Raw genomic sequence first — 57,671 nt, forward strand, 5'->3', positions numbered from 1 at the left:
TGCTGCTGTCCCTGATCGAACACGCACGGAGCACCGGCGCTTTGGGGCTGCGGCACGGGATCTGGTTCCTGCTCTTCCGTCCAGGGTTGTCCGAGATCCCGGTCGCTGACCTCATCGGCCACGAACTTAGGTCGATGTCGCCGGAGGAAAGGACCGCCGCCGCCATCGTGGCACTCGCGGGACCGCTTTCGCTCGGCCAACTACTGGGATTCGGCGGCCCGAAGGCCGTCGACGCTCTGGAGAGGGCAGGCATCATCCACGTCTCACGGGGCGCCGACCGGACGGTCCGCCCTGCGAGTCCTCTGATCGGCGAGATCATCCGCCGCTGGGTTCCGGCGGGCAGAAGCGCCGGATTGCGTGCCAGCTTCGTATCGCTGCCGCCGGGGAACTCTGTGCACCCGGAAGCCTTCCTGAACCGGATTCGGTGGGCACTGGACTGCGGGGCAGCCGTTCCGGCGGAGCAGCTCCTCAGGGCGGCCCGCTCTGCCAACGTCGCCCTCGACGCGCAGACCGCGCTGAGAACCGCAGAGGCTATCTCCGATGACGACGTGATTCCCGAAGCCCGGTTACACATGGCCTATTCGCGGTATCTGCTGGGCGACGGCGACCAGTCCGCCAAATTTCTCCAGCTAGCGGAACACATTCCCAACGAATCCTCCCGCTACCTGGCGGCGCTTTTGTCCGCCCGCCTGCGGGGGCGGACAAAGCCGCCTTTGGCCGGTGCCGCCCCTGCCGTCGCCGGCACTCCCGCCGGAACACCCGACGTCGGCCATTTGCGCGGCAGCCCGGGGGCCTTCCAGCGTGAGGCCGGCCTGGGGCCATCGTGGTTGGACATGGCACCGATTGCCGACGCGGCCGGTATGGCCGGCAACCAGCTGCACGGTGGACATGAGGACCGTGAGGGCGGGCTGAGCCAGCTGGTCGTGGCCGCCGGCGAGCGGCCCGAAATCAAGTTCCCGGCGGAATCGCTGCTCGCCGAGCTGTTGTGTGCCAAGGGCAGGACGGTGGAGGGTCTGGGGCTGGCACGGGATGCCTGGCAGGGGGCGCAAAGCGCCGGCATGGCCATGCCGCTCGTCTACGAAGACCTCCTGGTGCGCTACAGCCTGAGCCTGAACTGGGCGGGGGAGTGGGAATCGCTCGCCGAGACCCTCGATGAGTACGAGGCCCGATACCCTTCAAGGCTGCTGCTCAGCGGTGGCATCCTGCACTTGATGAGGGGCCTCGCCCGCGTCCGCCAGGGGCGCATGCCCGAGGGCATTGCCGAACTCGTTCTGGGGGTCGAGGAACTCAGGATCGCCGATCCCTGGGAACTGCTGCCTTTTGCCCACTCCGTGGCAGCCTACGCGGCCTTTGTCGTGGGCCACACCCGGGAGGCGGAGGAACATGCGGCCGCGTTCCGGCTCTCCCGGTACCGCGGTCCGGGTGCTGTTCCGCTGCTCGCCGAGGCGTACTCAACCGCTGCCGGAGGAGCGCCCGGAGGGGCTGGCGACGTCAGCAAGAGGCTCGCAGGCCTTGCCGCTGAGGCGAAACGGCAGGGGCTGCGGGGCATTGAGACCGACATCAGGCGGCTCGCGGTGCGCCGGGGAGACACCCAGGCCGCGGACGGTCTGGCCGTCAGCAGCCTCCAGGTGGAGGGGCGGGAGGCCGGAATGCTGCACGACTACGCGCTCGCCGTGCTGAATGCCGACGACGCCGAACTGGTCCGGATCAGCGACAAGGCGCTGCGTGGCGGCTATGTGCTGCTTGCCCTCGAGGCTGCGCAGCAAGCGGAACGGTGCCTGGCCGAAACCACGGACAAGCGAAAACTGCTGTCCGTCCAGCGCAAAATCCAGAACCGGATGACCGCCGCCGGGATGGCTGCCCATATTGACCTCGTCCGTCCAGAGCAGGATGCGGAGCTCACTGCCAGGGAAACCGAAATCCTGGACCTGGTGTCCGGCGGTGCCTCGAATGCCGAGATCGCCAGCCAGCTCTGTGTCTCCCAGCGGACCGTGGAAGGACACCTCTACCGTGTCTTCGCCAAACTGGGCGTCAGCCGGCGGGTCGATCTCATCGACACGGGAGGCGATTCCCACCGGCCCTGAAGTCCTGAGCGGTGTCCGAGCTGAGCCGGCTGCAGAATCCGTGGTGCCGTTCCGTGGGATGATGGATAGTAGTCCATTTGACCCGATTCGAGGAGGCCAGCGTGGCTTTTGTGCCCACGTCAGAGTCCCAGGCCCTGCTTGCGCCTGAACTGACCGACGAAGAGGTGCTGCGGATCCGCAATGACTTCCCCGTGCTTTCGCGGTCCATGGGCGGGCACCCCCTGATCTATTTGGACTCCGGGGCGACCTCGCAGAACCCGCTCAGCGTCATTGAAGCCGAGCAGGAGTTTTACGAGCAGCGCAACGCGGCCGTTCACCGCGGTGCTCACCTGCTGGCGGTCGAAGCCACGGACTCCTTCGAGAATGCCCGTGAAACGCTCGCTGCCTTCCTGGGCGCGGCGGCCGATGAGATTATCTGGACCTCCAACGCCACCGAGGGCCTGAACCTGCTCAGTTACGCGTTCCTGAACTCCTCCCTGCCTGGCGCGGCTGCGCCGGCGGCGCAGTTCGCCCTGGGCGCCGGCGACGAGATTGTGGTCACCGAGATGGAGCACCACGCAAACCTCATACCGTGGCAGCAGCTGGCTGAGCGGACTGGCGCGACCCTTCGCTACATCCCCGTCGACGACGCGGGCGTACTGGACCTCGAAGCTGCCGGCGGCATCATCAGCCCGGCCACCAGGGTCCTTGCCTTCAGCCACGCCTCAAATGTGCTGGGCACGATCAACCCCGTAAAGAAGCTCGTGGCGATGGCCCGCCAGGTGGGGGCCCTCACAGTGCTGGACGCCTGCCAGTCCGCGCCGCACCTCCCGCTGGATGTGCAGGACCTCGGTGTCGACTTCGCGGTCCTCTCCGGACACAAGATGCTGGGGCCGACCGGCATCGGCGTGTTGTATGGCCGGTCCGAATTGTTGAACGCGCTGCCGCCGTTCCTCACCGGGGGATCGATGATCACCACGGTGACGATGGAACGCGCGGCGTTCCTGCCTGCCCCGCAAAGGTTCGAAGCCGGGACCCAGAAAGTCTCCCAGGCCATCGCTCTCGCGGCCGCGGCGAACTACCTCACCGAGACGGGGATGGACCGTGTCCACGCCTGGGAATCGTTGCTCGGGCAGCGCCTCGTCGAAGGGCTGGCGTCCATTCCCGGCGTGCGTGTCCTCGGCCCGGCTCCGGGACAGGAACGGATCGGGCTGGCGTCCTTCGACGTTGCCGGCGTGCACGCGCACGACGTCGGGCAGTTCCTGGACAGCAAGGGAATCGCGGTCCGGGTTGGCCACCACTGCGCGCAACCGCTGCACCGCCGTCTGGGGCTGACCGCCAGTACCCGGGCCAGCACCTACCTGTACAACACAACGTCCGATGTGGACACGTTCCTTGCGGCTGTCGCCGAGGTCCGAGCCTACTTTGGAGCCTGAGGACTTTAGCGCATGAGCCTTGAACAGCTGTACCAGCAGATCATTCTGGAACACGCGAAACTCCGGACCGGCAGCGGACTGGCGGAGACGCCGGTACCGGCAGGGGCGTCGTCCGGGCAGTCCCACCAGCTCAATCCCGTCTGCGGGGATGAGATTACGGTCCGGGTGGCGGTATCTGAGGGAAAGGTCTCCCAGTTGCGCTGGGACGGGGAAGGTTGTTCGATTTCCATGGCCTCCGCCTCGGTGCTTGCCGACCTTGCCGAAGGGATGGACGTCGGCAACCTCACCGAGGTCATCGGCAATTTCCGCGAAGTCCTGCGGTCCCGGGGGAAGATCGCCGCGGATCCCGAAATCCTCGGTGACGCATCAGCCTTTGAAGGCGTTTCGAAATACGCCGCCCGGGTGAAGTGCGCCATGATTTCCTGGGTGGCCGCCGAAGACGCCCTTGCCCAGGCACTGGCACCCGGCACGCCAACCCCTTAGCCAAACAGAAACCGGCCGGAGCCCTGTTCGGGCTCCGGCCGGTTCCTGTTGAAGGCCTGCGGGCCGGGACAGATCCCGATTAGCCGAACAAGCCCGCGATCCCGATGGCCGCCGTCGCCGCCCCGAGCAGCAGGGAGATGCTGACCAGGACGACGTGGACGGTGAGGAAGCGGGTGGCTTTGCCGTTCGCGTCGCGGGACCTTGGGTCCTTCATGACCCGGCGCAGGAACTGCGGCCAGACCGCCAGGGACCATACGCCGGCCACGATCAGGACGACGGCCAGGACGGCCGGTAACTCCATGTGCTAGTGGCTTTCGAGCCAGGCCTGGGCCTGGGTGGACTGGAGGTTCAGGGCTTTGCCCACCATCGGTTCGGCCGCTTCTGCGATCTTGCTGCCCAGGAAGGGCACTGAGGAAGTGACGGTGCCCTCAAGCTCGATCCGGGTGCTGCCGCCGTCGGCGACGAGGCGCTGGACGGCATTGACGTCCAGCGGGGCGCCGGAGACCTTCAGGGTGATGTTGCTGAGCCGGGAGCCGTCCGCTGCGGGGGCGTCCCAGGTCTCGAGCTGCGTCACCTTGAGGCTTTCGCCGACGAACTTCCGGGCCAGGTCCGGCATACGGGTCGTCGGGATGGTCCGCACGGTGGTGGTGCTGAAGGCGCCGGCCGTGTCGCCGTCGACGGCAAAGGATTCCAGGGTGCCGCCGACGAGCTCGCTCGTGTGGCGCAGGAAGTCCTCATTAACGAAAACCGCGGTGACTCGGTCAACGCTGTGCGGAAGGTTGGTGGATGCGCTCAAGGCCATTGGGGGTCCTCCATGGGGTGGAACTCGTCGTTTCGGGCTCCAAACATCCTACGCGGTGTGTCCGGCAGGCTCCGATTCGAGATCCTGGAGGTCCTTCGCCGCGGCCGTGATGTTGCGTGACATGGCCGGGAAGATCAGGCTGTGGAACGGCAGAACCGCCAGCCAGTACAAGCGGCCGCCGAGTCCCTTCGGAAAGAAGATCGCCCGCTGGCGGTAACGGCTGCCGGTTCCGTCGGGCTCCACCGAGAGCTCCAGCCAGGCCCGGCCGGGGGCCCGCATTTCAGCCCGCAGCCGGAGCAGCCGCCCGCGCTCGATCCGCTCAGCGCGCCACCAGTCCACCACTTCTCCTTCGGCCAGCAGGTGCGGGTGCCGCCGGCCGCGCAGCAGCCCCGCCCCGCCGGTGAGCTTGTCCAACCAGCCGCGGACGCGCCACGCCAGCGGCAGCGAGTACCAGCCGTTGCGGCCGCCGATCCCCTCGATGATGGTCCACACGTGCTTCGGGTCCACTGGGCTGGAGTAGGTGCGTTCGTCGAGGTACACGCGGTGCCCGGCCCAGTCCGGGTCGCTGGGGAGGGGATCGGCGTCGGCCCCGGCGTTTGACCAGGTTGTCTCCACCTGGCCGTCGCGCTCTTTGCCCAGGGCAAGGGCCACCGCGCGGCGGTACGGAGTCAGTCCGCCCTCGGGCAGCGGGATGTACGAATCGATGTCGTGTTCGCGGGAGACAGCGTCGTGCTGGAGGGACTCCACGAGCGGCAGGGACATCGACAACGGAATCGGGGTAACCAGCGCCACCCAGAGCCCGGCGAGTTTGGGGGCGGGAACGGGCAGGGCGAGGACCCACCGGCGGGGGAGGCCGGCCTCGGCGGCGTATTCCTGCATCATCCCGGCGTAACTGAGAACCTGGCGCGATCCGATGTCAAAAGTGCGGTTAATCGGGCCTTCGAGTGCTGCGGCGCGCACGAGGTAGTGCAGCACATCGCGCACGGCGATCGCCTCGATCCTGTTGCGCACCCAACTGGGGGCCGGCATCACCGGGAGCGTGTCAGAGAGGTGCCGGATCATCTCGAACGACGCCGACCCGGAGCCGATCACGACGCCAGCCTGGAAGACGACGGCGTCCACCGGGCTGTCGAGGAAGACCTTGCCCACGGCTTCCCTGGACCTCATGTGCGTGGAAAGTCTGGCGGTGGATGGGTGCAGGCCGCCCAGGTAGACGATCCTGCCCACACCGGCGTCGGCTGCGGCCCGCGCCGCGGTCCCGGCCATCGCCTTTTCCGTGGCTTCGAATCCTGCCCCCGCTGCCATGGAATGGACCAGATAGTAAAGTACATCGACGCCGTCCAGGGCCGCGCGCAGTGGGTCGCCGTCGTCGAGACTGCTCTGGACAACTTCGACGTCGTCGAGCCACGGCACGCCGGCGATCTTGGCGGGGGTCCGGACCAGGACCTTGACGGTGTGTCCGGCCTCCAGCAGCCGGGGGACCAGCCGTCCTCCGATGTAGCCGGTCGCACCGGTGACGAGCACCGTTCGTGGATTGTCGCTCATGGAGTCTCCTCGGTGGGTGAACAGCCTTGGACAGCAAGCTTAGCAATCGTCATGAGCGGGGCCCCAACCGCCGGGGCGGGCCGCCTCCTGCGCCCCTCTGCGCGCCCAAGTCCCACCATGCACACGGACTAACAAATCTCTCTCCTCCACCCTTAGGTCCCCGCTGACTCACGGGTCCCAAGAATTTCCAAAGGCCTCACGACAAGGCTGTGGCCATCCAGTGAACCGAGCGACCACATTGAGGGGGAAGCCGGTGCGACTCGATGGAGGTTACAAAATGGGGAAACATCGCAAGATTCGAGGGAGGGAAGGCAACCTCCCGCTGCGAGGGAAGGCACCGGGGGTCAGTCGCAAAGTCGCGGCCGGCGCCCTCGCCCTTCTGCTCAGCGCCGGGGTTGTCCCGTCCGTGCTGGCGCCCGCAGTTTCCGCGGCGCCGACCGGCCAGGGATTCACGCTCAATGCAGGCGATATGCGGTTCATTCTGAAGCAGATCAAAATCGCTGAAAATCACGCCACCAAGGAGGACGCCGCCGGCAACGATGTGCCGGGCCAGCCTCTCCTGGGTTCCGGACCCAACCAGATTGCCAACCCGCTGCTGCCGTACGGTCTCCGGACAGTTGACGGCACGGAGAACAACCTGGTGGCGGGCCAGAAAGATTTCGGGTCCGCTAGCCGGGTGTTCCCCCGACTCTCTGATCCTGAGTGGCGGACGCCGGCCTCCGGCCCGGGCTACAAGTCGGTGAATGAGAACATCACCGACGGCACTCCGCGCTTCATCAGCAACGTGATCGTGGACCAGACGGCCACCAACCCGGCCGCCGTCGCCGCTTCCGGCCAGGCACACCGCACCGTCAACGACAGCCCCACGGCGGTGCCCTGCGATGGCGCGGGCTTGCCGGAAAACTGTGTGCCGGAGGGCGCGACCCTTGACATCCCGAACGTCACGACCGACTTCGGGCTCTCGCCGCCGTATAACGGCATGTTCGCGTTGTTCGGACAGTTCTTCGACCACGGCGTGGATTTCACCAAGAAGACCAAGAACTACGTCATGATGCCGCTGGCCACGGACGACCCGCTCTATGTTCCGGGCGGGCACACGAACTTCATGCTGCTGAGCCGGGCTGAGAACCAGGCCGGTCCCGACGGGATTCTGGGGAACGCCGACGATATCCAGGACGCCACCAACACTGATTCGCCGTGGGTGGACCAGAGCCAGACCTACGCCTCCCACCCCTCCCACCAGGTGTTCCTGCGTGAATACGTGCTGGTCGGGAACAAGCCAGTTGCCAACGGCGAACTCATCGAGGGCGAACCGGGGGGCATGGCCACCTGGCAGCACATCAAGGATCAGGCCCGCGACCTGCTCGGCCTGCAGCTGTCGGATTACGACGTCGCCGACATTCCGAAGATCGCCACCGACCAGTACGGCCGCTTCCTGCGCGGACCCAACGGCCTCCCGCAGTACGAGACCGCCACGGGCCGGGTTGAAGGCAACCTGACCTCGCCGGTGGCCCCGCCGGCAAATGTCAAGCGCATCGGCATCGCCTTCCTGGACGACATCGCGCACAACGCGGCACCGTTCAACTCGCAGACCGGTGCTCCGCTGGCTGCCGACGGCGACACGGATCCCAACCCGGTCAGCGTGCCGGTCGCGCCGGGAACCTACGACGACGAGCAGCTGGCGGCGCACTTCGTCGCCGGCGACGGACGCGTCAACGAGAACATCGGGCTCACGGCGATCCACCAGGTGTTCCACTCGGAGCACAACCGGCTGGTCGCCTACATGCAGGACCTCGTCACGACGCAGAACATCGACGTGAGCGAGTGGAAGCTCGCGAACGGCGACTGGAACGGTGAACGCCTGTTCCAGGCGGCACGCTACGTCACGGAGATGGAATACCAGCACATCGTCTTCGAGGACTTCGCCCGCAAGATCCAGCCGGGTATCAACGGCTTCAACCCGTTCACCCAGTCGGACACCGCAATCGACCCTGCGATCAAGGCAGAGTTCGCGCACGCCACGTACCGGTTCGGGCACTCGATGCTGACCGAGACGATTGACCGGAAGACCAACAACGGCACCGACATCGGTATGCCGCTGCTGGACGCGTTCCTCAATCCCACGGCCTACTACTCCAACTCCGCGGGAGATCCCCTGACCCCGAAGCAGGCCGCGGGGGCCATCGCCATGGGCATGACGGACCAGGTCGGCGCTGAACTCGACGAGTTCGTGACCGACACCCTGCGGAACAATGTCCTGGGCCTGCCCCTGGACCTTGCCTCGCTGAACCTGGCCCGTGGCCGGGACACCGGCATCCCGTCCCTGAACAACTTCCGCTCCCAGCTGTACGCGAGCACCGGCGAGTCGTCGCTGAAGCCGTACACCAGCTGGGTGGATTTTGGTCAGAACCTCAAGCACCCGGATTCCGTGGTGAACTTCATGGCTGCCTACGGCACCCACGACACAATCACCGCCGCGACGTCGATCGTTGACAAGCGGGCGGCCGCCCAGCGGCTGTTCGACATGAACACGACGGATACCCTGACTCCGGCGGACTCTTTCGAGTTCGTCAATAGCACGGGCGCCTGGGCCCCGACCGCCACGGTCGTGAAGCCCACCGGCCTGAACAACGTCGACCTCTGGGTCGGCGGGCTCGCCGAGTACCAGAACCTCTTCGGCGGGCTGCTGGGCTCGACGTTCAACTACATCTTTGAACGCCAGATGACGGATCTCCAGGACGGGGACCGCATGTACTACCTTTCCCGCACCTCGGGCCTGAACCTGCGGACCCAGCTGGAAGGCAACTCCCTCTCCGAGCTCATCATGCGCAACACCGACGCCGCGGCCCTCAAGGCCGACGTGTTCGGCGTCGCGGACTGCGAGTTCGAGATGAAGAACATTACGGCAACCACCGGAAACTCGGTGGCCGACGACCCGGCCTCGTCCTGCGACGAGTCCGCGCTCCTGATGCGGATGGCGGACGGTACGATCCGGTACCGGGTCAGCAACAGCGTCGACCGTGCCGGGCTCAATGCCCAGTCCACATTCAACGGGCGGGACGATAAAGACCCGCTGCAGGATCCCGCACTGGCGGGGGACAGGATCTGGGGCGGCATCGACAACGACACCATCTGGGGCAACGGCGGTGACGACATCATCGAAGGCAGTGATGGTGCCGACGTCGTCCTCGGCGGTGAAGGAAACGACCGGGTGACTGACTCCCACGGCGACGACGTCATCAAGGGCGGACCCGGCAACGACGCGATCGACGCCGGACCCGGCTTGGACATCATCATGTCGGGTGAGGGCGACGACTTCTCCAACGGCGGCCTCAACGGCAACGAAACGTTCGCTGGCGAAGGCAACGACCTGGTCCTCGCCGGCGACGGCCCTGACACGGTCTTCGGCGGCGGCGGCGACGACTGGCAGGAAGGCGGAAACTCCAACGACCTCCTGCAGGGCGACAGCGGCGCACCGTTCTTCGACGACATCAACGCTCCGGGCCATGACGTCCTGATCGGTGATTCCGGCGAAGACGATTACGACGCCGAAGGCGGCGACGACGTTATGGTCGCCGGCCCCGGCATCGAACGCAACCACGGTGTCTTCGGCTTCGACTGGGTCACGCACGCCCGCTCGATCGAGCCGGCCGATTCCGATATGCGCCAGATCATCGTCGACGGGCCCAACGCCCTCAAGGACCGCTTCCTCCTGGTTGAGGCCCTGTCGGGCTGGGACAAGGACGACGTGCTCCGCGGCGACGACGAGGTGCCTTCGGTTCCCAACACCGAAGTCAACGTCGAAGGCCTGACCAATGTGCTGAATGCCGAAGGTATTGCCCGGATCAGGGGCCTCGCGGATCTCCTGCCGCCAGGCACCACCGAGTTCGGGGCCGGCAACATCATCATCGGCGGCTCCGGCAGTGACGAGATCTGGGGCAACGGCGCCGATGACATCATCGACGGCGACAAGTGGCTCAACGTAAGGCTCAGTGTTGTCAACGCTGCGGGTGTCGAGGTCAGGACCGTCACGACCCTGACCGAGCTCCAGGCTGACATCATGGCGGGCAAGATCGATCCCGGAAATGTGAAGATCGTCCGGGAAATCCTCTCCAGCCCGGGAGCAAACGACGTCGACACGGCCGCGTTCTCCGGGGCCATGGACGAGTACGACATCAGCACCGTCGACGGCGTCACCACCGTGACGCACGTCGGCGGCAGGGCAGAAGATGGCACCGACCGGATCACCAACGTCGAAAGGCTGCGGTTCTCCGACCAGACCATCAATGTTGTCCCGGACCCGGTCGTGGCACCTGCCGCACCGGCTGCGCCCACCGCAGTTGGCGGCAACACGACCGCAACGGTGAGCTTCGCGGCACCCACGGGTGCCGAGACGCTCAACATCGTGGTCCGTACCGGTAATACGGTGTTCAAGACGATTGAAGGCATCGCTTCCACGGAAACGAGCCTTGTAGTGGTCGGCCTGACCAACGGGACCGCCTACAACTTCCAGGTTGAGGCAGTCAACGCAGGCGGCACCAGCGAGCGGTCAGCGGCATCGAACGTCGTAACGCCGGCGGCTCCGGTGGTTCCTCCGGTATTCGTTCCGCCGGCTGTATCCCCGTTCGCGGATGTTTCCCCCGGGCAGCAGTTCTACAAGGAGATGGCATGGCTCGCTGACCGGAAAATCTCCACCGGCTGGGACGAAGGAGACGGCGTATTCACCTACCGGCCGGGGCTGTCGATCCATCGTGACGCGATGGCGGCATTCCTGTACCGGGCGGCGGGTGAACCTGCCTTCACGGCGCCGGCTGTATCCCCGTTCGCGGATGTTTCCCCCGGGCAGCAGTTCTACAAGGAAATGGCATGGCTCGCTGACCAGAAAATCTCCACCGGCTGGGACGAAGGAGACGGGACATTCACCTACCGGCAGGGGCAGGCCATCGAGCGTGACGCGATGGCGGCTTTCCTGTACCGGGCGGCGGGTGAACCTGCCTTCACGGCGCCGGCTGTATCCCCGTTCGCGGATGTTTCCTCCGGGCAGCAGTTCTACAAGGAAATGGCATGGCTCGCTGACCAGGAAATCTCCACCGGCTGGCAGGAGGCGAACCTTACCTTCACCTATCGGCCGGGGCAGGCCATCCAGCGTGACGCGATGGCGGCCTTCCTGTACCGGTGGAAGAACACCGGAGCAATTTAGCCGCCGTTGCAACTGAGACAGGAACAGACCCCGGGTTGTCCCGGGGTCTGTTCCTGTCTCCGGCTGTTGAGTGGAAGGCCTCCGGCCAGGGAGCGGTAGGCTTGAGGTGCCCGGGATTCTCACGAATTTCGGCTATTCGTGTTGCCTGCGTTTCCGTGATCCCTTCAGGAGCAACAGCTATGAGCCTCAACGGCCCCTCTCTCACCGGTCTGCGCCGTGTCCTCGCCGAAGACCGGAACTACGCCCGCGTCCGTGCCGAAGCATCCCGCGGTTTCGCCGCCCGCAGCGAGGACTATCAGATCAGCGCGCCCGCCGGGCTGCGCTCGGCGCTGCTCGCGGAGATGGCGGACGGCCTGGCCGCGCTAGCGGAGGATACAGCGGAGAACACAGGGGAAAACACAGCGGCAAGTACCGCAAAAGACGCAGCGGACGACGGCGGCAACCGCCTGGCGCCGGTGGTCCTGGCCATCACCGCCACCGGTCGTGAAGCCGAGGACCTGACGGAAGCACTGCGCGCTTTCCTGCCGTCCGACGCCGTTGCCGAGTTCCCCAGCTGGGAAACCCTCCCGCACGAACGGCTTTCACCGCGCTCTGACACTGTGGGCAGGCGGCTGTCCGTCCTGCGCCGCCTCGCTCACCCCGAAACGTCCGCCGCCGGCGCCCTGCGTGTCGTCGTGGCGCCCGTCCGGGCCGTCGTGCAGCCGATCGTCGCCGGCCTCGGCGAGCTGGTTCCGGTCACGCTGAAGGTCGGCCAGGACGCCCCGTTCAGCAGCGTCGTCAGAAGCCTCGCCGACGCCGCCTACGCCCGCGTGGACATGGTCACCCGGCGCGGTGAGTTCGCCGTCCGCGGCGGGATGCTGGATGTCTTCCCGCCCACCGAGGACCACCCCATCCGGGTCGAATTCTTTGGTGACGAGGTGGACCAGATGCGCTGGTTCGCCGTCGCGGACCAGCGCTCGCTGACCGCGCCCGGGGTGCACCACCCCACCGAACTGCACGCCCCGCCGTGCCGCGAAATCCTGATCACACCCTCCGTGATGTCCCGTGCCGCGACGCTGAAATCACAGCTGCCGGCTGCCGCGGACATGCTGGAGAAGATCGCCGGGGGAATCACCGTCGAGGGCATGGAGTCCCTGGCCCCCGTACTGGTGGACGCCATGGTGCCGTTCCTGGACCAGTTCCCGGCCGGCTCGATGGCGGTCGTGATCGAACCTGAAAAGGTCCGGACCCGCGCCCACGACCTTGCCGCCACCAACGAGGAATTCCTTGAGGCCGCCTGGTCGACGGCGTCCGACGGCGGGACCGCACCCCTTGATTTGAGCTCGGCGGCGTCGGCTGCCCTGCACTCCGCCAGCTTCCGCTCGCTCACCGAAACCCGCTCCGCGGCCCTGGAGCATGAGGTCTCCTGGTGGTCCATCACGTCGCTGGCCACCGACGAGGAACTGCTGCCCGACGTCGACGTCCTCAACCTGCACGCCCGCGAACCCCGCGGCTACCAGGGCGACGTCGCCGAAATGATGGACTTCATCGGCTCCCACGTCCGCGAACAGTGGCGGATCGTCGTCGTGACCGAAGGTCCCGGCCCGGCCCAGCGCCTCGCCGAACTCTTCCACGACAACGACATCCCGTGCGCCAGGGTCGACTCCCTCGACGACGAACCCCAGGCCGGGCTGATCGAGGTGACCACGGCCGCCGTCGGACGCGGTTTCGTCCTGGAGCCGCTCAAACTTGCCCTGCTCACCGAGGCCGACCTGCTGGGCCGCACCTCCGCAGGGTCCACGAAGGACATGCGCCGGATGCCGTCCAAGCGGCGGAACGCCGTCGACCCGCTGCAGCTCGTCTCCGGAGACTCCGTGGTGCACGAACAGCACGGCATTGGCCGGTTCGTGGAACTGATCCAGCGAAAGGTGGCCGGTGGCGGTGACGGGGTGCGCGAATACCTCGTGCTGGAGTACGCGCCGTCCAAGCGCGGCGCCCCCGGGGACCGGCTCTTTGTCCCCACCGACCAGCTGGACCAGGTCACCCGCTACGTCGGCGGGGACACCCCGGCGCTGAGCAAGATGGGCGGCGCGGACTGGGCCAGCACCAAGTCCAAGGCCCGTAAAGCGGTCAAGGAAATCGCCGGCGAGCTGATCCGGCTCTACTCGGCCAGGATGGCGTCCCGCGGCTACGCCTTCGGCCCCGACACCCCGTGGCAGCGCGAGCTCGAGGAAGCCTTCCCGTATGTGGAAACCCCGGACCAGCTGACCACCATCAATGAGGTCAAGGCGGACATGGAGCGGGAGATCCCGATGGACCGGCTGATCTCCGGGGACGTCGGCTACGGCAAGACCGAGATCGCGGTCCGGGCTGCTTTCAAAGCCGTCCAGGACGGCAAGCAGGTCGCCGTGCTGGTTCCCACCACCCTGCTCGCACAGCAGCACTACGAAACCTTCACCGAGCGTTTCTCCGGCTTCCCGCTGGTGGTCAAGCCGCTGTCCCGCTTCCAGGCCACCAAAGAGGCAAAGGAGACAGCCGAAGGGGTCAAGGCCGGTTCCGTGGACGTGGTGATCGGCACCCACCGGCTGCTGTCCAAGGACTTCGCTTTCAAGGACCTCGGCCTCGTGATCGTCGATGAGGAGCAGCGTTTCGGCGTCGAACACAAGGAAGCGCTCAAGAAGATGCGCACCAACGTGGACGTGCTCGCCATGAGCGCCACCCCGATTCCCCGGACCTTGGAAATGTCGCTCACAGGCATCCGCGAGACCTCCACCCTGGCCACCCCGCCGGAGGAACGGCATCCGGTGCTGACCTACGTCGGCCCGTACACGGACAAGCAGACCTCCGCCGCGATCCGCCGTGAACTCATGCGCGAAGGCCAGGTGTTCTTCGTGCACAACCGGGTCTCCACCATCGACCGCACCGCCGCGAAGATCCGCGAGCTCGTCCCCGAGGCCCGGGTGGAAGTGGCCCACGGGCAGATGTCCGAGAGCCGGCTCGAACAGATCATCGTTGACTTCTGGGAAAAGCGCTTCGACGTGCTCGTCTGCACCACCATCATCGAGACCGGCCTGGACATCTCCAACGCCAACACGCTGATCGTGGACGGGGCGGACAAGTACGGGCTCTCCCAGCTGCACCAGCTGCGCGGGCGGGTGGGCCGCGGGCGCGAACGCGCCTACGCCTACTTCCTGTACCCCTCCGAAAAACCGTTGGGCGAAGTGGCACTGGAACGGCTCAAGGCCGTCGCCACCCACAACGAGCTCGGCGCCGGCATGCAGCTGGCCATGAAGGACCTCGAGATCCGCGGCGCCGGAAACCTGCTCGGCGGGGAGCAATCCGGCCACATCCAGGGCGTCGGCTTCGACCTCTACATCCGCCTGGTCGGCGAGGCCGTGGCCGATTTCCGGGGCGAGGCAGAAGAGAAGGCCGCCGAGATGAAGATCGAGCTGCCGGTCAACGCCCACCTGCCGCACGACTACGTGCCCGGCGAGCGGCTGCGCCTGGAGGCGTACCGCAAACTCGCCGCGGCTATCACCTACGAGGCCATCGATGAAGTACTCGCCGAACTCGTGGACCGCTACGGCGAACTGCCGCTCCCCGCGAAGAACCTGATCGACGTCGCCCGCTTCCGGGTGGGCGCCCGCGAGGCCGGGCTCAGCGACGTTGCCCTGCAGGGCAACTTCATCAAGTTCTCCCCGGCCCAGCTGCCGGAGTCCAAGCTCATGCGGCTCACCCGGATGTACCCCGGCGCGCAGTCCAAACCCGCCCTGGACGCGGTGCTGATCCCGAAGCCCAAAACCGCACGGATCGGCGGCCGCGACCTGCAGGACGCCGAGATCCTCGAATGGGCCAACGGCGTCATCCGCAACATCTTCTCCGACTCCGCCGTATCTGCCACACAGTCGGTGAAGTAAAAGAATGATGGGCGGACACCACGCCGCGTCGGGAGCCGCGGCATGGGTGGCTGTTGCGTCCACGGGCCCGTACGCGCTGGGCTGGTACCCGCTGGACGCCACCGGGATTGTGATCGGCGGGATGGCGACGGCGGGCACGGCCCTGGTCTGCGACTGGGACCACCGCTCCAGCACGGTGGCGCACTCGCTGCCGCCGCTGTCGAACGTGATCGCCGTCGGGATCGAAAACGTCTCCGGCGGGCACCGGCAGGGGACCCATTCCCTGCTGGGCGCCGCGTTCTTTGTGCTGCTGGCGGCGCTGGCAGGGCAGTTCCAGCTGCAGACAGAGTGGGGGCTGCTGTCGGTCGGCGCGGGGCTGCTCTGCATGTTCATGATCAACATCGCAGCCAAGGCCCTGAAACTCTTCCCGAAGTACGGCTGGATCAGCAACTGGGTCTTCGCCCTCACCATGGCAGGGCTGGTGACCTGGTTCGCGCCGCACCAGTGGACGTGGCTGCCCGTCTCGATGCTGACCGGTGTGCTGGTCCACATCGTGGGGGACATGATCACCACCGGGGGAGTGCCGCTGCTCTGGCCGGTCGTGATCAAGCCGCCGAAGCTCCTGCGGAAACTGCCGCTGCTCAGGAGCGTCTGGAAAGCCAACGGGGCGTTCTCGATTCCGCTGCTGGGCCGGGCAGGGTCGCGGCGGGAATGGTTCGTGCTGATCCCGGTCAGCGCTTATGCCATGATCGGCATGTTCGGCGCGGCGCTGGCGCTGGCCGAAGTGCACTGGCCGGCCGCCGTCGCGCTCGGGACCGGGCTGATCCGGAGCCTGTTCGGGCTGGTTGCCACTACATAGGGACTCCGGCCGGCGCCGTTCGCCGTCCGGGGCGCCTTTGAACGCGATTCCGGCCCTTAGGTCCGGTGTTTGCGGTGTGTCCGGGTCAATGTGGCCCCGGACCGCCTGCGACGGGCTAAGCCAGGGCGCGGCGAGGGCCCCGGTTAAACGACTGAAGCCCCGGAGATCCGGGGCTTCAGTTCTTTAAGGACAGGTGGCGCTTAGCTTTCGCCGGCAGAATCCGAGCGGCCGGTGATGGTCTGCGGAATCCAGAACGCCAGGGCGAACAGGAAGAGGCAGACGGCCATCGGCCACGGGTTGCCCAGGGTCAGGAAGCCCAGCGAGTAGATGGAAGCCAGGAAGAGGATCATCATCAGGACGAACATCAAGATGCTGGAGCCGAGGCTGTTCTCGTTCTGCGGCGTCGTGGCGGTGGTGGTCTTGCTGGACATTCGTTCCTCCTCGGCCCCGTGGGGCTCAAAACTGTGGCGGCTGCCGGATCAGATCAGTACGCGGAGGAACCCTGTTCACCCTTGACGATCGCGATGCCGGAGCTGGCGCCAATACGTGTTGCACCTGCAGCAATCATAGCCTGTGCGTCGGCGAGCGAACGCACCCCGCCCGACGCCTTGACACCGAGGTCAGGGCCCACGGTGCGGCGCATCAGCGCGACGTCGTCGGCCGTTGCGCCGCCGCCGTTAAAGCCCGTGGAAGTCTTCACGAAATCGGCGCCGGCCTCCACCGCGGCCTCGCAGGCCAGTACCTTCTGGGCGTCATCCAGCAGCGCCGTTTCGATGATGACTTTCAGGATGGCCCCGCCTTCGTGCACGGCGTCGGCGACAGCCGTGATGTCATCGACCAGGGCGCCCTTGTCGTTGGCGCGGGCTGCGGCGATGTTGATCACCATGTCGACCTCTTCGGCGCCGTCGAGCACGGCGCCGCGGGCCTCAAAAGCCTTGACGTCGCTCGGAGTGGCACCCAGCGGGAAGCCGACGACGGAGCACGTCAGCACTCCGGAGCCCTTCAGGGCCTTCTTGACCGTCTTGACCCAGATCGGGTTCACGCACACGGACTTGAACCGGTACTCGGCGGCCTCGGCACATACCTTGAGGACGTCGGCCTCGCTGGCCTCCGGCTTGAGCAGGGTGTGGTCGATGTACGAGGCAATATCGCCGGTGTTTTCGGAGGAGGCGCTACGGTCGGTCGCGGCGGCTTCGTTGCTCATGGTGGTCCCTTTCCTGGCGGGTCTGGGACGGGGTTGTCCCCTGAGTTGTCCCTCTGGGAGGCCTTATGGGCCCGCAGACACCGCATGCTTCGTGGCTTCTCAGGTGTCCATCTTGCCATAACAGGCCTCCCGCCGCAGGGCACGGGCCAGGGTTCAGGCGGCGTCCGCGAGGCTTTCGGCCAGGCCGGCCTGGAGCAGCTGGGAAGCGCAGACGGACGCGGCGGAAGAGGCGGCCACCAGCAGTCCCAGCCGGACGCCGTCGAACACCGCGGCATCCCCGATGGCCCAGATTCCCGGGACCGAGGTGCGGAAGTTCCGGTCGATGACGATTCCGCCCTGGCGCGCTGTCTTCAGTCCCGCACTGACAGCCAGGGCGTCCCGGGCAATCGGTTCTTCGGCCAGGACCACCAGGTCCGCAGCCATGCTGGAACCGTCCTCGAAGACGACTCCGGCGGAGGGGAGCGGGGAGCCTGCGAGCGTGGGCACGACGGCGGCCGGCCGCTGCGTCGTGCGGACGGGACGGACACCACGGGCGCGCAGCACGGCCTCGGCCTGGCCGGCGGACGTTCCGGTTCCGACGAGGATGCCCACCGGACGCCGGCCAAGGACGCGGGTGACATCCTTAACGGCCTCGCCGAGCCTGACGGCGTCGTCGATAGTCGCGTAGTTCAGGCACCGGCCTTCCCCTGCGAGCGGCGCGGCCGCGGGTGAGGAGCCGGTCGCGATGACCAGCTGGTCGTAGCTGAACTCCAGTCCGTCGGCCGTGGTGACGTAACGGCTGTCCGGGTCGATGTAGCTGGCAGGCTGGCCGAAGCGGACTGAGACGTGCTCCAGGGCGGCCAGCTCCAGGAGTTCGTCGGACGCGTCATCCCGGTTGCTCAGCACTGTGACTGCGCCGGCGAACGGGGTCAGCGTGAGCTGGCGGACCAGGGCCTGAGCTGCCGGCCCGGCCCCGGCGATAACGATCCGGGGCCGGGCCTGGGAATCGGCGGAATCGGCGGAAGCGGTGGAGATGGCGGACATGGTGGGGCCCTTTCGCTGGTGGCCGGTGGTGTGGCCTGACTGCTTGATGACCCCAGCGTAGGCGGACGATCTTTCCGGCGTGTTTCCCCGGTGTTGCAGGATTTTCGCAGCCCGTTCGCCAATGTTTACCCGCCAGTAATGGTGTGGATCACACCCGGATCCGGTAACCGCGCTTCACCACGGTTTCCACCAGCCGCCCGTCCGGCAGGGCGGAGCGCAGCCGGCTGACAGTCATGTCCAGGGCGTGAACGGAACCGCGGAGCTCCAGCAGCTCGGACAGCGACTCACGGGACAACACGGCGCCGCCCGCGCCCAGCAGCGCCCGCAGCAGCAGCAACGGGGCGGGAGCCAGCTCCACGGCCTCGCCGTCGATCCGCAGCGAACGGCCACGGAGTTCCACACGGCCGGAGGCCGTGTCCAGGCGGCGGACGTGGTTCAGGGCGAGGTGCTCCACGACGAGCCGGATCAGGGCGCCCATCCGGAACCGGTCCGGGACCAGCGGCTGCAGGCCGGCATCGATGAGCGGCTGCGCCGTGATGGGGCCGACGACGGCGGTGGCCACGGTGGTCCTGAGGCTCTCCACCAGCTGCTTGTACAGGCCCATCTCGTGCGCGGTGCTCCACATCGCGTCCACGGCAGGGGCGCTGGTGAACGTCAGCACATCCAGGTTGCCGCTGCAGGCGGCCTCGATCAGCCGCGGCAGCCGGTCCGCGCCGTCGGGCTTGACCCAGCGGTACGGGGTGACGGTCAGGACCGTGGCCCCGGACATCCGGAGCCGTTCGAGCTGGCGGACGTCGGTGTAGCCGTGCAGCTGCACCGCGACGGTCTTGCCGCGCACGCCCTCGGCAAGGAGCATGTCCACCAGCGTGGCGGTGGTTTCGTCGCTGCTGATCCCGACGTCGGCCAGTCCCGCCGCACGGACGGCGCCGCGGGCCTTGGGCCCGCGGACGAACATCCGGGTGGCACCGAGGGTTTCCAGCAGCTGCTCGCCGATCCCGAAGGTGTCCGCGGCCTCGCACCAGCGCCGCATGCCGTAGGCGGTGGTGGCGATGCAGAGATCCGGCCGGGCCTCGATGATGGCGCGGGTGTCCTCGATCAGGCTCAGGTCCTCCTGCACCGGGGCGATCTTCAGTGCCGGCGCATGCAGCACCTCGGCGCCGCGCCGTTCCAGGGCTTCGATCAGGTCCTGGGAGCGGCGGTGTGAGGTCACGCCGATCCGGAAGCCCTCCAGCGGCAGCTCCGCGGTCTCCGGGAGAGTCTCCGTCACGGGTTCCGGCGCTGTTTCCGGCGTGGTGCCGGTGCCTGGCGTCCCGGCCGGGGCGATGGCGTTGAGCGCGCTCACGGTCCTCACGCCCCCATCAGGGAAGCGGCCAGGCGGTCGAGTTCGGCTTCCGCCTCCGCGCAGCCCCGGTTGGCCTCGGCCACGCGGACGACGTCGCCGATCACCAGCACAGCCGGGTTGCTGCAGTCCGCGGCAGCCGTGGTGATGGTGCCCAGGTCGGCGATGGTGGTCCGCTGGCCGGGGCGGTAGCCGCGCTCCACGACGGCCATCGGCATGTCCGCGCGCATCCCCGCCCGGCGCAGGCCGGCGGCGAGCTGGTGCAGGGTGCCGATGCCCATCAGCACCACGATGGTCCCGCCCAGCCCCGCGAGGTGCATGTGTTCCTTCTCGGTCAGCGGGGCGTGGCCCGAGACCACGGTGAACATGTGGCTGACCTCGCGGTGCGTGACCGGGATCCCGGCTGCCGCCGGGACGGAGATGGCACTGGTAACACCGGAGATCACACGCACGGGAACGCCTGCCTGCACACACGAGGCCACTTCCTCGCCGCCGCGGCCGAACACGTACGGGTCGCCGCCCTTGAGCCGCACCACGTTCTTCCCGGCCAGGGCAGCCTCCACCATAAGATCCTCGATCCCGGCCTGGCTGACCTTGTGGTGGCCGGGGCGCTTGCCCACATCGACCAGCTCGGCGGTGCTCAGGGCGGGCAGTTCCTGGTACGGGGCCAGCCGGTCGTAGAAGACGACGTCGGCGTCCCGCAGGGCGTTGATGGCGGCGACGGTCAGCAGTTCGGTGGTTCCCGGTCCGCCGCCGACCAGAGTGACGTGGCCGGCGGTGCCGGCGGCGGGTTCGACGGCGACCGGGATGCCGGTTTCGCGGCAACGGTCCAGCAGCGCGTCCCAGCCGGGCTGGCCGTCCTCGACGGCGGCGACCAGGAAGGGACGCTCCGGCAGGGGCCCGTCGTGGCGGGAACCACCGGGGCTGCTCAGCCGTGAGACGACGGCGCCGGCGGCCCGGTAGCGGCGGACCGCCTGGCGGGAGGCAGTGTCCGAGCCGGTGACGAGGACTTCGCGTCCGGTGAGATCAATGCTGAGCTGCATGGCTATACCTCGTTCTTGTCGAACAGTTCCGGGGTGGCGGCACGGACCGGGATGGAAGAACCGATCAGGACCTTCCCCTTCTCTTCGGCCGTGGCGGGGCGCATCTGGCCGCGCTCGTCCGGGACGAAGGAGATGGAGTCGTCCTTCTGGTCCGGGGCGTTGACGAAGGAGCGGAACCGGCGCAGGCGCTCCGGATCCTTGAGGGTGTCGGCCCATTCGTCGACGTAGGTGTCCACGTGTTTGGCCATGGCGGCCTCGAGGTCCGCGGCGATGCCGAGGGTATCGTGCACCACCACGTCCTCGACGTGCTTGATGCCGCCGTCGAGCTCCTCCTGCCAGCGTGCGGTGCGCTGCAGGCGGTCGGCCGTGCGGATGTAGTACATAAAGTAGCGGTCGATGTACTTGAGCAGCGTCTCGTCGTCGAGGTCCTTGGCGAGCAGCTGGGCATGCGCCGGGGTGGCGCCGCCGTTGCCGCCGACGTACAGGTTCCAGCCGTCGGCGGTGGCGATCACGCCGACGTCCTTGCCCCGGGCCTCGGCGCATTCGCGGGCGCAGCCGGAGACGCCCATTTTCAGCTTGTGCGGGCTGCGGAGGCCGCGGTAGCGCAGTTCCAGCTGGATGGCCATGGCCACCGAATCCTGGACGCCGAAGCGGCACCAGGTGGAGCCGACGCAGGACTTCACCGTGCGCAGGCTCTTTCCGTAGGCCTGGCCGGATTCGAATCCGGCGTCCACCAGCAGCTTCCAGATTTCCGGGAGCTGCTCCAGCCGGGCGCCGAACATGTCGATCCGCTGGCCGCCGGTGATCTTGGTGTAGAGGCCGTACTGCTCGGCCACGGCGGCGATGACGCCGAGCTTCTTGGGGGTGATCTCGCCGCCGGCAATGCGGGGGACCACCGAGTAGGTGCCGTCCTTCTGCATGTTGGCGAGGGCACGGTCATTGGTGTCCTGCAGGGTGCCGCGGCCGGCGTCCAGGACGTAGGCGCTGTTCTGGCTGGCCAGGATGTTGGCGATGGTCGGCTTGCAGATGTCGCAGCCGGAACCTGTGCCGTACTTCGCCATGACCTCCTCGAAGGAGGCCAGTTCCAGGACGCGGATGGTTTCGAAAAGTTCCTGGCGGGACAGCTCGATGTGCTCGCAGAGCGCCTTGGAGACTTCGACGCCGGACTTGGTCAGCTCGGTTTCCAGCAGCTTCTTGAGCATCGGCACGCAGGAGCCGCAGCTGGTTCCGGCGCGGGTGCAGCCCTTGAGTTCGCCAAGTTCCTGGACCGGGGCGTTGCCGTCGCACGCCCCGCAGCCGTTGACGGCGTCGCGGATGCTTCCCGCCGAGACGTTGTTGCACGAACACAGGATGGCGTCGTCCGGCAGTCTGATTTCAAGGGCTTCGCCCCCAGCGTCGCCGCCGCCGGCCGCCGTGAGGTAGGCGCCGGGCTCGGCGGCCAGTTCGCGGCCCAGCACGGGGCGCAGGGACGTGTAGGGGGTTGCGTCGCCGACGAAGATGCCGCCGAGGAGGGTCTTGGCGTCGTCCGTGGTCACGATCTTCTGGTAGACGCCGCGGGCGGGGTCGGCGTAGACGATTTCGAGGGAGTGCTCGGTCCGGGCGAAGGCGTCGCCGAAGCTGGCGACGTCGACGCCGGAGAGCTTGAGCTTGGTGGCGGTGTCGAAGCCGGGGAAGGTCGCGTCGCCGCCGTGCAGCCGGTCCGCGACGATCTCCGCCATGGTGTTGGCGGGGGCCACGAGGCCCAGGCACATGCCGCCGAAGTTGGCGACCTCGCCGATCGCCCAGATGCCGGGGACCTCCGTGGAACAGTCGTCGGAGATGACCACGCCGCCCCGCTGGCCGAGCTGGAACTGCTGCTCTCCCTTTTGCCCATCCGGGCCATCCGCGGCGCGGAACAGCTCGTCGCGGGGTTTCACCCCGATCGCGACGATCACCAGGTCGGCGTCGATGATGCGGCCGTCGGCCATCAGCACCCCGGTGACCTGGCCGTCGTCGTCGGAAAGGACTTCGGAGGGGAACACGCCGCCGTGGACGGTGAAGCCCTTGGCTTCGATGAGGCGGCCCAGGGCCTGCCCGGCGCCCTCGTCCAGCTGGGTGTTCATGAGCCAGGGGGAGCCGTTGATGACGATCGGGGTGGCACCGAGCTGCTCGGTGCCGGCCGCGGATTCGAGGCCCAGCAGCCCGCCGCCGATGGTGACGGCGTTGACCTTGCGGCCCAGCTTCTCCGTCAGTTCCGTGATCGCCTGGTTGATGGCCCAGACATCTTCCAGCGTCCGGTAGACGTGGGTGAGTTCGGCTCCCGGGATCGGCAGGCGGGCGGCGTCGGAGCCGGTGGCGACCACCAGTTCGTCATACGGGTACACGGTGCCGGCCGCGGTGGTGACAGTTTTGCCCGCGGTGTCGATGCCGGTGACGCGCTCGCCGGTCTTCAGCGAGAGCGCCTCGTGGTCCCACATCGCTGCGGTGCCCAGGGTGAGGTCGACGTCGGCGTCGGTGAGGGCTTTGCTCAGCGCGACGCGGTCATAGGGGAGGTGGGCTTCCTCGGTGAGGACGGTGACGTGCCAGCCGTCCAGGCCCCGGGCATGCATGGCATCGGCGAAACGGTGGGCGGCAGGGCCGCCTCCGGCAACCACGATGCGGCGCTGTGCTGTTGTGCGCTCTGCGCCCTGGTTCTGGGGGCTTGAAGTCTGTCCGGTCACTGTGGGCCTTTCGCATGGGCCGCAGTCGGTGCTCTGCGACCTTCTCAATCGAAGTGTCCCTCCAGACTAGGCAGGCGCAGTTTCGCTTCAGTTTCCCTTATGTTTCGTGATCTTAACTTCTGCATCACGAACGCGTTTCCGGCTGCGTGAGGTCTCTTTTACCCGCCGGACACATTAACTGCATGCCGTTGAAACACCCCGGGCCTAGCTTGGGTATGTGGCCGCAGGAGCGCCTGAGCCCGTTAGTGATGGATCAGAAAGGGGCCGAAATGACTGCCGTACTTGAGAGCGCAGCACGGAGCTTTGTTGAACACCCCAGCTTTGGGACCGGCTGGCACCGTGTGTGCGCCGTGGAGGACCTGGAACCCGCCTGGGGCGAGGCCGCGTTGATCGCCGGCCGCCAGGTGGCGTTGTTCCGGACCGTGTCCGGTGAGGTTTACGCCGTCGCGCAGGAGGATCCGGCCACCGGGGCGCACGTCATGGCCCGCGGCATTACCGGATCCCGCGGCCCGCGCCCGACGCTCGCCTCGCCGCTGCACAAGGAGGTCTATGACCTGGCCACGGGGGAGTGCCTGGGCACTCCGGAACTCCGGCTCCAAACCTTCGGTACCCGGATTGTGGGCGGGTACATTGAGGTCGAGCTTTAGGAGCTGACGCCGGGAGTTACAGTCCCAGCGCCTCACGGACGTCCGCCAGGACGCCGTCGAGGGCGGCGCGCGCCTCAAGCCGCGCCGCGGGCAGTTCGGCGGCTGAGCCGACGTTGCGGATGACCTCCAGGTAGCACTTGAGCTTGGGCTCGGTTCCGCTGGGGCGGATGATGATGCGGCTGAGGTCCCTTGTGAGGTACAGCAGGCCGTCGGTGGGCGGAAGCTGTGCGCTGCCCTCGGCGAGGTCCGTGACGGTTTCAACGGCGGAGCCGCCAAAGGATTCCGGCGGGCTGACGCGCAGCCGGTTCATCATGGCGTCCAGCAGGCCCAGGTCCGCGACCCGGATGCTGAGCTGGTCGCTCGCGTGCAGCCCGTGCACGAGGTACAGCTCGTCGAGGGTGTCGAAGATCGACTTGCCGTCGGCTTTCGCCGCTGCGGCGAATTCCGCGATCAGCACGGCCGCGGAGATTCCGTCCTTGTCCCGGACCAGGGAGGGCGCGACGCAGTAACCCAGCGCCTCCTCGTAGCCGTATAGCAGCCCGGGAACACGGGCAATCCATTTGAAGCCGGTGAGGGTTTCCTCATGGGTGTAGCCCGCCGCCGCCGCGATCCGCGCGAGCAGCCGCGAGGAGACGATCGAATTCGCGAACACTCCCGTTGTGGCTTCTTCGCCGGCGGCGAGCCGCGCCACGACGTGCGCACCGAGCAGTGCGCCCACCTCGTCGCCGCGCAGCATGCGCCACGCGCCGGTGTCCGGATCCTTCGCGGCAACCGCGGCGCGGTCGGCGTCGGGGTCGTTGGCGATCACGATGTCCGCGTCCACCCGGGCGGCGGTTTCCAGGGCCAGGTCCAGGGCGCCGGGCTCTTCGGGGTTCGGGAAGTTCACCGTGGGGAAGTCGGGGTCCGGTTCGGCCTGCTCGCTCACCAGGGTGACGTCGGCAAAGCCGGCCGCGTGCAGCACCGCCACGGCGGTCTCGCCGCCCACGCCGTGCATGGGGGTCAGGACGATCTTGAGGTCGCGGGCCGGGAAATGCTCCGGTGCGGCCAGCGCCGCGACGGCCGCCTCGTACTCGGCCGCGATGGACGGAGCCAGGGTGGTCCAGCCCTCCGTCGCCAGGGCGATGCCGGACAGCTCGCCGACGGCGTCGATCTTTGCGGCGATCAGGGCGTCGTACGGCGCCACGATCTGTGCGCCGCGTCCGCTCTCCTCGACGGCGTGCCGGCCCAGGTAGACCTTGTAGCCGTTGTCCTGTGGCGGGTTGTGGCTGGCGGTGACCATCACGCCGCCGTCGCACTCCAGGGCCCGCACGGCATAGGCGAGCAGCGGGGTGGGCAGGGCGGCCGGCATCAGAAACGTCTCGACGCCGGCGGCGGTGAGGATCGCGGCGGTTTCTTCCGCGAAGATGTCGGAGTTGTAGCGGGCGTCGTAGCCAACGACGGCGCGCGGCCGGGTGCCGGGGGCGGCCTGCGCGACGGCGTCGGTCAGGAAGGCTGTGAACCCGGCGGCGGCGCGGCGCACCACCACGCGGTTCATCCGGTTCGGGCCGGGGCCGAGGGCTGCCCGCAGGCCCGCGGTGCCAAACTGCAGGGTGCCGCTGAAGCTGTCGGCGAGCTCCTGGCGTGCCGCGGCGGTGCCGTCTCCGGCGAGCCGGACCAGTTCGGTCAGGGCGGCAGCGGTGGCGGGATCCGGGTCCTGTGCGGCCCAGGTGCGGGCTTCGCTCAGCAGGCGGGTGAGTTCGGCATCGGAGGACGTCATAGGAACCAAACTAGCGCCAATCACCGCGGATGCCTCCCTCGACAAGCGAGAGTGCGCCTTACAGATCGGTCACAGCCGGCGTACACCCCAGCCCTTGACAGGAAATTTTCCGGACACGTAGCGTCTGGAATATGAAGATGGGCCGTGGGGTGGAGTGGGCGGTGCACAGTTGCGTCAACATGGCGTGGACACCGCCCGGCGAGGCGGTCAACAGCGCCCGGCTGGCCGAGTACTACAAGCTCCCGGGGGCTTATCTCAACAAACAGCTCCAGGCACTGGTCCGCGCCGGGATTCTTGGCTCCGTTTCCGGCCCGCGCGGCGGGTTCCACCTGGCGCGCAGGCCGGAAAACGTAACTGTCCTGGACGTCGTCCTGGCCCTGGAGAGCCCCGACCCGGTGTTCCGGTGTGAAGGCATCCTGGGCAACGTCCCGGATGCCGACACGGAACTGAACTTCGTCCGGACCTGCCTGATCTCCCAGACCATGCGCCAGGCGGAACTCGCCTGGCGGCAGGCGCTGGCCCGGCAAACGATTGCCGGGCTCGCGGACTCGATGGAACGGCGCTTCCCCCAGGACAAGGAAAAAGCCGTGCGCTATCTCGCGCCGCCGGGGAGCTAAGGCCGGAACCCGGACCCCACAGCCGGTTCCTAGAGCTTCGCGATGATCTCCGCGAGCAGCCTGGAAATGCGCGGGCCCGCGGCCTGGCCGGCCTCGAGGACTTCCTCATGGCTCAGCGGCACCGGGCTGATGCCGGCGGCGAGGTTAGTCACGAGCGAGATGCCGAAGACCTCCATGCCCGCGTGCCGGCCGGCGATGGCCTCGAGCGCGGTGGACATGCCCACCAGGTCCGCGCCGATCCGCTTGGCGTACTGCACCTCGGCCGGGGTCTCGTAGTGCGGGCCGGTGAACTGCGCGTAGACACCCTCGTCCAGGGACGGATCGACTTCGCGGGCCAGGCCGCGGATCCGCGAGGAGTACAGATCGGTGAGGTCCACGAAGGTGGCGCCTTCGAGCGGTGAGGTGGCGGTGAGGTTGATGTGGTCGCTGATCAGCACGGGGGTGCCGGGCGTCCAGTCCTCGTTGAGGCCGCCGCAGCCGTTCGTCAGGACCAGGGTCTTGCAGCCGGCCGCCGCGGCGGTGCGCACGCCGTGGACGACGGCGCGGACTCCCTTGCCCTCGTAGTAGTGGGTGCGTGCGCCCAGGACCAGGGCGTGTTTGCCCTCCTTGGTCAGCACGGAGCGGATGGTGCCGACGTGGCCCACCACCGAGGGGGAGGAGAAGCCGGGGACGTCGTCCGCGGAGAGGGTGGCGGTGGTCTCGCCGATTAGTTCGGCGGCGTCTCCCCAGCCCGAACCGAGCACCAGGGCCACATCGTGGGCCTCGATGCCCGTCTCCTTGGCAATGTAGTCGGCGGCGGCGCGGGCGGCGTCGAAGGGGTCCGTGTTCAGGAAGTCTGTTGTACTCACCGGTACAAGTTATCCTGCCGGCGGCGTGCTGCCCAGCACCGGGCGGTGTGTGGGGCCGGGTGTGGTGCGGGTCCGGATTCTTGGTGGTGCCGGTCCGGATGGTGGACAATGGACGATTGTGACTACGCATCCCGATTTCAGCTCACCCCGCATCGCAATCCTGGGCGGAGGGCCCGGCGGCTACGAAGCCGCCATGGTCGCCGCCTCACTGGGCGCGAAGGTCACCATCATCGAACGCGCCGGGCTTGGCGGCTCCGCGGTGCTGACCGACGTCGTACCCTCTAAGACACTGATCGCGACGGCGGACCTGATGACCCGCGTCGGCGAGGCCGGCGAGCTGGGCGTCAAGTTCGACGTCGACGGCGGCGACTTCGCCCCGGTGATGCGGGCCGACCTCAAGCACATCAACGACCGCCTCCTGGGGCTGGCGCGCCAGCAGTCCGAAGACATCCGCGCTGGCTTGGAGCAACAGGGCGTTCGGATCGTGATCGGTTCCGGCCGCATGCTGGACAACCACACCATCGAGGTCCTCACCGCCGACGGCACCGAAACCATCGCGGCGGACGCGATCCTCCTCACGGTCGGCGCCCACCCGCGCGAACTGCCTACCGCCCGGCCGGACGGCGTGCGGATCCTGAACTGGGCCCAGATCTACAACATGGACGTGCTCCCCGAGGAACTGATCGTCGTGGGGTCCGGCGTCACCGGCGCGGAGTTCGCCTCGGCGTACAACGGCCTGGGCTCCAAGGTCACCCTGATCTCCAGCCGCGACCGCGTGCTGCCGGGCTCCGACACGGATGCCGCCGAGGTCCTTGAAGGTGTCTTCGAACGCCGCGGCGTCAAGGTGCTCTCGCGCGCCCGCGCCGAGACGGTGGAGCGCACAGAGGACGGCGTGGTGGTCACCCTCGCCGACGGCTCAAAGGTCACCGGCAGCCACTGCCTCGTCGCCGTCGGGTCCATTCCGAACACCGCGGGGATCGGCCTCGAGGAAGCCGGAGTCGCGCTTACCGAGAGCGGCCACATCAAGGTCGACGGCGTCTCCCGCACCAGCGCGCCGAACATCTATGCGGCCGGCGACTGCACAGGCGTGCTCGCCCTGGCGTCGGTGGCCGCGATGCAGGGCCGGATCGCTATCGCCCACTTCCTGGGCGACAGTGTCACGCCGATCAAGCTGCACCAGGTGGCGTCCAATATCTTCACGTCACCGGAAATCGCCTCCGTAGGCGTCTCCGAAGCCGAGATCGAGTCCGGCAAGTACCAGGGTGACATCGTCAAGCTTTCGCTGAAGAGCAACGCCCGCGCCAAGATGCGCAACCACAAGGACGGGTTCATCAAGATCTTCGCCCGCAAAGGCTCCGGCACCGTGATTGGCGGCGTGGTAGTGGGTCCGAACGCCTCCGAGCTGATCTTCGCGATCTCCATTGCGGTCAAGCAGAAACTGCACGTCGACGACGTCGCCAGCACCTTTACGGTGTACCCCTCGCTGAGCGGTTCCATCTCGGAAGCCGCCCGGCGCCTGCACGTCCACATGTAGCGAACATACGCAGCGCCACCCGGAGGCAGTAGCCATGCAGAGTCCCCGCACCCTGGTGGAGTCTATGGAACTCAACCCGGCGCTGCCCTCCGGCCCGGAGGAACGGTTTGCCGGCTACGGTGTGATGTGCGTGCCGTTCGGCTCGGGCCACGTCCTTGCCCTGCGGCATTTTCCCGCCTCCTCCGTGGGGCCGGGCTACAGCTCGGTCTGGATCCGTGATCCTGCCGGCGTCTGGACGATGCACAGCACCACCGCGCCCGGCATCTCCTGTGCCCGCTACTTCGGCGGCGCCCTCGGAGCGGCGTCGACGGGCGGGATTTCCATCCGGTGGCGGGACGACTATTCCTTCAGGGTGGCGGTTGGAGACGGGGTGGACCTGACCTGGGAGGTGACGCTGGCCGCAACGCCGGTCACCCGGCTCATGTCGGCGGTGGCCGGATCGGTCCCGGAGCGGCTCTGGCGCAGCCGGACGTTCCTGCGCGCCATGGGGGCCGTCGCGGGCCCGGTGCTGGGTGCCGGACACATCGGGCTGACGGGCAGGGTGCCCAACGGACAGACTTTTGGTGCGCGCCCGCGGCAGCTGTGGTTTGTCCGCGGGAGCACAGCGCAGCTCCGGGGGCACAGTCTGGGTCAGGCGTCGGCCCTGCCCGTCCAGGACAGGCTGGGGGACTTCTGGATCCCGCAGCGCGGCATCTTCATGATCGGCTCGACAGTGTTCGAGCCCGTCGACCCGCCACGCACGTCGCCGCGGAGCACTGAACCGCAGACGCGGTGACGTTCGGCCCTACTTCTTGACTTCGATGCCAGACCAGAGTGGAACATGGCCAACATTTATATCCCATACGGCACCGTTGAGGGGCAGACGGCCCAGATCGCGGAGTACATAGCCGAATTGATCCGCGCCCACGGACACCAGGCAGAGACGGCGGACCTCAAACGTTCGGGGGACAGCCTTGCGGCGGGCTACGACGGCGTCATCGTCGCGGCGTCCGTGCACATGGGCAAGCACGAGGGGCACGTTACGGACTTTGTGAAGAAGAACCGCGAAGAGCTTGAGCGTCTCCAGTCCGCGCTCGTGTCGGTGAGCCTGGCTGCCCACGGCGACGAGGAGAACGCCGAGGGCTACGTGGCGAAGTTCGAGGAGGAGACGGGGTGGCGGCCCGCGCACGTCGGGTTGTTCGCAGGCGCCCTGCTGTACACCCATTACGGCTTCATCAAGAAGCACGTGATGAAGAAGATCGCCCGCGACAAGGGCTCCCTGGACACGGACACGTCCCGGGACTACGTCTACACCGAGTGGGACGGCGTCCAGCGTTTCACCGAGGGATTCCTGGCGCGGCTGGCGGCCCCGCCGGGCCGGGCCTAGGATTCAGGACCAGGCGTACGGGGGCACCGTATCTCCGGGCGCGAGGGGCTTGAACCAGTACTCGAAGCCGAGCCGGTCGGCGTCGTCCTCTAGAACGTCGAGGTTCTCCGAGTAGAGTGCCTGGCTGTCCGCGTCCTCCAGCAGGACTTCCTCAACCTGGGCCCGCCAGTCGTCGGGGAGGTCGAGTTCGTAGATGTCCTCGGTGATCTCCGCCTGGTCGAGCAGGCAGCGGACGGCGAGTTCAGCGGCGAGGCAGCCGGGAGCGGTCCAGCCCCGGGCCAGCGACGAAGTGACGTCGGAGGCGACCACAATGAACTTCTGGGTGAATTTCGCGTCGTAGCTGGCCGCGAACTGAGGCGGAAGCGAGGACAACACCGAGGTCCCGGCGACGTCGGACCCGGTGACCTCGTTGAGGTCGCTCAGCGTTCCAAGGTCGCGGAAGAGCTGGTCGATGAGGATGCTCGATGAGTTCCACAGGAGGCCTGCCAGCAGGCGCGTCTGGCTCACGGCTTTCTGGCGTTCCTCCGGCGAAACGGCGGCCATTTCGTCGAGGTCTTCGGGATCGAACTGAAGCCGCTGCTCAGGCGTCATGTCATCCGGGTGCGGGTCGAGACCCAGGAGCTCGAGGCTCAGCCCGGTCAGCTTCGCGGCGTCGGTCAATAGCTCTTCGGTGATGTCGTCGTCGTCGGCGCTCATGGCCCCGATGCTACCCGCCGGACGTCGCCGGTCCGATTCCTGTGACGCGCAGATGTCCGGCTGCTAGGCCGCAGCTGCGCGTCCATGCCCGGCGGCGGTGCTGCCGCTCGCCATCCGGGCGGAGACAACGTAGCTGATTCCGGCAATCAAGGGAACCACGCTTGCCGCGGCGAGAGCTGCGACCGGACCCGACCTTCCAATCACCGTGATCAGGAGGGGCAGCGCGCCCAGGGCAACGAGCATCCAGCCGGCCAGTGCGGCGCGTTTCAAGCCGAGGACGGCGGCCGGGAAGGACAGGGCGACGACGCTGACGGCGATTACCGGTCCGTTCTCGCTGATGAAGGCGCGCAGGGCGGCGGGGTCGAAGGCGAGCCACACGCACGCCGCGATGAAGGAAGCCGTGAGGGCGAGCAGGAGGGGAGCGGTGGGTGCCGGCCAGAACCAGGCCGCCACGGCGAGGATGAGCATCGGCAGCACCCACGCGGCGGTGATCAGCAATCCGGTATTTCCACCCGGATCCTGCAGGGCATTGCCGGCAATGAAGACGCCCGCGAGGACCGTGAACACGGCCATCACGGCGGCCCCGGTGCGCTGCAAAGCCGTGGCCCGCTGCCGCGGGTCCTTCTCGCGCGTCATGAAGATGACGACGGCGACTACAACGATCGCGCCGAGCGCCAGGATGATGGGGACGTTCATGGGGTGCCTCCTGCGATGAACGGAACCTATGTCCAGTACACGCCGGGCGAGGGGAGGTGACAAGGGGAGAACGGCCCGATCGCAAAGGCAGGGGTTTACACCGCCCAACGCCGGGCTTCCCGATCGCACTTTCCTCATGACAGTTGGACGCGGCGCCATATTCGGGTACCAAGGCTCGGCTTGGTCGGATGGGGGTGCTGGTGCTGATACTTTAATGTTCAAGCGCGCCCGTCGGAAGCCTTAGGCATTGACGCCCTTTTCCGATGTCCTGGCCGCGATGACAGTTACCGGGCATCGCCCGGCAGGGGGAAATTTGAAGAAGGTACTCGCGCTCGTCATTTTTGCTGGTTTGCTAATGACAGGGTGTGGCAGCAAGTCCGCACAAACGACGGCGACGCCGTCAGCATCCGCGACGCCGTCAGCATCCGCGACGACTGGGCTCGTGTCGGGTATCACGGTCCCGGACGTTGTCGGTAAGAGGCTGGACAACGCCACCGAAGAGCTGAAGGGTCTTGGCCTGAAGGTCGAAGCAACAGATACGGCAGTTGGTAAGTCCATTTTCGTTGAGTCGAACTGGCAGGTAACGACCCAAGATGTCTCGCCGGGAGCCACGGTGGCTAAATCCTCCCGGATCAGTCTTGGCGTCGTACACCTGACTGATGCAACACCGGCACCGACAGCAGCGCCGGTCGTGGCGCCGCCAGCTGCCGTGGTGGCGCCACCGGTCGTCGTACCTGTCCCTGCGGCCCCTCGTGCAGTTCCTGTTGTACCGGCGGCCCCGGCAGTGCCGGCGGCCCCTCGTGCAGTTCCGGTTGCACCGGCGGCTCCGGCTGCTGCACCCTTTGCGAACTGCACCGCTGCAAGGGCCGCGGGTGCTGCGCCCGTCTACAGGGGCACCCCCGGGTACGGTAAGCACCTCGACCGCGACGGTGACGGAATCGGCTGCGATAAGTAGGCAGTAAAAAGTGGGGCCACCTGCTGGGTGGCCCCTCTTTTGTGTTAAATGTCCAGGTCCCCGAGACTGTTCACAGATACGTTCCGTGCTGCGTCGCACCGGTGTCCGGGCGCCCTGTTTGGCCCCAATCCGTGTGGTTTGGAGGCCGCGTAGCCCTAGCCAGCGGTCGTGCCAGAGCCCCCGTGGACGGACCGGCACCCCGGGCGGTTCCTGGTGACCACCCGCACGACGGGGTGAGGACCACTCGGACGGCAGCGCCCGCGAAGGGGAAAGGGAATAAGGGAAAAAGACCCTATTTCCGGGCGGGTTGACTATGCGATGGTGTCGCCATGTGGATCGTCGTGCTGCTCGCCATCGGAGTGGTGGTCGCTCTGTGGCAAGTCATCGTTGCCGGGCTCGTCATTTGGGCCCTTGTGGCCTGCATCAGGTGGTGGATCGCGGTCTTCGTGGTGGCGAGGCCGAAACCGAACCTCACCCGAAGGCCTGTCCAGACCCGGCCTGTGGCCAGACCGGTCCAGACCCGGCCGCAGCCCAAGCCCAAGAAGCCCGAGCCCGTCCGGGAACTGCCCGCGCCCGACTACCTGCCCCGGTGGACTGCGAGCCGGCGGCTGGATGCCGGCCGCGAGCATGCCCAGTGGCAGAGGCTGTTCGACAGCGCAGCGCAGTAAGTCCCTGCCAGGCAAGTGACCACAATGCGGCAGCGGGCCCTTGCCTGCGCCCTGCCTGGAAACCCTGCAACACTGAAGGATCCTGGACGCAGCCGACATCGCCTAGGATTCGATCAGGGTCACTGCCGTCTCATTGGGGGAAGCAACGTGCACATTTCAGATCACCGCGCCGCCGGGGCCATGACGCCCGCCGGGACGACAGCCACAACCGAACTCCCGGTTCCCGTTTCACGTCTGCGCTGGGCGCTGGTGCGCCGGCTGTCCTTTGCCATCCCGTTGGGGCTGCTGTTTGGCGTGATGCTGTTCAACGGCTTCAAGGTGAATGGGTCCGTGCCCGCGACGGCGGCCGCAATCGCTGGCGGGATGGGGCTGTCCTTCACCCTGTTCCTTGGCATCATCTGGACCGTCGGCCGCCGGCGTCGGGCCCTCTTTGCGGCCTGCGGCGGCGACCCGGATGCGGCCGGAGTACTGTTGTTCGGCGCCATGGCCCCCAAGATCGGGCGTCTCGGTCCTTACAGCGAAAGCGGCTTCCACCGGTGGGCCGCGGGGTTCGGCGCAGGAGGGGACGGCGGCAGGGGCGATTGGGGCCAATAAGTCGCCGAACCGGTGTCAGGCAGCGGCCCCCTGAAAGTGCTTTTCGATGATCCCCTTGATGTCGTCATGGCAGCCGCCGCAGCCCGTCCCGGCGCGGGTGGCGCCTGAGACCTCGCCCACCGTGCTGCAGCCGCCGGTCACCGCGTCAGCGATCTTCGTCCCGCTCACCCCGGCGCACCGGCACACCGTTCGCTCGGGGTCCCCGGCACCGGCAGCCGCAACCTGGTCCGGTCCGTCCAGGCGCAGCAGCAGCGACCGGTCCGCCGGAAGTTCGGCGCCGCGCTCGAAGAGCTGCACCAGCTCGGCCGCGCTGCGGGGCATGCCCACCGCCACCAGGCCCTCCAGCACCCCGGCGCGGGTGGTCATCTTCACGTAGCGGCCATGCTCCGGATCCGCCCACTGGGCGATCTGCAGCCTGGCCCGGCCACTCACGGCCCCGGAAGTCAAAGCCTCCTCGTCCCACGGCTCGGCGGAAACATCCCCCGCCACGGCCATGTTCATCCCCCGGGCCTTGAGCACAATCACGCCCGGGAGTTCCGCCGCCAGGGGAAGCAGCAGCTCGGCCTCCGGAGACTCCGTGGCCAGCAGTGTCAGGTACTCGGCGAGCCATTCGGCCTGCCGCCAGCCCGGGCCCACCAGCCCGGACGGGCCGCGTGCGGTCCGGCACTCCAGGCACTCGGGGTCCGGGCAGCGGACCTCAGCGCAGTCGCCGATCGCAAAGATGTGCGGCTCGTGGTGCGCCCGCAGCTTGTGGTCCACCAGGATCCCGGCGGCCGTCGACAGCCCGCAGCCTTCCGCAAGCTCTGTCCGCGGCCGGACCCCGCACGAGAGCACCAGCAGGTCGCCGTCGATCGCGGAGCCGTCATCGAGCAGCAGCGCCGAGAAGCCGCCGTCGGGCGCGTTGTGCTCCACACCGGTGGACCGGGCGTTGCCGGCCACGCGCACGCCGCAGTTCCGCAGGGACGCGGCGAGGACCGCGCCGCCGCCGCGGTCAATGTTGCGGCCCAGCGGGTGCGGGCCGTTGTGCACCACGGTGACCGTGGCGCCCTCCTCGGCCGCGGCGAGGGCCGTCTCCAGGCCCAGCACGCCGCCGCCGAGGACCACCACGCGCTTGCCGCCGGCCACCGCCGCCTGCAGCACCGAGGCGTCGCGCAGGTCCCGGAGCGCGGTCACGCCGGCAGGCAGCACCGGGGCCGCCGGGTCCGGGTTGAGCCCGGTGAGGTTGGGGATCACCGGCCGGGACCCGGTGGCGAAGACAAGCCGGTCGTAGCCGGGGGAGGTGCCGTCGGTGAGGACCAGCTGCTGCCTGGCGCGGTCCACCCGGCGGACCCGGACGCCCAGCCGGACGTCGACGCCGTCGGCAATCAGTGCCGCGGCGTCGGACAGTGCCAGGGCCGACGCCGTGGTCCGCCCGACGCCGAGATCCGCCACCAGCACACGGTTGTACGCGGCCTCCGCCTCCTCGCCGACCACCGTCAGGTGCAGAAGTCCGCCGCGGACCGCGGGCAGCAGCTCGTCGACCAGCCGCGCGGCCACCGGCCCGAAGCCCACAACAACAATGCGCTCAGTCATGACGCACCTTCCTTCTGCAGTTCATTGGCCGGCAGTTCACTGGCGCGGAGCTTGCCGGCGCCGGGCCGGACCCAGACGTGGCTGTTCTTGAACTCCGGCATCCCGGAGATCGGATCCGTCGCCGCCTCGGTGAGCCGGTTGGCGCTCTCCAGTTCCGGGAAGTGGAACGGCAGGAACACCGTTTCGGGCCGGATCTCCGTGCTCAGCTCGGCGCGGCAGGTCACCTCGCCGCGCCCGTTGGAAATCGAGACAACATCGCCCTCGGCAATGCCCTGCGCCGCGGCGGCCGCCGGATGGATCTGCAGCCTCGCTTCCGGCTGGGCCTCGGCCAGCGCGGCGACCCGCCGCGTCTGCGCACCGGACTGGTAATGCTCCATCAGCCGCCCGGTGATCAGGGTCATCGGCTTGCCGGCCTGGTCCGCGGCATCCGCGGCGGAAGCCGCGGCAGAAGCACGACGGCGGGGCGTCACCGGGGTGAACATGGCCCGCCCGTCCGCGTGGGCGAAGGCGTCAAGGAACAGCCGCGGCGTCCCGGTGCTGCCGGCAGGGAAGGGCCAGTAGGCCGCTTCGCCGCGGTCCAGCATGGCGTAGTCGATTCCGGAGTAGTCGGCCAGGCCGCCTTCGGAGGCGAGCCGGAGTTCCTCGAACACGGTCTCCGGATCCTCGCTGAACATCGAGGGGGCGTCCAGGGCTTCCGCCAGCCGGGTCATGATCCACAATTCGGTGCGAACCCCGGGCGGGGGAGCGATGGCCCGGCGGCGCCGGAGCACGCGGCCCTCAAGGTTGGTCAGGGTGCCTTCCTCCTCGGCCCACTGGGTGACCGGCAGGATCAGGTCCGCCTCGGCGGCCGTCTCGGAGAGGAAGAAGTCGCAGACCACCAGGAAGTCCAGGCTCCGCAGGCCGGCGATCACGGCGTTGGCGTCCGGCGCGGAGACCGCCACATTGGCGCCGTGCACGAACAGGCACCGGACGCCGTCGGGCTGTCCGAGGGACTTCAGGAGCTGGACGGCGGGGAGGCCGGGGCCGGGGATCAGCGTCTCCGGCACGCCCCACACGGCGGCCATGTGGGCGCGGGCGGCGGGGTCCGTGATTTTGCGGTAGCCGGGGAGCTGGTCCGCCTTCTGACCGTGTTCGCGACCGCCCTGGCCGTTGCCCTGACCGGTGAGTGTGCCGTAGCCGCTGCGGGCGGAGCCCGGGAGGCCCAGCAGCAGCGCGAGGTTGATGGCGGCGGTGGCGGTGTCCGTGCCGTCGACGTGCTGCTCCACGCCGCGGCCGGTGAGGATGTAGCTGCCGCCCCGGCGGGCTCCGTCGGCCAGCCGGCGGGCGGTGTCGCGGATCAGTCCGGCCGGGACACCGGTCAGGGACTGCACGCGTTCGGGCCAGTAGGAGGCGACGCTGCGGACGACGGCGTCGTACCCGGCGGTGCGGGCCGCGATGTAGCCGGCGTCGGCGAGGCCCTCGTGGATCACCACGTGGGAGATTCCGAGTAGCAGGGCGAGGTCCGTGCCGGGCAGCGGCTGCAGGTGCAGCCCGCCGCCGTCGGACGTAAATGCCGCGGTGGCCGAGCGGCGGGGGTCCACCACAATCAGCCCGCCGGCGTCGCGTGCGCCCTGCAGGTGCTGGACGAACGGCGGCATCGTCTCGGCGACGTTCGAGCCGAGCATCAGGATGGTGCTGGCGGAATCGAGGTCCTCCAGCGGGAACGGCAGGCCGCGGTCCAGCCCGAACGCGCGCATCCCGGCCGCGGCGGCCGAGGACATGCAGAACCGGCCGTTGTAGTCGATCCGCGACGTGCCCAGGGCCAGCCGGGCGAACTTGCCCAGCTGGTAGGCCTTCTCGTTGGTGAGCCCGCCGCCGCCGAAGACTCCGACGGCGTCCGCCCCGTACCGGGCGCGGGTGGCCTTCACCGCCGTGGTGACGAGCGCCAGGGCTTCGTCCCAGCCGATGGGGCGGTGCACGCCGTCGGCCCCTTTGAGCAGCGGCTCGGTGACCCGGCCGGGGTGGTTCAGCAGTGACGCAGAGGTCCAGCCCTTGCGGCACAGCCCGCCGCGATTGGTGGGGAAGTCGCGTCCGGACACGGCGAGGGGCGCGTCGGGAAGGGCAGAGCCCTGAAGTGCGACGGCGGCCTGCCCCGGCACGGGGTCTGACCCCGGCCGGAAAGCCGGGGTCAGAGCCGCTGGAGTGGTGAGCGTCATGGCGCACTGCAGAGCGCAGTAGGGGCAGTGCGTAGCGGCGCCGTTGGTCATGTTAGACGTGTCCCATCGCGTTTCGGTTGGCGTTGCGGATGTAGCAGAACCAGCAGACGGCCAGCATCAGGACGTAGGCCCCGACGAATCCGTAGAACGCCGGCGTGTACGAGCCGCTGGCGGTGTTGGAGGCGTTGAGGACCTGCGGGATGACGAACCCGCCGTAGGCTCCGATCGCCGAGATCAGGCCCAGGGCCGAGGACGCGAGCCGCTGGGTGGTTACCGTGCTGGCGCCGGACTTGGCGGCCCGGCTGGAGGTGGCGAAGATGATGGGTATCATCCGGTAGGTGGCGCCGTTTCCGAAGCCGCTGGCGGTGAAGAGCAGCAGGAACAGGCCCAGGAACAGCCAGAAGTTCTTCAGTGGCAGGGTCCAGATCATGGTCAGGGTGATGACGGCCATCGCTGCGAACGCGGCGACGGTCATCCGGGCGCCGCCCATGCGGTCCGCCATGCGTCCGCCGTAGGGGCGGGCCAGCGAGCCGACCAGCGGGCCCAGGAATGCCAGGGACAGGGCCACGGTGCCGACCCCGATGGAGGAGAACGCCGGGAAGTAGTCCTTGATGAGCTTGGGGAACACACCGGCGAAGCCGATGAACGAGCCGAACGTGCCGATGTACAGCAGCGCCATGATCCACAGGTGCGGCTCCTTGAGCGCGGCGAGCGAACCCGCGACGTCGCCCTTGGCGCTGGTGAGGTTGTCCATGTACTTCCAGGCGCCGAAGGCGGCGAGCAGGATCAGCGGGACCCACATCAAGCCGGCCATCGGCAGGTTCACGGTGCCGGCGGCCAGCAGTGTGATGGCAATCGGGACGGCGAGCTGTGCGACGGCGGCACCGAGGTTTCCGCCGGCGGCGTTCAGGCCTAGCGCCCAGCCCTTTTCGCGGGCCGGGTAGAAGAAGGTGATGTTGGCCATGGAGCTGGCGAAGTTGCCGCCGCCGAAGCCGGCCAGGGCCGCCACGAACAGCATGGTGCCGAACGGGGTCTCCGGGTTGGAGACGCACATGGCCAGCCCGATCGAGGGGATGAGCAGCAGCATGGCCGAGACGATGGTCCAGTTGCGGCCGCCGAAGCGGGGGACCATAAACGTGTACGGGATGCGGAGGGTCGCGCCCACCAGGCTCGGCATGGAGATCAGCCAGAAGATTTCCGACGTCGTGAAGGTGAAGCCGGCCGCGGGCAGCTGGACCACCACGATCGACCACAGCTGCCAGACCACGAAGCCCAGGAACTCAGCGAAGATGGACCAGTTCAGGTTGCGGCGGGCGATGGTGCGGCCCTGAGTCTCCCACTGTTCCTTGTTCTCGGCATCCCAGTTGGCGATCCAGCGGCCGGGGCGGAATTCAAGGGCGGGACCGCCGAGGGTGGTGCCGGCATGTGTGGCGGGGGAAATGCCGGTTGGGGCATCTGCGGTGCGTTCAGCAGTCACGGGGACCTCCTTGGGGGATGTTGTCCTTCCAAGGTAGGGAAGCCGCGTTTCCGGGACCGTCGCCGTTTGTTAACGTGCTGTGACGTTTGCCTATCGGCGCGTTTGTGACGACGTGAGGGGCGGATAGGGGGCATAGTGTGATGACCACCACGTGAGACAATTCCCAATGTCCAAATAGTGGACCATTTGTCCATTGACTGGACTCCCGGAACTATTATGTAAGCATACGTATCCCTATCCGGGCGGCTTAAGGCAGCACCAGTCCGGTCTTCATGAAAGCGCTACTACATGTCATCCACTTCTACATCCACGGAGCATGGGTCCGCCAAACCGGTGAACTCGCGCGGCCGCGTTATCGTTGCCAGCCTGGTCGGCACCACCGTTGAGTTCTATGACTTCTACGTGTACGCCACCGCCGCTGTGCTCGTTTTCCCCCGTCTGTTCTTCCCCGGACAGAACGAAACCACCCAGCTGCTGAGCTCTTTCGCAGTGTTTGGCGTCGCGTTCATCGCCCGCCCGCTCGGGTCAATCGTCTTCGGTCACTTCGGTGACAAGTTCGGCCGCAAGGGCACCCTGGTGGCGTCGCTGCTGACCATGGGTATCGCCACCTTCCTCATCGGCTGCCTCCCGACGGCGCTCGTCCCGGGCTGGGAGTTCTGGGCGCCGGCGCTGCTGGTCGTGATGCGCTTTGCCCAGGGTCTGGCCCTCGGCGGCGAATGGAGCGGCGCGGCCCTGCTGGCCACGGAGAACGCTCCGGCCAACAAGCGCGCCATCTACGGCACGTTCCCGCAGCTGGGTGCGCCGATCGGCTTCATCATCGCCAACGTGATCTTCCTGGTGTTCAGCTACGCACTGTCGCCGGAGGCCTTCATGGCATGGGGCTGGCGTGTGCCGTTCCTGCTGAGTGCCGTCATGGTCATCATTGGCCTCTACGTCCGGCTCAAGCTGATCGAGACCCCGGCCTTCACCAAGGTCATCGAATCCAATGAGGTCGCCAAGCTGCCGCTGGCCCGGGTCTTCAAGACCAGCTGGCGCCAGCTGATCCTGGGCACGTTCATCATGCTCGCCACATACGTGTTGTTCTACCTGATGACCACCTTCACGCTGACCTACGGCACCCGGGCCTCCAGCCTGGACGCCGCCAAGGCCGCAGCGGAGAAGGCCGGCAAGCCGATGACCGAGGCCGCAGCCGCGGCGTTCGTTCCCGGCCTGGGCTACAGCCGCAACGACTTCCTCTGGATGCTCATTGCCGGCGTCGTGTTCTTCGGTATCTTCACCCTGGTCTCAGGCCCGCTGGCCGAGAAGTACGGCCGCCGCAAGATGCTGATCGCCGTGACCTTCGGCATCATCGCCTTCGGACTGCTCTTCGTCCCGCTGTTCAGCGCCGGGTTCGTCGGCACGATGGCCCTGCTGATCCTCGGCTTCTCCCTGATGGGGCTGACGTTCGGACCCATGGGTGCGCTGCTGCCGGAGCTGTTCCCGACGAACGTGCGGTACACCGGCTCCGCCATCAGCTACAACTTCTCCAGCATCCTCGGTGCGGCGGTGGCCCCGTTCATCGCTGTCTGGCTCTGGGAGATGGGCAAGGGCAGCCCCATGCTGGTGGGCGTCTACCTCGCCTCCATGGCGGTCCTGACGCTGATCGCGCTGTTCGTCAGCAAGGAAACCCGCGATCTGGAGTACACCAACAACGTGGCCTGACGCCCGTCCCCGGTCTGGGCTGACGGTCCTGCCCAGTTACTGACAGAAATGCCCGGCGTGTTCGCTGAACACGCCGGGCATTTCCGTGTCGGCAGGAGGTTCCGGGAAAGTAACTGGGCAGGAGCGTCGGCGGCAGGCCGGGATCAGCGCGCGTAGAGCTCCACGAAGTTCCGCAGGATCTTCATCGGTTCCGTGGCGGTAAACCGACGGGCGTCCTCCATCAGCATTTCGGCAGATTCGGGCGGGAAGTAGCCGGCGTGGCGATAGATGTCGATCCTGGTGATCAGCCCCTCGGCATCCAGCTCGGGGTGGAACTGGGTGGCGTACAGGTTGGTCTTGATCCGGAACATGTGCACGGGGCAGGCGGCGGAGCTGGCCAGAAGCACCGCGTGGGAGGGGAGCGTGGTGCAGGCTTCCTTGTGGCCGGTGAAAGCAGTAAAGCTCTCCGGCATCCCGCGCAGGAGCGGATCCGCCAGCCCCTCGGCCGTCAGCTTGATGGTCACGCCGCCGAGCCCCTCACCGTAGGTCCGGTCGATCACGGCGCCCTGGTGCCGGCCCAATGTCCCGACCCCGTAGCAGGCACCGAGGAAAGGGAAATCCTCGGCGACGATTCGGTCGAGCAAGGCCGCGAGCTCGTGCTCCACCCGGTGCTGGACATCGCTCTTCTGCCCGGCGGGGTCGCTGGAGGTGAACGGGCTCCCGCCCACAATCACGCCGGAATAGTCGGAGGGCTCAATCGCCGGCAGCGGCCCGGCTTCCATCCGAATGCGCCTCAGCTGTGAGGGTTCGAGCCCGCCGTAGCGCAGGTAGGCCTCGTATTCGTCCTCGGCGGCGGCGTCCTCGGCCCGGGAGGCGAGGAGCAGGAATTGTTTCACACACCAAGTCTGCACGGGCTGGACACGGCGGCGCCAGAGGCGCGCCAGTGCCCCGCCGGTCGGGCAGCTACTCGGCGGCCGGGTCCTCGATGACCGCGATGATGGCACCGGCGGAGACAGTCTCGCCGGCGGCGGCAGTCAGTCCGATCACGATGCCGGCGCGGTGTGCGGTGAGCGGCTGCTCCATCTTCATGGCCTCCAGCACGACGACGAGATCGCCTTCCGCGACCAGGTCACCCTCGCCGACGGCCACCTTCACGATGGTGCCCTGCATGGGGGAGGTCAGGGCGTTGCCGCTGGCCGCCGCCGCGGCGCCGCCGCTGCGTGCGCGCTTTTTGGCCTTGGGCGGCTTGGCGCCGCCCGTGCCGCCGCCGTTGCCCAGCGACGCCGGGAGGACGACCTCGAGGCGCTTGCCGCCGACCTCGACGACAACGCGCTGGCGTTCGCCGGCGTCGGGCGTTTCAGCGTCGGTGCCGGTCGGCGTCCAGGCGGGGATGTCGTTGACGAAGGCCGTCTCGATCCAGCGGGTGTGGACCTTGAACGGGCCCTCGGCGGGAGCGAAGTCTGGGTTGGTGACGACGGCGAGGTCGAAGGGAATGACGGTGGGGATGCCCTCGACCACCATTTCCTCGAGGGCCCGCCGGGAGCGCTGCAGTGCCTGCGCGCGGGTGGCGCCGGTGACGATCAGCTTGGAGAGCATAGAGTCGAAGTTGCCGCTGATGACGTCGCCCTGCTCCACACCGGAGTCGATCCGCACACCGGGGCCGGTGGGGTTCTTGAGGAGCCTGATGGTGCCGGGCGCGGGCATGAAGTTCCGGCCCGGGTCCTCACCGGTGATGCGGAATTCGATCGAGTGGCCGCGGACCTCGGGGTCGCCGTAGCCGAGTTCTTCGCCGCGGGCCAGCCGGAACTGTTCGCGGACCAGGTCGATTCCGGTGACTTCCTCGGACACGCAGTGCTCCACCTGGAGGCGGGTGTTGACCTCCAGGAAGGAGATGGTGCCGTCCTGGCCCACGAGGAACTCGCAGGTGCCGGCGCCGAGGTAGCCGGCTTCCTTGAGGATGGCCTTGGAGGATTCGTAGAGACGGCGGTTCTGCTCTTCGGTGAGGAACGGGGCCGGGGCCTCCTCGACGAGCTTCTGGTTGCGGCGCTGCAGCGAGCAGTCGCGGGTGGAGACCACTACGACGTTGCCGTGGGCGTCGGCGAGGCACTGGGTCTCGACGTGGCGCGGGGCGTCCAGGAAGCGTTCGATGAAGCACTCGCCGCGGCCGAAGGCGGCGACGGCCTCGCGCACGGCGGATTCGAACAGTTCCGGGATTTCCTCGCGGGTGCGGGCCACCTTGATGCCGCGGCCACCGCCGCCGAAGGCCGCCTTGATGGCGACCGGCAGGCCGAACTTGTCCACGAACTCGAGGATTTCCTCGGCGGACTCCACCGGGTCGGCCGTGCCGGGAACCTGCGGGGCGCCGACCTTTTCGGCAATGTGGCGGGCCTGGACCTTGTCGCCCAGGGCGGAGATCGCGGCGGGGGAGGGCCCGATCCAGGTGATGCCGGCGTCGATCACCTTGGCGGCGAATTCGGCGTTTTCGGCCAGGAAGCCGTAGCCGGGGTGGATGGCATCGGCGCCGGAGCGCTGGGCCACCTCGATCAGCTTGTCCATCACGAGGTAGGACTCGGCGGCGGTGTTGCCGCCCAGGGCGTAGGCCTCGTCGGCGAGCTTGACGTGCAGGGCGTCGCGGTCCGGATCCGCGTAGACCGCCACGGAGGCGATGCCTTCATCGCGTGCGGCGCGGATGATGCGCACGGCGATTTCACCGCGGTTGGCGATCAGCACCTTGCTCAGCGGATGGGTGACTGCGGCGGTGCCTTCATTGGCTGATCGCTGCACGGGATTTGCGGACTGCTCCGAATTTGCTGACAAGGCGTCTCCTTCTTTCCTTCAGGGAGCCTAGCGCGGTTTTGTGGGTTCCGCCGATATTACTTGCGGATTCCGCGCGTAAAGCGCCCAACCTTTGTAGGGTTGCTACAAAGGCCTGCGAATTAGCTCACTCAGCCCGGAGCAGCGCGGGATCGGCGGCCCCGGTGGTCCAGAATTCGGTGATGTCCACCTGCGCCTGGCCCAGCAGCCCGCGGAGGGTGGAAATCGACAGCCCGACGACGGCGTGCGGGTCGCCGTCGACCTTGCGGATGAAAGCCCCGCCGTAGCCGTCGATCGTGAACGAACCGGCGCACTGCAGCGGCTCGCCGGTGGCGATATAGGCGTCGATTTCTTCGGGTGCCATCTCCATGAAATGGACCTCGGCGGAGGTGACGTGGCCGAGGGTGGCGCCGGAACCGGCGGCCCCGGACTCCCCGGATTCCTCCGTGTCGCGGCAGTCGACGAGCCAGTGGCCGGTGTGCAGCACTCCTTTGCTGCCGCTCATCCGGAGCATTCTCTCCCGGGCGACGTCGGCCGTGTACGGCTTGCCGTGCGCCTCGCCGTCGAACTCAAAAACGGAATCGCAGCCGATCACCAGGGCGCCGTCGGCTTCGGGCAGGGAGGCGACGGCCTCGGCCTTGGCCCGGGCCAGGAGCAGCGCCGTGTCGTGCGGGTCGGTGACGCCGTAGCGGGCCTGGACGGCGTCCTCGTCCACGTCGGAGACGAGGACCTCGTGCCGGATGCCGGCGTCGGTGAGCAACTTGGTGCGGGCGGGGGACTGGGAGGCAAGAATGAGGCGGGTCACCGCTCCAGCCTAGTTCACGGCGGCACAGCAACGCGGGGTCACCTGGCGCCCATCCCGAGGGGAGTTATGGGCGCGTAGTGACCCCGCGTTGCTGGAGAGCGGTACCGGGGTCCTGTGAGGAGGGGGCTGCTGGCGGTAGGGTCTACTGCATCCGCACGCCGCACGATTTTCTTGGGGAAAAATGATGCTGACATCAAACATGGCCGAATTAGTGCCGGACTGGAGCCTTCTGGGTATCCCCCTAATTGCGGGCGTGGTCCTGTTCGTGGTTGCGCTGATCAGCATCGCCCGGAACAGGTCCTACACGTCCGGGGGCACCGTCGTGTGGGCCCTCATCGTTCTTGCGCTGCCGCTGCTTGGGCCGGTGCTGTGGTTCCTGATCGGGCGGAGGGCGCAGTCCTCCTAGGCAGAGCAACGCGGGGTCACCTGCCGCCCATCCGGAGGGGATTAATGGGCGGTAGATGACCCCGCGTTGCACTGGGACGTGCCGGTCAGCGCGCGCCGACCTCTTCGGGCTCCGGCTCGGCGACGTCCGCCGTCGTTGTGCCCGGCTGGCGCAGCTTGGCGCCCTCCACGTCGACGTCGGGCAGGATGCGGTCCAGCCAGCGCGGCAGCCACCAGGCCTTTTCGCCGAGCAGGTACATCACGGCCGGGACGATCGTCATGCGGACCACGAAGGCGTCGATCAGCACGCCGAAGGCCATGGCGAAGCCGAGCGGGCGGACCATGTTCAGGTGCGAGAAGATGAAGCCCGAGAACACGCTGACCATGATGATCGCGGCGGCGGTGACCACGGCGGCGGCGTGGCTGAAGCCGGAACGGACCGCGTGCTTGGCCGGTTCGCCGTGCATGTAGGACTCGCGCATGCCGGACGCGATGAACACCTGATAGTCCATGGCCAGGCCGAACAGCACGCCGATCAGGATAATCGGCAGGAAGCTCAGCACGGCGCCCGGATTCTCGACGCCGAAGATGCCCCCGAGCCAGCCCCACTGGTAGACCGCGACGACGGCGCCGAAGGCGGCGGCGAGGGAGAGCAGGAACCCGCCGGTGGCGAGCAGCGGCACCCAGATGGAGCGGAACACGAGCAGCAGCAGGATCAGCGACAGCCCCACCACGATGGCCAGGTACGGCGGCAGTGCGTCGCCGAGTTTGGTGGACACATCCACGTTGCCGGCGGTCTGTCCGGTGAGGCCGATGCTGACGCCGGTGGAGTCCTTGATCTGGCCCTTTTCGGCGCGGAGCTCGGAAACCACCCGGACGGTGCTGGCGCTGGCCGGGCCCTCGTTCGGGATGACCTGGAACACCGCGGTGCGGCGGTCCTCGCTCAGGGCCAGCGGCACGGCGGCGCTGACATTGTCCGTTCCGCGCAGGATGTCCGCGACGTCGAACTGCTTGGCCTGCGCCTCGGCTTCGCTGAGCCCCGCGGGGAAGTCGCCCACCACGATGATCGGGCCGGTCATGCCCTCGCCGAAGCTCCGCTTGGTGACGTCATAGGCCTTGAACGCCTGCGACGCGACCGGCTCGGAACTGGCGTCCGGCAGCGCGAGCCGCAGCTGGCTCGCGGGCAGCGCCACGATACCCAGCAGCACCACACCGGCCAGCAGCGCCAGCCACGGGTGGTTGGTGACAATGCCGCCCCAGCCGTGGCTGCTGCGGTATTCCTCCTTGGCGCGGTCCTCGGTTTCATGGCCGGGTGCGGCATTGTGCTTCTCCGCCTTGGCCCAGGCCCGCTTGGAGATCAGCTTCCGGCCCACGAGCGAGAGGATGGCAGGTGTCAGGGTCAGGGCGACGACGACGGCGACCGCCACCGTTCCGGCTGCCGAGAGGCCCATGACGGCAAGGAACGGCAGGCCCGGGACGACGAGGGCCGCGAGGGCGATGATGACGGTCAGGCCGGCGAAGAGCACGGCGTTGCCTGAGGTGCCGGTGGCCAGCGCCACGGACTCCTCGGCGTCCATCCCGGCGAGCAGCTGGCCGCGGTGCCGGTTGACGATGAACAGGGAGTAGTCGATCCCGACCGCCAGGCCCAGCATCAGCGCCAGCATCGGGGAGATGGAGCTCATGTCCACGGCGCCGCTGAGGGCGAACGTGGCGCCGACGCCGACGGCGACGCCGACAAGTGCCATCAGCAGCGGCAGGCCGGCGGCGATCAGGGTGCCGAGCATGATGATGAGCACCAGGGCGGCCACGGCGATGCCGATGATCTCGGCGGTGCCGAAGAGCTCGGAGATGTCCTCGCTGATTTCCTTGCTGGGCAGGGCTGTCACGTCGGCGGCGGAAACCTCGCCGACGATGTCCTGGACCTGCTGGCGTACCTCGGGGTTGAGCCCGTTGATCGACGTCCTGAACTGGACCTGGGCAATCGCGGCCTTGCCGTCCTCGGAGACGAAGCGGAGGCCCTCAGAGGCCTTCAGCTGGCGCGTTCCCAGGGCCAGCTTGGCCTCGCCGGCTTCCAGTTCCGCTGTACCGGCGTCGAGCTTTGCCTGACCTTCGGCGAGGGCCGCCTTCTGCTGGCCGAGCCGGGCCTCGATCGCGGCCGGCGGCATGCCGGCGGCGGCCATCTGCTGCTCGGCGGCTTCCAGCTGGGCCTTTCCGGCGGCGAGCTCGGCGGCGGACGCCTCCAGCCGGGCCTTGCCGGCAGCGGACTGCTCCTTGCCGGCGGCGAGGTCCGCGGCGGCCTTGTCGAGCTGCGCCTGGGTGGCGAACGGGTCCACCGTGCCCTGGACGTCCGGAAGCGTTTTGAGTTTGGTCAGCGCGGCGGACACGGCGTCCTTGCCCGCCTGGCTGAACTGGGCGCCGTTGGCTTCAAAGACAACGCTGGCGGAACCACCCGAAGAGGAGGGGAGCTCCTTTTTGAGCTTGTCCGCCATCTGCTGGGTTTCGGTTCCCGGGATCTGGAAGTTGTTGGACAGCGTGCCGTGGAAGGCGGCCGCCGCGCCGCCCACCGCCACCATCACTGCGAGCCACAGCGAGACGACGAGCCAGCGGTGGCGGTAAGAGAACTTGCCGAGGCGGTAGAGCAGTAGGGCCATGTCAGTGCCGATCTGGGGAAGGGGTGGCGGTGGACGTGTCGGCCGGGGTGGTGGCCGGGGTGGAGGTGACTGCCTGGGCGGCGGTGTCGGGGCGGGCAAACCCTGAGCCCAGCAGGCTCATGGAATCGATCAGGAGCTGGCGCAGGCTGGACAGGGAGTCCGGGGTGAGGGATCCGCCGCACCGGGCGAACCAGACGTCCATGGCGGCCTTGCCGCAGGAGATGACGGAGCCGGCCAGGGCGCGGAGGTACAGTTCGTCGAGTTCGACGCCGCCGGCCCCGCTGGAACGCTCACGGGCCGCGGCAATGATCTGCGCGGTGCAGTGGTCCCAGGCTTCCAGCTCGGACCGGCTGAGCTGCGGATTGGCCTGGCCCAGGCTGTACAGCTCGGCCAGCGGGGCCACCGTCATCGGGTCTGCGAGTTCCACGAGCGCCGCCCGGGCCGATTCCATGAACGGTTCCCCGGCCGGCCGCAGCCGGAACTGCTGGAGTGCCTTGTCCAGGAAGCCGAAGGTGACGGCGGCAATGGCCGCCTCGGTGCTGCCGAAGTAGTTGAAGAACGTGCGGCGGGAGATGCCGGCGGCGTCGGCGATGTCCTCGACCGTGAAGTTGCCGGGGCCGTTGGACTTGAGCAGCGCCAGGGCGGCGTCGGTGATGGCCTGGCGGGTGGCCGCTTTGTTCAGCTCGCGCCGCGACGGCGCCGACGGCGGGCCGGCGGGCACGGAAGTCTCAGGGGGCGCGGCATCGCTGGGGGAGGGGGAAGCGGGCACGCAATTACACTACGTGCATGTTTGCACTCAGGGCAACTTTTCCCCGCCCGCGGATTTGGTGAGGAAGATGGACTGTCCCGTGGCGCCGGGTTCGCCTTCCGGGATGGGGATGGCGAAGACGGCGGTGCCGTAGGCGCACACCTCGGTCCAGGTCGCTGCCAGTTGGGAGTTGTCGAAGCGCATGGCCACGATGGCGTTGGCTCCGCGCTGCTCCGCCTCTTGGACCATCCGGGCCATGACCTCCTGCCGGCTCTCAGAGACCATGCGCGTCATCTCGGGCAGTTCCCCGCCGCCGATCGAGCGGAAGCTTGCCATCACCTGGCCGCCGATATCCCGGGCGCGGACGGTTAGACCCATCACCTCGCCGAAGACGGCGTCGATCCTGTGGCCGGGGATGTTATCGGAGGTTACGATCAGCATGCCCTGAGCGTACCCAGTCCCGGGCTGTCCTGGCCGGTCACCCTGCGAATAAATCCGGCAGAATCTCCCAAAGTATCCGCCCCGGGCGCGCCGGAACCTTCACAGGAAGATGAAAGGTTCCGAACAGCTCCTGCTAGAGCGGTCCGCGCAGACTTGAACTACGTCTTGAACGAGACAACCACCGCTACCCGCCGTGGCCACACGGACGAACCAGGAGACAACACATGTCACGCACGAAGAGAATGACCCTCGCCATTTCGGCCGGGGCCTTGGCCCTTGGCGCCGGCCTTGGTGTCACCGGGATGGCCTCCGCCACGACTACTCCGACACCCACCCCGAGCTCCAGCACGTCGACGGAGGCAACGCCTGGCACCACCGACGGCCAGGGCATGCGCGGCGGCTACGGGCACGGCAGGGGCGGGGACCGCGGCGTCGCCCAGGCTGCCGAGCTGGCAGCCAAGCTCGGCGTGGATGAAGCCAAGGTCAAGGAGGCCCTGCAGGCCTTCCGCGAAGCCAACAAGCCGACCACTCCGCCGGCCGACGGAACCAAGCCGGACCGCGCAGCCATGGAGGCGGCCCTCGCCAAGTCCCTCGCGTCCTCGCTGGGCATTGACGAGTCCAAGGTCACCGCGGCCCTCGAGGAACTCCGGACCGCGGAACAGGCCGACCGCGCCGCGGCGCTGAAGACCAGGCTGGACAAGGCCGTCACCGACGGGACCCTGACCCAGGCCGAGGCGGACGCCGTCACCAAGGCCGTCGAGAAGGGCGTCATCGGCGGCGGCGGACACTAGGACCCACACCGGCGCCGCCCCTGACACGGCTAGACGCAAAAGAAGTCCCCGGGAGCTTCCCGGGAACTTCTTTCGTTATGGCTCGCGCCCGCCGTTACGCCTTGGCGTCGGCCAGCTCGCGGCCCGCCGGCGACGCGGCGGGAGCATCTGCAGCCGAGGCATCCACGGCGACGGCGCCGGTGTCGACAGTTCCATCGGCGTCGTCGCTGAACGGGTCACCGTTGCGCAGTGCGTTGTACAGCGTCTCGTCCAGGATGCCCTGGCGCTTGGCCACGATCGTCGGAATCAGGGCCTGCCCGGCCACGTTGACGGCCGTGCGGCCCATGTCCAGGATCGGGTCGATCGCCAGCAGGAGTCCGACGCCGGCCAGCGGCAGTCCCAGCGTGGAGAGCGTCAGGGTCAGCATCACGACGGCGCCGGTGGTGCCGGCGGTCGCGGCGGAGCCCAGCACGGAGACGAGGGCGATTAGCAGGTACTGGGTGAAGTCGAGCTGGATGCCGAAGAACTGGGCCACGAAGATCGCGGAGATGGCCGGGTAGATCGCGGCGCAGCCATCCATCTTGGTGGTGGCGCCCAGCGGCACGGCGAAGGAGGCGTAGGCGCGGGGAACGCCCAGGGAGCGTTCGGTCACGCGCTGGGTCAGCGGCAGGGTGCCGATCGACGAGCGGGACACGAAAGCGAGCTGCACGGCCGGCCAGACGCCGGAGAAGTACTGCTTGATGGACAGCCCGTGGGTGCGGACCAGGACCGGGTAGACCACGAACAGCACCAGGGCCAGGCCCACATAGATGGCAAAGGTGAACTTGCCGAGCGAACCGATGGTGTCCCAGCCGTAGATCGCTACGGCGTTGCCGATCAGGCCGACGGTGCCGATCGGGGCGATCCGGATGATCCACCAGAGGACCTTCTGGATCACGGCGAGGGCGGAGGCGTTGAGGTTCAGGAACGGCTCGGCCGCCTTGCCCACCTTCAGCGCGGCGATGCCGACGGCGATCGCGATCACCAGGATCTGGAGGACATTGAAGCTCACGGAGGTGGTGGCGACGCCCTCGGTGACGGTGGTGCTGGCGCCGAGGCCCAGGAAGTTCTTCGGGAAGAGCCCGATCAGGAACGCCCACCAACTGCCCACCTTGGACGGTGCTTCGCCCTGGCCGGTGATGCCGGTGTTGGCGCCGGGCTGCAGGAGCACGCCCAGGCCGATGCCGATCAGCACCGAGACCAGCGCGGTGATGCCGAACCAGAGCAGTGTGTTCCAGGCCAGCCGGGCGGCGTTGGAGACAGCGCGCAGGTTGGAGATGGAACTGACGACGGCGGTGAAGATGAGGGGCACGACGGCGGTCTGCAGCAGCGAGACGTAGCTCGAGCCGATGGTCTGCAGGGTGGCGCCGAGGGCGTTGGGGTCCGCCTTGGTGCTGCCCGTGTACTTGGCCAGGAGGCCAAGGCCCAGGCCCACGATCAGGGCGGCGATGATCTGGAAGCCGAACGAGCCGGCCCATTTGGGCAGCTGGAAACCGGGCTTTCCTGCGGTTGCGGGGGTGCTTGTCTGAGTGGTCACCGGATCACGCTAGGACCGGACCACCTATCACGACGAACGCATGTTGAGAAATATTACGCGGCAGGCTCTGGGCTCCGGCGGCCGGATCTGCGGAAAGACGGCGGGAATCCACCTGTTTGTGAAGTTATTCCAGCCTCCGGTGTGGCGATTGTCTCGCCACACAGCTCGAGTTTGCAGTTCGCGGCAATGTTTCCGAAAAACATTGCCGCGAACTGCTATCTCGCGCACGGCGTCCGTCCTAGAGTGGTGGCCATGGCTATCGCACGCTTCCCCGCCGTCGTCCTCGACTGTCCCGACCCCAAGATCCTGGCCGAGTTCTACGGCGCCCTGCTCGACTGGAAAGTAGAGCCGGGCGACGACGCGAGCTGGTGGTCCGTCCGCGCCGAGTACGGCGACTCGATCAGTTTCCAGAAGGTCGAGTCCTTCAACCCGCCGCAATGGCCGGGCCAGGACGTGCCGCAGCAGATGCACCTCGACGTCGTGGTGGACGACCTCGACGACGCTGAGGCGGCGGTGCTCGAGCTCGGCGCGACCAAGCACGAGCACCAGCCGGGAACGACCTTCCGGGTCTTCCTCGACCCGGCCGGCCACCCCTTGTGCCTCTGCCTCAGCTGACGGCTTCTCAGCCGGGAACCTGCCTTACCCCAGCAGCGCGCGCTTCAGGGTGTCGAGGCCTACCGAACCGATGTTGAGCGCCTTCGTGTGGAAGGCCTTGAGCTCGAACCCGGGCCGGGATTCGAGCTCGGCGCGGATCTGCTCCCAGAGCCGCTGGCCCACCTTGTACGACGGCGCCTGCCCCGGCCAGCCGAGGTAGCGGGTGAACTCGAACTTCAGCTGCCCCTCGCTGATCGCGAGGTTCTGCTTGAGGAACTCGTAGCCCGTGTCCGGAGTCCAGGTGCCCGACCCCCAACGCTCGGGCACCTCCAACTCCAGATGTACGCCGATGTCGAACACCACCCGGGCCGCCCGCATGCGCTGCATGTCCAGCATGCCCATGTGGTCGCCGGGATCCTTCAGGTAGCCCAGTTCCTGCATGAGCTTCTCGGCGTACAGTGCCCAGCCTTCGCCGTGCCCGGAGGTCCAGCAGACGTTCCGGCGCCACTTGTTGAGCAGCTCGCGGCGGTAGGTGGCGGTCGCGACCTGAAGGTGGTGGCCCGGGACGCCCTCGTGGTAGACCGTGGTGGTCTCGGCCCAGGTGGTGAAGGTGTCTTCGCCCGGCGGTACGGACCACCACATGCGGCCCGGACGGCTGAAGTCATCCGAGGGCCCGGTGTAGTAGATGCCGCCCTCGTCGGTCGGGGCAATCTTGCACTCCAGGGTCTTCATGACCTCCGGGATGTCGAAATGCACGCCCGCGAGGTCTGACACGGCCTTGTCGGAGAGCTCCTGCATCCAGGCCTGGAGGGCGTCGGTGCCCTTGAGCTGCCGCGCGGGGTCGTTGTTCAGGGCCTCCTTGGCTTCCGCGATCGTGGCGCCGGGGCGGATCTCCCCGGCCACCCGCTCCTGTTCGGCGATCAGGCGGTCGAGCTCCTGCACGCCCCAGGCGTACGTTTCCTCCAGGTCCACGGTGGCGCCCAGGAAGTCGCGGGAGGCCAGCGAGTAGCGCTCGCGGCCGACGGCGTCCTTCTCCGGGGCGACGGGCAGCAACTCGGACTCCAGGAAGCCGGCCAGCCGGGAGTAGGCCACGCGCGCCGCGGCAGCGCCGGCGTCGAGCCTGGACTGCACGTCCCCGGGCAGCGGGCCTTCCGCGGTCTTGGCGTCGGCGGCCAGCTTTGCGAAGAAGCCGTCCTCCGCGGCGTGCTTGGTGGTCTGCTCGATCACGATCTTCACCTGCCGCAAGGCGGCGACTTTGCCGTCCTCCTTGGCGGCGCGCAGCGACTCGATGTAACCGTCCAGCGCGGCGGGGACGTTGTGCGCGCGCCCTGCGATGTGGTCCCACTGCTCCGCAGTGTCCGTCGGCATGAGGTCGAAGATCGCCCGGATCTCCTGCGCGGGGGAGGCGATGTTGTTCAGCTCGCCGAGGCCCCAGCCGGATTCGTGCAGTTCCAGCTGCAGGCCCAGGCGCTCCTGCATGGCATCCAGGGTGACGGCGTCGACGTCGTCCACGGGCTCCAGCCCGTCCAGCGCGGCGAGGGCCTCGCGCGCGGCGGCAGCGAACTCCTGGTGCCCTGCGGGGGAGAAGTCCTGGTATTCGGTCTCATGGCCGGGCAGCCCGAGTTCGGTGGCGAAGCTCGGGTTAAGCCGGATCAGGGTGTCCGTGAAGGAGTCGGCGACGGCATCGATGGCGGTCTGCGGGCGCGCGGCGGATGTGTTGTCAGTGGGTTCGATAGTCACCCGAACGAGACTAGCCGGGCTGCCGCTGTTATGAAAGGGTTGCTGAACTTTTTATTAGCCCCGGCTGCGCTTCCATGAGCCGGGACCCGGCTTCGGCGCCAGCTGCAGCTGCTGGCGGCGGATCCACTGCCGGGCGCTCGGCTTGGCCGGCGCGTCCGCTGCCCCGCTGCCCAGCGACAGCACGACGGCGGTCAGCGCCGCAAGCTCTTCCGGCGTCGGATCGCCCTTGGCGACGGTGAGCAGGCTCTCCGGCGCGGCCGTCCCGGCGGGGTCCACGGGCTCGATTCCGGTCACAGCGGGATGTTCCCGTGCTTCTTGGCGGGGAGGCTGGCACGCTTGTCCCGCAGGGCCCGCAGGCCTTTGATGATCTGCAGCCGGGTCTCGGACGGGGCGATGACGGCGTCCACGTAGCCGAGCTGGGCGGCCTGGTACGGGTTGAGCAGCTCTTCCTCGTACTGCCGGATGACCTCGGCACGCTTGGCTTCGACGTCGCCGCCGGCCTCCGCCACCGCGGCGAGCTCGCGGCGGTACAGGATGTTGACCGCGCCCTGGGCGCCCATGACGCCGATCTGCGCGGTGGGCCAGGCCAGGTTGAGGTCCGCGCCGAGCTTCTTCGAGCCCATCACGATGTACGCTCCGCCGTAGGCCTTGCGGGTGATGACGGTCAGCTTGGGCACGGTGGCCTCGGCGTAGGCATAGAGGAGCTTCGCGCCGCGGCGGATGATGCCCTGGAACTCCTGGTCCTTGCCCGGCAGGAAGCCCGGGACATCCACCAGCGTGATGATCGGGACGTTGAAGGCGTCGCAGTGCCGGACGAAGCGGGCGGCCTTTTCCGAGGCGGCGATGTCCAGGGTGCCGGCGAACTGCATCGGCTGGTTGGCCACGATCCCGACGGTGTGGCCCTCCACCCGGCCGTACCCGATGATCACGTTCGGCGCGTAGAGGGACTGCATCTCCAGGAAGTGCGCGTCGTCCACGATCTGCTCGATGACCTTGCGCATGTCGTAGGGCTGGTTGGCCGAGTCCGGGATGAGCGTGTCCAGGGCGAGGTCGTCGTCGTCGAGCTCCAGCTCCTGGGAGTGCTCCAGCACGGGGGCCTCGGCGAGGTTGTTGGACGGCAGGAAGTCCAGGAGTTCGCGGACGAATTCGATGGCGTCGGTTTCATCGGAGGCGAGGTAGGTGGAGGTGCCCGTGTTGGCGTTGTGCTGGCGGGCGCCGCCGAGGGTTTCCATGTCCACGTCCTCTCCCGTGACGGTCTTGATCACGTCCGGGCCGGTGATGAACATGTGCGAGGTCTTGTCCACCATGACCACATAGTCGGTCAGGGCGGGGGAGTAGGCCGCGCCGCCGGCGGAGGGGCCCATGATGAGCGAGATCTGCGGGACGACGCCGGACGCGTGCACGTTGTTGCGGAAGATGTCCGCGAACATGGCCAGCGAGGCGACGCCTTCCTGGATGCGGGCGCCGCCGCCGTCGAGGATGCCGACCACGGGGCAGCCGTTGCGCAGCGCGAATTCCTGGACCTTGACGATCTTCTCGCCGTTGACCTGGCTCAGCGAGCCGCCGTAAACGGAGAAGTCCTGGCTGTAGACGGCCACGGGACGGCCGTCAACGGTGCCGTAGCCGGAGACCAGGCCGTCGCCCAGCGGCTTCTTCTTCTCCATGCCGAAGGCGGTGGAGCGGTGCACGGCGAGGGCATCGAACTCGACGAAGGAGCCGGCATCCAGGAGCAGGTCGATGCGCTCGCGGGCGGTGTTCTTGCCGCGCGCGTGCTGCTTCTCGATCGCTTCCGGGCCGGAGGGCTGCTCGGCACGGGCCTGGCGGTCGCGGAAGTCGGCAATCTTTCCCGCGGTCGTGGTCAGATCGTGGCTCATCAAGTGTCTCCGGCTCTGTCGCTGATAGTTCTGCTGAATTCTCTGGTGCGGGTGGTGCTGTGCTGCGCCGGCCCTGTCCCGCGGGGCTCTTTAGTTGGTATCCACAAAAGCCGGGCCTTGTTGGCAAGTCTAGTGACGCTATTGACCCGCGCCGCTGTAGAAACCCTACAATTTTCCGGCGGAAGCTTCCCTGCCGCCGCGTCCGGCCGCCCGGCAATCCGCGGGAGGCGCCGGGCATCCAGTCTGGCCGGCCGGCGCGTTCCCGCCCAGTGACTGCCAGCGGCACCGGACTCCAGCCGGACTCCGGCCCCGGATTTCCGCGGGCGCCCGTGGCAATTCCGCACCCGGCGGCCGGGTAACCGGGCAGGAGCGTCGGGATCCACGCGCCATCAAGTATGTTACTCGCCAGTAACATCGGCTAGAGTGTCCTCATGACTTTGAGCAATGATGCTTCGGGCACCGCCCCGCAATCCCAGCAGCCAGGGCCCTACCAGGCCGCCGGTTCCCTCCAGGGCCGCACCATGCTCATCTCCGGGGGAAGCCGCGGCATCGGCCTGGCGATCGCCACCCGGGCCGCCCGCGACGGCGCCAACATTGTCCTGATGGCCAAGACCGGCCAGCCGCACGCCAAGCTGGAAGGCACGGTCTACTCCGCCGCCGAGCAGATCGAGGCCGCCGGCGGGCAGGCCCTGCCGCTGGTCGGGGATGTGCGCAACGACGCCGACGTCGCCGGGGCGGTTGCCGCCGCCGTGGAACGCTTCGGCGGGATCGACATCGTCATCAACAACGCCTCCGCGATCGACCTGTCCAAGACTGACGACGTCGACATGAAGCGCTACGACCTGATGCACGACATCAACGTCCGCGGCACGTTCCTGCTCTCCAAGCTCGCCCTGCCCGCCCTGCGCGAATCCGACGCCGGCCAGATCCTGACGCTCTCCCCGCCGCTGAACCTGGACCCCAAATGGGCCGGAATGCACCTGGCGTACACCATGGCGAAATACGGCATGAGCCTGACCACCCTGGGCCTGGCCGAGGAACTCAAAGCCGACGGCATCAGCGTGAACTCGCTGTGGCCCTGCACCCTGATCAACACGGCCGCCATCCGGAACATGCCGGGCGGCGACAAGATCGTCCGTGGCGCCCGCGGTCCCGAAATCATGGCAGACGCGGCCCACGCGGTACTGACCAACGCCACTGTTCCGGAAGGTGGAAGCCGGAGCGGCAATTTCTACACCGACGAGCAGGTCCTCGCCGCAGCAGGCGTCACGGACTTCACCCCGTACAGTCTGGGCGCCCCGGAAGACCGCCTGATCCCTGACATCTTCCTCTGAGTTTCCTGTTGATTCCGTGCCGGCAGCCTCGCCGGAAGGAGCCGTTGAAACTCCCCACTATTGACGCCCGCCCCCGGTCTGCCGCGGCGGTTCGGCCGGACACGCCGGCCGGGAGGCTCCAGACCCGGGGAGGATCCTGCAGCCGGGGCCGGAGCCGACGGCTGCGTAACTCGGTAGGATTCAAGGCATGGAAGCCGCGCAGGAAGCCCCGGACCGTCCGCCCCTCGATGTGAACGCCCTCAGCGATGAGGCGTTCCTTTCTGCCAACGGCATTCCCCGGCTCACCGTCGTGGAGTCCACTGGCTCCACCAATGCGGACCTCCTGCGCGGTGCCTCCGAGGATCCGCCCGCGTATCCGGACCTCACCGTGCTCACCGCCGAATACCAGACCGCTGCCCGCGGCCGCCTCGACCGGCACTGGGACGCGCCCGCCGGCAGTTCCGTCTCCGTGTCGCTGGTGCTGCGGCCGGTCAATGCGGAGGGGCGCCCGCTGCCCACCCACAGCTACTCGTGGCTGTCGCTGCTCGCGGCCCTTGCCCTGCGCGAGGCACTGCTGGAGACCGCCGGGATCCCCGCAGAACTCAAATGGCCCAACGACGTCCTGGTGCGCGGACGGAAGATCGCCGGCATCCTGGCCCAGCTGGGCCCGATGCAGGGCGGCGCCGTACCCCCGGTAGTGCTGGGGACCGGACTGAACGTCACCCTCACCGAAGCCGAACTCCCGGTGCCCACCGCCACGTCCGTCCTGCTGGAACACCCGACGTCGGTGGACCGGACCGAGCTGCTGAAGAGCTACTTGTCCCGGTTCGCGACGCTCTACCGCAGTTTCTGCAACGCCGACGGCGATCCCACCGCCGGGATGGCCGGCGGCCCCTCACTGCACAAGCGCGTGGAGCACCTGCTCACGACTCTCGGCAAGCAGGTCCGGGCCCAGCTTCCGGGCGACCACGAGATCATCGGCCACGCCACCCGCCTCGATGACTACGGATCGCTCCTGGTGGTGGACTCCGGCGGACACGAGCATGTGGTGACGGCCGGCGATGTGGTGCACCTGCGCCCCTGGACGCC

The 57,671-nt window shown here is 67.9% G+C and carries 46 protein-coding genes (2 of these 46 running past the window's edge); 20 read left to right on the top strand and 26 right to left on the bottom strand.

Features of this window, described 5'->3' with window-relative positions; genetic code table 11:
• The 3 genes from AC1DC5_RS16160 to sufU all read left to right on the top strand — a co-directional run.
• Positions 1-2,084 carry the 3' portion of a helix-turn-helix transcriptional regulator gene (locus tag AC1DC5_RS16160; protein WP_476865804.1) on the top strand. The gene continues 610 nt to the left of window position 1, outside the view, so 2,084 of the gene's 2,694 nt are visible here — the last part of the coding sequence; its start codon lies off the left edge, out of view; the stop codon is at positions 2,082-2,084.
• 101 nt (positions 2,085-2,185) lie between these two features.
• Complete coding sequence (locus AC1DC5_RS16165) at positions 2,186-3,499, top strand: SufS family cysteine desulfurase (RefSeq protein WP_476865805.1); 1,314 nt, start codon at positions 2,186-2,188, stop codon at positions 3,497-3,499.
• A gap of 12 nt (positions 3,500-3,511) precedes the next feature.
• Positions 3,512-3,982, top strand: coding sequence for a Fe-S cluster assembly sulfur transfer protein SufU (sufU, locus tag AC1DC5_RS16170; protein WP_441405819.1), 471 nt, complete (start codon positions 3,512-3,514; stop codon positions 3,980-3,982).
• Positions 3,983-4,061: 79 nt separating this feature from the next.
• Here the strand turns inward: sufU and AC1DC5_RS16175 are convergent, their stop codons facing one another.
• Genes AC1DC5_RS16175 through AC1DC5_RS16185 form a run of 3 tightly spaced genes read right to left on the bottom strand, consistent with a single transcriptional unit; the run spans position 4,062 to position 6,329 of the window.
• Complete coding sequence (locus AC1DC5_RS16175; protein ID WP_441405820.1) at positions 4,062-4,283, bottom strand: SCO4848 family membrane protein; 222 nt, start codon at positions 4,281-4,283, stop codon at positions 4,062-4,064.
• Positions 4,284-4,286: 3 nt separating this feature from the next.
• A complete protein-coding gene (locus AC1DC5_RS16180; RefSeq protein ID WP_441405821.1) occupies positions 4,287-4,784 on the bottom strand; it encodes a DUF2505 domain-containing protein in 498 nt (165 codons plus the stop codon).
• Positions 4,785-4,832: 48 nt separating this feature from the next.
• The gene (locus AC1DC5_RS16185; RefSeq protein WP_476865806.1) at positions 4,833-6,329 is read right to left on the bottom strand and encodes an SDR family oxidoreductase; all 1,497 of its coding nucleotides are present in this window, start codon (positions 6,327-6,329) and stop codon (positions 4,833-4,835) included.
• A gap of 277 nt (positions 6,330-6,606) precedes the next feature.
• Here AC1DC5_RS16185 and AC1DC5_RS16190 point away from each other — a divergent pair, with 277 nt between their 5' ends.
• From AC1DC5_RS16190 to AC1DC5_RS16200, 3 genes are all read left to right on the top strand, one after another.
• On the top strand, positions 6,607-11,529 hold the full coding sequence (locus tag AC1DC5_RS16190) for a peroxidase family protein (RefSeq protein WP_476865807.1): 4,923 nt from the start codon (positions 6,607-6,609) through the stop codon (positions 11,527-11,529).
• A gap of 179 nt (positions 11,530-11,708) precedes the next feature.
• Positions 11,709-15,425: a transcription-repair coupling factor gene (mfd, locus tag AC1DC5_RS16195; protein WP_476865808.1), complete on the top strand. Its 3,717-nt coding sequence runs from the start codon at positions 11,709-11,711 to the stop codon at positions 15,423-15,425.
• Between the two features lie 4 nt (positions 15,426-15,429).
• Positions 15,430-16,263 carry a metal-dependent hydrolase gene (locus AC1DC5_RS16200; protein ID WP_476865809.1) on the top strand — a complete coding sequence of 278 codons (834 nt, stop codon included), beginning with the start codon at positions 15,430-15,432 and terminating at the stop codon, positions 16,261-16,263.
• A 200-nt stretch (positions 16,264-16,463) separates the two neighbouring features.
• On the opposite strand, the gene AC1DC5_RS16205 is transcribed toward AC1DC5_RS16200, so the two are convergent.
• The 6 genes from AC1DC5_RS16205 to nirB all read right to left on the bottom strand — a co-directional run bounded on the left by AC1DC5_RS16205 (position 16,464) and on the right by nirB (position 23,571).
• Complete coding sequence (locus tag AC1DC5_RS16205) at positions 16,464-16,694, bottom strand: hypothetical protein (RefSeq protein WP_476865810.1); 231 nt, start codon at positions 16,692-16,694, stop codon at positions 16,464-16,466.
• A gap of 53 nt (positions 16,695-16,747) precedes the next feature.
• Entirely contained in the window at positions 16,748-17,467 is a 720-nt protein-coding gene (deoC, locus tag AC1DC5_RS16210; RefSeq protein ID WP_476865811.1) for a deoxyribose-phosphate aldolase, read from the bottom strand.
• Positions 17,468-17,620: 153 nt separating this feature from the next.
• A complete protein-coding gene (locus tag AC1DC5_RS16215) occupies positions 17,621-18,490 on the bottom strand; it encodes an FAD-dependent oxidoreductase (protein ID WP_476865812.1) in 870 nt (289 codons plus the stop codon).
• Between the two features lie 148 nt (positions 18,491-18,638).
• Positions 18,639-19,832, bottom strand: coding sequence for a uroporphyrinogen-III synthase (locus AC1DC5_RS16220; protein ID WP_441405829.1), 1,194 nt, complete (start codon positions 19,830-19,832; stop codon positions 18,639-18,641).
• Positions 19,833-19,837: 5 nt separating this feature from the next.
• Positions 19,838-20,872, bottom strand: coding sequence for a uroporphyrinogen-III C-methyltransferase (gene cobA / locus AC1DC5_RS16225; RefSeq protein ID WP_441405830.1), 1,035 nt, complete (start codon positions 20,870-20,872; stop codon positions 19,838-19,840).
• 2 nt (positions 20,873-20,874) lie between these two features.
• Positions 20,875-23,571 carry a nitrite reductase large subunit NirB gene (gene nirB, locus AC1DC5_RS16230; protein WP_476865813.1) on the bottom strand — a complete coding sequence of 899 codons (2,697 nt, stop codon included), beginning with the start codon at positions 23,569-23,571 and terminating at the stop codon, positions 20,875-20,877.
• Between the two features lie 269 nt (positions 23,572-23,840).
• On the opposite strand from nirB, the gene nirD reads away from it, so the two are divergent.
• Positions 23,841-24,218 (top strand): nitrite reductase small subunit NirD, encoded by a 378-nt coding sequence (gene nirD / locus AC1DC5_RS16235; protein ID WP_441405832.1) that lies wholly within the window; start codon positions 23,841-23,843, stop codon positions 24,216-24,218.
• A gap of 16 nt (positions 24,219-24,234) precedes the next feature.
• Here nirD and AC1DC5_RS16240 read toward each other — a convergent pair whose 3' ends face one another.
• Positions 24,235-25,974, bottom strand: coding sequence for a phospho-sugar mutase (locus AC1DC5_RS16240; protein WP_441405833.1), 1,740 nt, complete (start codon positions 25,972-25,974; stop codon positions 24,235-24,237).
• Between the two features lie 137 nt (positions 25,975-26,111).
• Between AC1DC5_RS16240 and AC1DC5_RS16245 the strand changes: the two genes are divergently transcribed.
• Positions 26,112-26,591: an RrF2 family transcriptional regulator gene (locus AC1DC5_RS16245; RefSeq protein WP_441405854.1), complete on the top strand. Its 480-nt coding sequence runs from the start codon at positions 26,112-26,114 to the stop codon at positions 26,589-26,591.
• Between the two features lie 29 nt (positions 26,592-26,620).
• Here the strand turns inward: AC1DC5_RS16245 and AC1DC5_RS16250 are convergent, their stop codons facing one another.
• Positions 26,621-27,439, bottom strand: a complete 819-nt coding sequence (locus AC1DC5_RS16250; RefSeq protein WP_441405834.1) for a purine-nucleoside phosphorylase — start codon at positions 27,437-27,439, stop codon at positions 26,621-26,623.
• A gap of 118 nt (positions 27,440-27,557) precedes the next feature.
• Between AC1DC5_RS16250 and AC1DC5_RS16255 the strand changes: the two genes are divergently transcribed.
• Genes AC1DC5_RS16255 through AC1DC5_RS16265 form a run of 3 tightly spaced genes read left to right on the top strand, consistent with a single transcriptional unit; the run spans position 27,558 to position 30,339 of the window.
• On the top strand, positions 27,558-28,973 hold the full coding sequence (locus tag AC1DC5_RS16255; RefSeq protein ID WP_441405835.1) for an NAD(P)H-quinone dehydrogenase: 1,416 nt from the start codon (positions 27,558-27,560) through the stop codon (positions 28,971-28,973).
• A 34-nt stretch (positions 28,974-29,007) separates the two neighbouring features.
• Positions 29,008-29,748, top strand: coding sequence for a hypothetical protein (locus AC1DC5_RS16260; protein WP_441405836.1), 741 nt, complete (start codon positions 29,008-29,010; stop codon positions 29,746-29,748).
• A gap of 45 nt (positions 29,749-29,793) precedes the next feature.
• Positions 29,794-30,339: a flavodoxin domain-containing protein gene (locus AC1DC5_RS16265; protein ID WP_441405837.1), complete on the top strand. Its 546-nt coding sequence runs from the start codon at positions 29,794-29,796 to the stop codon at positions 30,337-30,339.
• 3 nt (positions 30,340-30,342) lie between these two features.
• Here the strand turns inward: AC1DC5_RS16265 and AC1DC5_RS16270 are convergent, their stop codons facing one another.
• Complete coding sequence (locus tag AC1DC5_RS16270; protein ID WP_441405838.1) at positions 30,343-31,035, bottom strand: hypothetical protein; 693 nt, start codon at positions 31,033-31,035, stop codon at positions 30,343-30,345.
• Between the two features lie 63 nt (positions 31,036-31,098).
• Positions 31,099-31,731, bottom strand: a complete 633-nt coding sequence (locus tag AC1DC5_RS16275; protein WP_476865814.1) for a hypothetical protein — start codon at positions 31,729-31,731, stop codon at positions 31,099-31,101.
• 355 nt (positions 31,732-32,086) lie between these two features.
• On the opposite strand from AC1DC5_RS16275, the gene AC1DC5_RS16280 reads away from it, so the two are divergent.
• From AC1DC5_RS16280 to AC1DC5_RS16290, 3 genes are all read left to right on the top strand, one after another.
• Complete coding sequence (locus tag AC1DC5_RS16280) at positions 32,087-32,686, top strand: excalibur calcium-binding domain-containing protein (RefSeq protein WP_476865837.1); 600 nt, start codon at positions 32,087-32,089, stop codon at positions 32,684-32,686.
• Positions 32,687-33,015: 329 nt separating this feature from the next.
• Complete coding sequence (locus tag AC1DC5_RS16285) at positions 33,016-33,354, top strand: hypothetical protein (protein WP_476865815.1); 339 nt, start codon at positions 33,016-33,018, stop codon at positions 33,352-33,354.
• Between the two features lie 147 nt (positions 33,355-33,501).
• On the top strand, positions 33,502-33,948 hold the full coding sequence (locus AC1DC5_RS16290) for a hypothetical protein (protein ID WP_476865816.1): 447 nt from the start codon (positions 33,502-33,504) through the stop codon (positions 33,946-33,948).
• A gap of 15 nt (positions 33,949-33,963) precedes the next feature.
• Here AC1DC5_RS16290 and AC1DC5_RS16295 read toward each other — a convergent pair whose 3' ends face one another.
• From AC1DC5_RS16295 to AC1DC5_RS16305, 3 genes are read right to left on the bottom strand one after another with little or no spacing between them, the layout of a single operon-like run.
• Complete coding sequence (locus AC1DC5_RS16295) at positions 33,964-35,520, bottom strand: FAD-dependent oxidoreductase (protein WP_476865817.1); 1,557 nt, start codon at positions 35,518-35,520, stop codon at positions 33,964-33,966.
• Positions 35,517-37,766 carry a molybdopterin oxidoreductase family protein gene (locus AC1DC5_RS16300; protein ID WP_476865818.1) on the bottom strand — a complete coding sequence of 750 codons (2,250 nt, stop codon included), beginning with the start codon at positions 37,764-37,766 and terminating at the stop codon, positions 35,517-35,519. The genes AC1DC5_RS16295 and AC1DC5_RS16300 overlap by 4 nt, the downstream gene beginning before the upstream one ends.
• A gap of 1 nt (position 37,767) precedes the next feature.
• Complete coding sequence (locus AC1DC5_RS16305) at positions 37,768-39,192, bottom strand: MFS transporter (protein WP_441407084.1); 1,425 nt, start codon at positions 39,190-39,192, stop codon at positions 37,768-37,770.
• A 288-nt stretch (positions 39,193-39,480) separates the two neighbouring features.
• On the opposite strand from AC1DC5_RS16305, the gene AC1DC5_RS16310 reads away from it, so the two are divergent.
• Positions 39,481-40,893: an MFS transporter gene (locus AC1DC5_RS16310; RefSeq protein ID WP_441407085.1), complete on the top strand. Its 1,413-nt coding sequence runs from the start codon at positions 39,481-39,483 to the stop codon at positions 40,891-40,893.
• Positions 40,894-41,036: 143 nt separating this feature from the next.
• Here the strand turns inward: AC1DC5_RS16310 and AC1DC5_RS16315 are convergent, their stop codons facing one another.
• From AC1DC5_RS16315 to AC1DC5_RS16325, 3 genes are all read right to left on the bottom strand, one after another.
• The gene (locus tag AC1DC5_RS16315) at positions 41,037-41,768 is read right to left on the bottom strand and encodes a glutamine amidotransferase (RefSeq protein ID WP_476865819.1); all 732 of its coding nucleotides are present in this window, start codon (positions 41,766-41,768) and stop codon (positions 41,037-41,039) included.
• Positions 41,769-41,835: 67 nt separating this feature from the next.
• Entirely contained in the window at positions 41,836-43,656 is a 1,821-nt protein-coding gene (locus AC1DC5_RS16320; RefSeq protein ID WP_441407102.1) for an acetyl/propionyl/methylcrotonyl-CoA carboxylase subunit alpha, read from the bottom strand.
• A gap of 157 nt (positions 43,657-43,813) precedes the next feature.
• Positions 43,814-44,491, bottom strand: coding sequence for a Maf family protein (locus tag AC1DC5_RS16325; RefSeq protein ID WP_441407087.1), 678 nt, complete (start codon positions 44,489-44,491; stop codon positions 43,814-43,816).
• A 181-nt stretch (positions 44,492-44,672) separates the two neighbouring features.
• Here AC1DC5_RS16325 and AC1DC5_RS16330 point away from each other — a divergent pair, with 181 nt between their 5' ends.
• Positions 44,673-44,897 (top strand): PLDc N-terminal domain-containing protein, encoded by a 225-nt coding sequence (locus AC1DC5_RS16330; protein ID WP_476865820.1) that lies wholly within the window; start codon positions 44,673-44,675, stop codon positions 44,895-44,897.
• Between the two features lie 85 nt (positions 44,898-44,982).
• On the opposite strand, the gene AC1DC5_RS16335 is transcribed toward AC1DC5_RS16330, so the two are convergent.
• From AC1DC5_RS16335 to AC1DC5_RS16345, 3 genes are read right to left on the bottom strand one after another with little or no spacing between them, the layout of a single operon-like run.
• Complete coding sequence (locus AC1DC5_RS16335; protein ID WP_476865821.1) at positions 44,983-47,526, bottom strand: MMPL family transporter; 2,544 nt, start codon at positions 47,524-47,526, stop codon at positions 44,983-44,985.
• 1 nt (position 47,527) lies between these two features.
• Positions 47,528-48,295: a TetR/AcrR family transcriptional regulator gene (locus AC1DC5_RS16340; protein WP_476865822.1), complete on the bottom strand. Its 768-nt coding sequence runs from the start codon at positions 48,293-48,295 to the stop codon at positions 47,528-47,530.
• Between the two features lie 27 nt (positions 48,296-48,322).
• Positions 48,323-48,715, bottom strand: a complete 393-nt coding sequence (locus AC1DC5_RS16345; protein WP_441407090.1) for a YbjQ family protein — start codon at positions 48,713-48,715, stop codon at positions 48,323-48,325.
• A 224-nt stretch (positions 48,716-48,939) separates the two neighbouring features.
• On the opposite strand from AC1DC5_RS16345, the gene AC1DC5_RS16350 reads away from it, so the two are divergent.
• Positions 48,940-49,506: a hypothetical protein gene (locus AC1DC5_RS16350; RefSeq protein WP_476865823.1), complete on the top strand. Its 567-nt coding sequence runs from the start codon at positions 48,940-48,942 to the stop codon at positions 49,504-49,506.
• 94 nt (positions 49,507-49,600) lie between these two features.
• Here AC1DC5_RS16350 and AC1DC5_RS16355 read toward each other — a convergent pair whose 3' ends face one another.
• Positions 49,601-51,061, bottom strand: coding sequence for a dicarboxylate/amino acid:cation symporter (locus AC1DC5_RS16355; protein ID WP_476865824.1), 1,461 nt, complete (start codon positions 51,059-51,061; stop codon positions 49,601-49,603).
• A gap of 252 nt (positions 51,062-51,313) precedes the next feature.
• Here AC1DC5_RS16355 and AC1DC5_RS16360 point away from each other — a divergent pair, with 252 nt between their 5' ends.
• Positions 51,314-51,676 (top strand): VOC family protein, encoded by a 363-nt coding sequence (locus tag AC1DC5_RS16360; protein WP_441407093.1) that lies wholly within the window; start codon positions 51,314-51,316, stop codon positions 51,674-51,676.
• A 24-nt stretch (positions 51,677-51,700) separates the two neighbouring features.
• On the opposite strand, the gene AC1DC5_RS16365 is transcribed toward AC1DC5_RS16360, so the two are convergent.
• The 3 genes from AC1DC5_RS16365 to AC1DC5_RS16375 are packed head-to-tail and all read right to left on the bottom strand — an operon-like array spanning position 51,701 to position 55,269.
• Positions 51,701-53,395 (bottom strand): DUF885 domain-containing protein, encoded by a 1,695-nt coding sequence (locus AC1DC5_RS16365; RefSeq protein ID WP_476865825.1) that lies wholly within the window; start codon positions 53,393-53,395, stop codon positions 51,701-51,703.
• A 54-nt stretch (positions 53,396-53,449) separates the two neighbouring features.
• Positions 53,450-53,680 carry an acyl-CoA carboxylase subunit epsilon gene (locus AC1DC5_RS16370; RefSeq protein ID WP_476865838.1) on the bottom strand — a complete coding sequence of 77 codons (231 nt, stop codon included), beginning with the start codon at positions 53,678-53,680 and terminating at the stop codon, positions 53,450-53,452.
• A 5-nt stretch (positions 53,681-53,685) separates the two neighbouring features.
• The gene (locus AC1DC5_RS16375) at positions 53,686-55,269 is read right to left on the bottom strand and encodes an acyl-CoA carboxylase subunit beta (RefSeq protein ID WP_441407096.1); all 1,584 of its coding nucleotides are present in this window, start codon (positions 55,267-55,269) and stop codon (positions 53,686-53,688) included.
• A gap of 431 nt (positions 55,270-55,700) precedes the next feature.
• Here AC1DC5_RS16375 and AC1DC5_RS16380 point away from each other — a divergent pair, with 431 nt between their 5' ends.
• Both AC1DC5_RS16380 and AC1DC5_RS16385 read left to right on the top strand, forming a co-directional pair.
• The gene (locus tag AC1DC5_RS16380; protein ID WP_476865826.1) at positions 55,701-56,603 is read left to right on the top strand and encodes an SDR family oxidoreductase; all 903 of its coding nucleotides are present in this window, start codon (positions 55,701-55,703) and stop codon (positions 56,601-56,603) included.
• Between the two features lie 187 nt (positions 56,604-56,790).
• Positions 56,791-57,671, top strand: partial view of a biotin--[acetyl-CoA-carboxylase] ligase gene (locus tag AC1DC5_RS16385; RefSeq protein ID WP_476865827.1) — the 5' portion only. 40 nt of this gene lie beyond the right edge of the window; 881 of the gene's 921 nt are visible here — the first part of the coding sequence; the start codon lies at positions 56,791-56,793; its stop codon lies beyond the right edge, outside the window.

The organism is Arthrobacter sp. 10L424 (assembly GCF_056395325.1).

Excerpts from the sequence above, each read along its gene's own strand:
- AC1DC5_RS16310 (WP_441407085.1), top strand. The coding sequence starts at position 39,481 with ATGTCATCCACTTCTACATCCACGGAGCATGGGTCCGCCAAACCGGTG.
- AC1DC5_RS16360 (WP_441407093.1), top strand. The coding sequence starts at position 51,314 with ATGGCTATCGCACGCTTCCCCGCCGTCGTCCTCGACTGTCCCGACCCC.
- AC1DC5_RS16380 (WP_476865826.1), top strand. The coding sequence starts at position 55,701 with ATGACTTTGAGCAATGATGCTTCGGGCACCGCCCCGCAATCCCAGCAG.
- AC1DC5_RS16245 (WP_441405854.1), top strand. The coding sequence starts at position 26,112 with ATGGGCCGTGGGGTGGAGTGGGCGGTGCACAGTTGCGTCAACATGGCG.
- AC1DC5_RS16180 (WP_441405821.1), bottom strand. The coding sequence starts at position 4,784 with ATGGCCTTGAGCGCATCCACCAACCTTCCGCACAGCGTTGACCGAGTC.
- sufU (WP_441405819.1), top strand. The coding sequence starts at position 3,512 with ATGAGCCTTGAACAGCTGTACCAGCAGATCATTCTGGAACACGCGAAA.
- AC1DC5_RS16300 (WP_476865818.1), bottom strand. The coding sequence starts at position 37,766 with ATGACCAACGGCGCCGCTACGCACTGCCCCTACTGCGCTCTGCAGTGC.
- AC1DC5_RS16375 (WP_441407096.1), bottom strand. The coding sequence starts at position 55,269 with ATGAGCCACGATCTGACCACGACCGCGGGAAAGATTGCCGACTTCCGC.
- cobA (WP_441405830.1), bottom strand. The coding sequence starts at position 20,872 with ATGCAGCTCAGCATTGATCTCACCGGACGCGAAGTCCTCGTCACCGGC.
- AC1DC5_RS16330 (WP_476865820.1), top strand. The coding sequence starts at position 44,673 with ATGATGCTGACATCAAACATGGCCGAATTAGTGCCGGACTGGAGCCTT.
- nirD (WP_441405832.1), top strand. The coding sequence starts at position 23,841 with ATGACTGCCGTACTTGAGAGCGCAGCACGGAGCTTTGTTGAACACCCC.
- AC1DC5_RS16190 (WP_476865807.1), top strand. The coding sequence starts at position 6,607 with ATGGGGAAACATCGCAAGATTCGAGGGAGGGAAGGCAACCTCCCGCTG.
- AC1DC5_RS16265 (WP_441405837.1), top strand. The coding sequence starts at position 29,794 with ATGGCCAACATTTATATCCCATACGGCACCGTTGAGGGGCAGACGGCC.
- AC1DC5_RS16185 (WP_476865806.1), bottom strand. The coding sequence starts at position 6,329 with ATGAGCGACAATCCACGAACGGTGCTCGTCACCGGTGCGACCGGCTAC.
- AC1DC5_RS16275 (WP_476865814.1), bottom strand. The coding sequence starts at position 31,731 with ATGAACGTCCCCATCATCCTGGCGCTCGGCGCGATCGTTGTAGTCGCC.
- AC1DC5_RS16285 (WP_476865815.1), top strand. The coding sequence starts at position 33,016 with ATGTGGATCGTCGTGCTGCTCGCCATCGGAGTGGTGGTCGCTCTGTGG.
- AC1DC5_RS16215 (WP_476865812.1), bottom strand. The coding sequence starts at position 18,490 with ATGTCCGCCATCTCCACCGCTTCCGCCGATTCCGCCGATTCCCAGGCC.
- AC1DC5_RS16345 (WP_441407090.1), bottom strand. The coding sequence starts at position 48,715 with ATGCTGATCGTAACCTCCGATAACATCCCCGGCCACAGGATCGACGCC.
- AC1DC5_RS16260 (WP_441405836.1), top strand. The coding sequence starts at position 29,008 with ATGCAGAGTCCCCGCACCCTGGTGGAGTCTATGGAACTCAACCCGGCG.
- deoC (WP_476865811.1), bottom strand. The coding sequence starts at position 17,467 with ATGAGCAACGAAGCCGCCGCGACCGACCGTAGCGCCTCCTCCGAAAAC.
- AC1DC5_RS16335 (WP_476865821.1), bottom strand. The coding sequence starts at position 47,526 with ATGGCCCTACTGCTCTACCGCCTCGGCAAGTTCTCTTACCGCCACCGC.
- mfd (WP_476865808.1), top strand. The coding sequence starts at position 11,709 with ATGAGCCTCAACGGCCCCTCTCTCACCGGTCTGCGCCGTGTCCTCGCC.
- AC1DC5_RS16175 (WP_441405820.1), bottom strand. The coding sequence starts at position 4,283 with ATGGAGTTACCGGCCGTCCTGGCCGTCGTCCTGATCGTGGCCGGCGTA.
- AC1DC5_RS16350 (WP_476865823.1), top strand. The coding sequence starts at position 48,940 with ATGTCACGCACGAAGAGAATGACCCTCGCCATTTCGGCCGGGGCCTTG.
- AC1DC5_RS16270 (WP_441405838.1), bottom strand. The coding sequence starts at position 31,035 with ATGAGCGCCGACGACGACGACATCACCGAAGAGCTATTGACCGACGCC.
- AC1DC5_RS16240 (WP_441405833.1), bottom strand. The coding sequence starts at position 25,974 with ATGACGTCCTCCGATGCCGAACTCACCCGCCTGCTGAGCGAAGCCCGC.
- AC1DC5_RS16200 (WP_476865809.1), top strand. The coding sequence starts at position 15,430 with ATGATGGGCGGACACCACGCCGCGTCGGGAGCCGCGGCATGGGTGGCT.
- AC1DC5_RS16205 (WP_476865810.1), bottom strand. The coding sequence starts at position 16,694 with ATGTCCAGCAAGACCACCACCGCCACGACGCCGCAGAACGAGAACAGC.
- AC1DC5_RS16295 (WP_476865817.1), bottom strand. The coding sequence starts at position 35,520 with ATGACTGAGCGCATTGTTGTTGTGGGCTTCGGGCCGGTGGCCGCGCGG.
- AC1DC5_RS16280 (WP_476865837.1), top strand. The coding sequence starts at position 32,087 with ATGACAGGGTGTGGCAGCAAGTCCGCACAAACGACGGCGACGCCGTCA.